At 42.8% G+C, this 57,671-nt stretch carries 46 protein-coding genes, 1 tRNA gene and 1 riboswitch (2 of these 48 running past the window's edge); of the genes, 26 read left to right on the top strand and 21 right to left on the bottom strand.

The features are described 5' to 3' along the window. From clpB to rluD, 3 genes are all read right to left on the bottom strand, one after another. Nucleotides 1-352, bottom strand: partial view of an ATP-dependent chaperone ClpB gene (gene clpB / locus L884_RS0104665; RefSeq protein WP_028766394.1) — the start only. Its footprint begins 2,222 nt before the window's first position; 352 of the gene's 2,574 nt are visible here — the first part of the coding sequence; its start codon is at nucleotides 350-352; the stop codon falls past the left edge of the window. A 224-nt stretch (nucleotides 353-576) separates the two neighbouring features. Next, nucleotides 577-1,323 (bottom strand): peptidoglycan editing factor PgeF, encoded by a 747-nt coding sequence (pgeF, locus tag L884_RS0104660; RefSeq protein WP_028766393.1) that lies wholly within the window; start codon nucleotides 1,321-1,323, stop codon nucleotides 577-579. Next, nucleotides 1,323-2,294 (bottom strand): 23S rRNA pseudouridine(1911/1915/1917) synthase RluD, encoded by a 972-nt coding sequence (gene rluD, locus L884_RS0104655; RefSeq protein ID WP_028766392.1) that lies wholly within the window; start codon nucleotides 2,292-2,294, stop codon nucleotides 1,323-1,325. The genes pgeF and rluD overlap by 1 nt, the downstream gene beginning before the upstream one ends. A 122-nt stretch (nucleotides 2,295-2,416) precedes the next feature. On the opposite strand from rluD, the gene L884_RS0104650 reads away from it, so the two are divergent. After that, nucleotides 2,417-3,178 (top strand): outer membrane protein assembly factor BamD, encoded by a 762-nt coding sequence (locus L884_RS0104650; protein ID WP_028766391.1) that lies wholly within the window; start codon nucleotides 2,417-2,419, stop codon nucleotides 3,176-3,178. A gap of 129 nt (nucleotides 3,179-3,307) precedes the next feature. Here L884_RS0104650 and L884_RS21770 read toward each other — a convergent pair whose 3' ends face one another. Further along, entirely contained in the window at nucleotides 3,308-5,542 is a 2,235-nt protein-coding gene (locus L884_RS21770; protein WP_245603066.1) for an efflux RND transporter permease subunit, read from the bottom strand. A 215-nt stretch (nucleotides 5,543-5,757) separates the two neighbouring features. Between L884_RS21770 and L884_RS0104640 the strand changes: the two genes are divergently transcribed. After that, nucleotides 5,758-5,833, top strand: a tRNA-Phe gene (locus tag L884_RS0104640). 192 nt (nucleotides 5,834-6,025) lie between these two features. Here L884_RS0104640 and L884_RS0104635 read toward each other — a convergent pair. Beyond that, a complete protein-coding gene (locus L884_RS0104635; protein WP_028766390.1) occupies nucleotides 6,026-7,888 on the bottom strand; it encodes a methyl-accepting chemotaxis protein in 1,863 nt (620 codons plus the stop codon). A 239-nt stretch (nucleotides 7,889-8,127) separates the two neighbouring features. On the opposite strand from L884_RS0104635, the gene lhpI reads away from it, so the two are divergent. The 4 genes from lhpI (at nucleotide 8,128) to L884_RS0104615 (ending at nucleotide 11,316) form a co-directional block, all read left to right on the top strand. Further along, nucleotides 8,128-9,075 carry a bifunctional Delta(1)-pyrroline-2-carboxylate/Delta(1)-piperideine-2-carboxylate reductase gene (lhpI, locus tag L884_RS0104630; protein WP_028766389.1) on the top strand — a complete coding sequence of 316 codons (948 nt, stop codon included), beginning with the start codon at nucleotides 8,128-8,130 and terminating at the stop codon, nucleotides 9,073-9,075. 171 nt (nucleotides 9,076-9,246) lie between these two features. Further along, nucleotides 9,247-9,837, top strand: coding sequence for an RNA polymerase sigma factor (locus tag L884_RS21765; protein WP_245603065.1), 591 nt, complete (start codon nucleotides 9,247-9,249; stop codon nucleotides 9,835-9,837). Next, a complete protein-coding gene (locus tag L884_RS0104620; protein WP_028766388.1) occupies nucleotides 9,830-10,378 on the top strand; it encodes a hypothetical protein in 549 nt (182 codons plus the stop codon). Before L884_RS21765 ends, L884_RS0104620 begins: the two co-directional genes overlap by 8 nt. Then, nucleotides 10,375-11,316, top strand: a complete 942-nt coding sequence (locus L884_RS0104615) for a DUF4097 family beta strand repeat-containing protein (protein ID WP_028766387.1) — start codon at nucleotides 10,375-10,377, stop codon at nucleotides 11,314-11,316. The genes L884_RS0104620 and L884_RS0104615 overlap by 4 nt, the downstream gene beginning before the upstream one ends. A 95-nt stretch (nucleotides 11,317-11,411) precedes the next feature. Here the strand turns inward: L884_RS0104615 and L884_RS21760 are convergent, their stop codons facing one another. Next, nucleotides 11,412-12,317, bottom strand: a complete 906-nt coding sequence (locus L884_RS21760; RefSeq protein ID WP_051435537.1) for a LysR family transcriptional regulator — start codon at nucleotides 12,315-12,317, stop codon at nucleotides 11,412-11,414. Between the two features lie 286 nt (nucleotides 12,318-12,603). Between L884_RS21760 and L884_RS23380 the strand changes: the two genes are divergently transcribed. After that, entirely contained in the window at nucleotides 12,604-17,511 is a 4,908-nt protein-coding gene (locus tag L884_RS23380) for a S8 family serine peptidase (RefSeq protein WP_028766386.1), read from the top strand. A gap of 100 nt (nucleotides 17,512-17,611) precedes the next feature. On the opposite strand, the gene rsuA is transcribed toward L884_RS23380, so the two are convergent. Beyond that, complete coding sequence (gene rsuA, locus L884_RS0104600) at nucleotides 17,612-18,304, bottom strand: 16S rRNA pseudouridine(516) synthase RsuA (RefSeq protein WP_028766385.1); 693 nt, start codon at nucleotides 18,302-18,304, stop codon at nucleotides 17,612-17,614. 388 nt (nucleotides 18,305-18,692) lie between these two features. Here rsuA and L884_RS0104595 point away from each other — a divergent pair, with 388 nt between their 5' ends. The 4 genes from L884_RS0104595 to L884_RS0104580 all read left to right on the top strand — a co-directional run bounded on the left by L884_RS0104595 (nucleotide 18,693) and on the right by L884_RS0104580 (nucleotide 22,958). After that, on the top strand, nucleotides 18,693-20,777 hold the full coding sequence (locus L884_RS0104595; RefSeq protein WP_028766384.1) for a M13 family metallopeptidase: 2,085 nt from the start codon (nucleotides 18,693-18,695) through the stop codon (nucleotides 20,775-20,777). A 249-nt stretch (nucleotides 20,778-21,026) separates the two neighbouring features. Next, complete coding sequence (locus L884_RS0104590) at nucleotides 21,027-21,812, top strand: RelA/SpoT domain-containing protein (RefSeq protein ID WP_028766383.1); 786 nt, start codon at nucleotides 21,027-21,029, stop codon at nucleotides 21,810-21,812. A 199-nt stretch (nucleotides 21,813-22,011) separates the two neighbouring features. Next, complete coding sequence (locus L884_RS0104585; protein WP_028766382.1) at nucleotides 22,012-22,416, top strand: SMI1/KNR4 family protein; 405 nt, start codon at nucleotides 22,012-22,014, stop codon at nucleotides 22,414-22,416. 41 nt (nucleotides 22,417-22,457) lie between these two features. Further along, nucleotides 22,458-22,958 carry a DUF4447 family protein gene (locus L884_RS0104580; RefSeq protein ID WP_028766381.1) on the top strand — a complete coding sequence of 167 codons (501 nt, stop codon included), beginning with the start codon at nucleotides 22,458-22,460 and terminating at the stop codon, nucleotides 22,956-22,958. Nucleotides 22,959-23,062: 104 nt separating this feature from the next. Here L884_RS0104580 and L884_RS0104575 read toward each other — a convergent pair whose 3' ends face one another. Further along, nucleotides 23,063-23,686 (bottom strand): glutathione S-transferase family protein, encoded by a 624-nt coding sequence (locus tag L884_RS0104575; RefSeq protein ID WP_028766380.1) that lies wholly within the window; start codon nucleotides 23,684-23,686, stop codon nucleotides 23,063-23,065. A gap of 200 nt (nucleotides 23,687-23,886) precedes the next feature. Between L884_RS0104575 and L884_RS0104570 the strand changes: the two genes are divergently transcribed. From L884_RS0104570 to L884_RS0104540, 7 genes are all read left to right on the top strand, one after another. Then, nucleotides 23,887-24,435 carry a PH domain-containing protein gene (locus L884_RS0104570; RefSeq protein ID WP_028766379.1) on the top strand — a complete coding sequence of 183 codons (549 nt, stop codon included), beginning with the start codon at nucleotides 23,887-23,889 and terminating at the stop codon, nucleotides 24,433-24,435. 47 nt (nucleotides 24,436-24,482) lie between these two features. Then, nucleotides 24,483-25,709 carry an Nramp family divalent metal transporter gene (locus tag L884_RS0104565; RefSeq protein ID WP_237162702.1) on the top strand — a complete coding sequence of 409 codons (1,227 nt, stop codon included), beginning with the start codon at nucleotides 24,483-24,485 and terminating at the stop codon, nucleotides 25,707-25,709. Nucleotides 25,710-25,737: 28 nt separating this feature from the next. Then, entirely contained in the window at nucleotides 25,738-26,877 is a 1,140-nt protein-coding gene (locus L884_RS21755) for a serine hydrolase domain-containing protein (protein WP_245603064.1), read from the top strand. A gap of 120 nt (nucleotides 26,878-26,997) precedes the next feature. Next, a complete protein-coding gene (locus L884_RS0104555) occupies nucleotides 26,998-27,471 on the top strand; it encodes a YehS family protein (protein WP_028766377.1) in 474 nt (157 codons plus the stop codon). Nucleotides 27,472-27,662: 191 nt separating this feature from the next. Further along, the gene (locus tag L884_RS0104550) at nucleotides 27,663-29,351 is read left to right on the top strand and encodes an NAD-dependent malic enzyme (RefSeq protein WP_028766376.1); all 1,689 of its coding nucleotides are present in this window, start codon (nucleotides 27,663-27,665) and stop codon (nucleotides 29,349-29,351) included. An 832-nt stretch (nucleotides 29,352-30,183) separates the two neighbouring features. Beyond that, the gene (locus tag L884_RS0104545) at nucleotides 30,184-30,546 is read left to right on the top strand and encodes a hypothetical protein (protein WP_028766375.1); all 363 of its coding nucleotides are present in this window, start codon (nucleotides 30,184-30,186) and stop codon (nucleotides 30,544-30,546) included. A 74-nt stretch (nucleotides 30,547-30,620) separates the two neighbouring features. After that, nucleotides 30,621-31,433, top strand: coding sequence for a TRADD-N-associated membrane domain-containing protein (locus L884_RS0104540; RefSeq protein WP_028766374.1), 813 nt, complete (start codon nucleotides 30,621-30,623; stop codon nucleotides 31,431-31,433). 545 nt (nucleotides 31,434-31,978) lie between these two features. Here L884_RS0104540 and L884_RS0104535 read toward each other — a convergent pair. Next, nucleotides 31,979-32,416, bottom strand: coding sequence for a DUF3069 domain-containing protein (locus L884_RS0104535; RefSeq protein ID WP_028766373.1), 438 nt, complete (start codon nucleotides 32,414-32,416; stop codon nucleotides 31,979-31,981). A 313-nt stretch (nucleotides 32,417-32,729) separates the two neighbouring features. On the opposite strand from L884_RS0104535, the gene L884_RS0104530 reads away from it, so the two are divergent. The 3 genes from L884_RS0104530 (at nucleotide 32,730) to queG (ending at nucleotide 38,128) form a co-directional block, all read left to right on the top strand. Then, nucleotides 32,730-34,616: a tetratricopeptide repeat-containing diguanylate cyclase gene (locus L884_RS0104530; RefSeq protein ID WP_028766372.1), complete on the top strand. Its 1,887-nt coding sequence runs from the start codon at nucleotides 32,730-32,732 to the stop codon at nucleotides 34,614-34,616. 201 nt (nucleotides 34,617-34,817) lie between these two features. Next, nucleotides 34,818-36,701 (top strand): GGDEF domain-containing protein, encoded by a 1,884-nt coding sequence (locus tag L884_RS0104525; RefSeq protein WP_028766371.1) that lies wholly within the window; start codon nucleotides 34,818-34,820, stop codon nucleotides 36,699-36,701. Between the two features lie 218 nt (nucleotides 36,702-36,919). Beyond that, nucleotides 36,920-38,128: a tRNA epoxyqueuosine(34) reductase QueG gene (gene queG, locus L884_RS0104520; RefSeq protein WP_028766370.1), complete on the top strand. Its 1,209-nt coding sequence runs from the start codon at nucleotides 36,920-36,922 to the stop codon at nucleotides 38,126-38,128. Nucleotides 38,129-38,166: 38 nt separating this feature from the next. Here the strand turns inward: queG and L884_RS0104515 are convergent, their stop codons facing one another. From L884_RS0104515 to L884_RS23375, 8 genes are all read right to left on the bottom strand, one after another. Next, nucleotides 38,167-38,379: a dodecin gene (locus L884_RS0104515; protein WP_028766369.1), complete on the bottom strand. Its 213-nt coding sequence runs from the start codon at nucleotides 38,377-38,379 to the stop codon at nucleotides 38,167-38,169. A gap of 90 nt (nucleotides 38,380-38,469) precedes the next feature. Continuing rightward, nucleotides 38,470-39,018 carry a protein disulfide oxidoreductase gene (locus L884_RS0104510; RefSeq protein WP_028766368.1) on the bottom strand — a complete coding sequence of 183 codons (549 nt, stop codon included), beginning with the start codon at nucleotides 39,016-39,018 and terminating at the stop codon, nucleotides 38,470-38,472. Beyond that, a complete protein-coding gene (locus tag L884_RS0104505; protein ID WP_084221400.1) occupies nucleotides 39,005-39,841 on the bottom strand; it encodes a DsbA family protein in 837 nt (278 codons plus the stop codon). Before L884_RS0104505 ends, L884_RS0104510 begins: the two co-directional genes overlap by 14 nt. Before the next feature lie 122 nt (nucleotides 39,842-39,963). Beyond that, entirely contained in the window at nucleotides 39,964-42,033 is a 2,070-nt protein-coding gene (locus L884_RS0104500) for a protein-disulfide reductase DsbD family protein (RefSeq protein WP_028766366.1), read from the bottom strand. A gap of 69 nt (nucleotides 42,034-42,102) precedes the next feature. Further along, nucleotides 42,103-45,231, bottom strand: coding sequence for an efflux RND transporter permease subunit (locus L884_RS0104495; protein WP_028766365.1), 3,129 nt, complete (start codon nucleotides 45,229-45,231; stop codon nucleotides 42,103-42,105). Continuing rightward, entirely contained in the window at nucleotides 45,228-46,397 is a 1,170-nt protein-coding gene (locus tag L884_RS21750; RefSeq protein WP_156925649.1) for an efflux RND transporter periplasmic adaptor subunit, read from the bottom strand. The genes L884_RS0104495 and L884_RS21750 overlap by 4 nt, the downstream gene beginning before the upstream one ends. A 299-nt stretch (nucleotides 46,398-46,696) precedes the next feature. Next, the gene (locus tag L884_RS22775) at nucleotides 46,697-47,038 is read right to left on the bottom strand and encodes a hypothetical protein (protein WP_245603063.1); all 342 of its coding nucleotides are present in this window, start codon (nucleotides 47,036-47,038) and stop codon (nucleotides 46,697-46,699) included. Nucleotides 47,039-47,267: 229 nt separating this feature from the next. Beyond that, the gene (locus L884_RS23375) at nucleotides 47,268-47,393 is read right to left on the bottom strand and encodes a hypothetical protein (RefSeq protein ID WP_281171824.1); all 126 of its coding nucleotides are present in this window, start codon (nucleotides 47,391-47,393) and stop codon (nucleotides 47,268-47,270) included. A 204-nt stretch (nucleotides 47,394-47,597) separates the two neighbouring features. On the opposite strand from L884_RS23375, the gene L884_RS0104480 reads away from it, so the two are divergent. After that, nucleotides 47,598-48,500, top strand: a complete 903-nt coding sequence (locus tag L884_RS0104480; protein ID WP_028766364.1) for a LysR family transcriptional regulator — start codon at nucleotides 47,598-47,600, stop codon at nucleotides 48,498-48,500. 53 nt (nucleotides 48,501-48,553) lie between these two features. On the opposite strand, the gene L884_RS0104475 is transcribed toward L884_RS0104480, so the two are convergent. From L884_RS0104475 to L884_RS21745, 4 genes are all read right to left on the bottom strand, one after another. Further along, nucleotides 48,554-49,282: an HDOD domain-containing protein gene (locus L884_RS0104475; RefSeq protein WP_028766363.1), complete on the bottom strand. Its 729-nt coding sequence runs from the start codon at nucleotides 49,280-49,282 to the stop codon at nucleotides 48,554-48,556. 259 nt (nucleotides 49,283-49,541) lie between these two features. After that, entirely contained in the window at nucleotides 49,542-50,141 is a 600-nt protein-coding gene (locus tag L884_RS0104470; RefSeq protein ID WP_028766362.1) for an arylesterase, read from the bottom strand. A gap of 82 nt (nucleotides 50,142-50,223) precedes the next feature. Continuing rightward, nucleotides 50,224-52,077 (bottom strand): TonB-dependent receptor domain-containing protein, encoded by a 1,854-nt coding sequence (locus tag L884_RS0104465; RefSeq protein ID WP_028766361.1) that lies wholly within the window; start codon nucleotides 52,075-52,077, stop codon nucleotides 50,224-50,226. A gap of 111 nt (nucleotides 52,078-52,188) precedes the next feature. Continuing rightward, nucleotides 52,189-52,392, bottom strand: a riboswitch (cobalamin riboswitch). A 278-nt stretch (nucleotides 52,393-52,670) separates the two neighbouring features. Further along, the gene (locus L884_RS21745) at nucleotides 52,671-53,360 is read right to left on the bottom strand and encodes a hypothetical protein (RefSeq protein WP_051435535.1); all 690 of its coding nucleotides are present in this window, start codon (nucleotides 53,358-53,360) and stop codon (nucleotides 52,671-52,673) included. A gap of 264 nt (nucleotides 53,361-53,624) precedes the next feature. Here L884_RS21745 and L884_RS0104455 point away from each other — a divergent pair, with 264 nt between their 5' ends. The 4 genes from L884_RS0104455 to L884_RS0104440 form a co-directional block, all read left to right on the top strand. Then, nucleotides 53,625-54,002, top strand: a complete 378-nt coding sequence (locus L884_RS0104455) for a BlaI/MecI/CopY family transcriptional regulator (protein WP_028766360.1) — start codon at nucleotides 53,625-53,627, stop codon at nucleotides 54,000-54,002. Further along, entirely contained in the window at nucleotides 53,999-55,198 is a 1,200-nt protein-coding gene (locus tag L884_RS0104450) for a M56 family metallopeptidase (RefSeq protein ID WP_028766359.1), read from the top strand. Before L884_RS0104455 ends, L884_RS0104450 begins: the two co-directional genes overlap by 4 nt. Nucleotides 55,199-55,401: 203 nt before the next feature. After that, complete coding sequence (gene azu / locus L884_RS0104445) at nucleotides 55,402-55,857, top strand: azurin (protein WP_028766358.1); 456 nt, start codon at nucleotides 55,402-55,404, stop codon at nucleotides 55,855-55,857. A 226-nt stretch (nucleotides 55,858-56,083) separates the two neighbouring features. Continuing rightward, nucleotides 56,084-57,671, top strand: the 5' portion of a protein-coding gene (locus L884_RS0104440; RefSeq protein WP_028766357.1) for a pepsin/retropepsin-like aspartic protease family protein. It continues 146 nt past the right edge of the window; the window shows 1,588 of its 1,734 coding nt (coding positions 1-1,588); it begins with the start codon at nucleotides 56,084-56,086; its stop codon lies off the right edge, out of view.

The following is a 57,671-nucleotide window of genomic DNA, read 5'->3' as shown; positions in this document are numbered from 1 at the left end:
CTTCAAGCGCAGCTAACACGAATAGCTCACTAGAGATAAATTTGTCTTTACGTTTTTGCGCTAATTTGTCGCACAAATTAAGTAAGCGAATTAACGCTTGCGATAACTGAACATCACCGCCAGTACCTTCGACTTGTGGGCGTTGCTCTAAATCTTGGCTCAACAGCGAGCGTAATGTGCTTACCTGAATACCCGCTTGGGTCAATAATGGATGAATTGAACCACCATCTTGATTCAGTAATGCCATCATCAAATGTGATGGTTCAATAAATTGATGATCTCGGCCTAACGCCAATGACTGAGCATCCGAGATGGCAATCTGGAATTTATTGGTCATACGATCTAATCGCATATATCCTCCGATAACTCATAAATATAGGTGACTTAAAGGCAATGGAAGTTGCATATCTGCTTCGAGAAACCGAATTGGATAGCATTGATACCGCTTTAGAAACAATATCAATCCATTCGCACTTCTATTCACATAAGAAAAGATGATTCAGTAGATACAGAATCTTTGTTACTTAAAAGATGGGGGCTATTTGAACAATATCAAGTCGAGGGTAAGCAATAAAGTTAGCGATTGAGCCAAATAAATGATGCCATTCGACCTGTAACGCCATCACGCCGATAAGAAAAAAACTCGTTCGCTTCAGCAACAGTGCAACGACGATCAGCATACACGCGCTTTACACCGAGTTGAGTTAATCTAAATGTTGCAAGGGCTTGAATATCAGCCATGTATTTTTGTTCACCTTGTTTATTAAGGTGTTCGCTAAAAAACTGACTGGTTTGCGGATGTTTTGCTTCAAAAAGGGCTTTAACTTCAGGGCCAACCTCAAACGCAGTTGGTCCAATTGCAGGACCGAGATAAGCCACTAACTGATTTGGCTTATGGCTAAACTTAGCCACAGCAACTTCAATAATACCATCGCATAAGCCACGCCAACCGGCATGCACAGCAGCCACTTCAGTACCATTTTCATCACACAGTAAAACAGGCAAACAATCAGCTGTCATTACCACGCATACTTGCTCATTGCTTTGGGTATAGCTGCCATCAGCATTAATGACCTGGCTATTGTCAGCTTCAACGACATCAATACTATGTGTCTGCTCAAGCCAAGCGGGTTGTGCAGGTAGATTAAGTTGTTGCTCAATCAGCTTACGGTTAGCCAACACCTTTTCAGGTGTATCGCCAACGTGCAGACCTAGATTTAGGCTGGCATAAGGCGGCAAACTAGTACCACCTTTACGCGTAGAAAAGGCAAGGTTTACTCCTGCAGGAATAAACCAAGCTTGGTGTTCACTATCGCGACTCATTAAAAACCTGTTGGGTTTTCTTCAGTGTCTTTACGCAGTGCTTTAGTTAGCTTCACCATGTCATCAGGGATCGGCGCCTGCCAACTCATGATTTCACAAGTAAATGGATGTGCTAACTCTAGGCGTACCGCATGTAGCGCTTGACGCTTAAAGCCCATGTAGGTATCGAAGAAATCAGGCGCAGCACCTTTTGGCGGACGCGGACGGCCAGCGTAAACCGGATCACCAACTAATACATGACCAATGTGTGCCATGTGCACGCGGATCTGGTGAGTACGACCTGACTCTAGACGCAATCTTAAACGAGTATGCGCTCTGAACTTTTCCGCTACGCGGTAATGGGTCATGGCTGGCTTACCATTATAAACCACAGCCATATGAGTACGTTTAGTTGGATGACGGTCAATTGGCTCGTCAACCGTACCACCAGAAATCAGCGTCCCAGTCACAATCGCTTCGTACTCACGAGTAATATCGCGTGCTTGTAGCGCTGCCACTAAATGGGTTTGTGCTTCTACCGTTTTCGCCACTACCATTAGGCCCGTGGTGTCTTTATCTAAACGATGCACAATACCGGCGCGTGGCACTAACTCAATACCAGGGCAATGATGCAATAACGCATTCATTAGCGTACCGCTTTGGTTACCGGCACCAGGGTGCACAACTAAGCCCGCTTGTTTATTAATCACCAAAATATGGTCATCTTCATAAACGATATCTAAGTCAATCGCTTCAGCTTCAGCTTTGGTCTCTTCTTCAAGCGTGGCACCAATTGTCACGACTTGACCTTCAAGAACCTTCACTCTTGGCTTGTCAGAAACTTCGCCATCAATAAAGACTGAACCGGCTAAAATCCACTCTTTAATGCGTGTGCGCGAGTAATCCGGGAACAATTCAGCCAATGTCTGGTCTAATCTTTGCCCGGTTTGTGTTGCTGTGATCTCGCTTTTTAGATTAATCTCTTGTGTCATATGAACCGTACCCACTTTTCTGGGTCCAAAAATGTTTACTATCTGTTACAATCGGATTGTTTCTATTTTATCGTGAAATGGAAAAATTCTTAACAATAACTTTAAAAGAATCGAATTCAAGTATGCATAAAATTGCCAAAAGTGTCGCTGTAGTCCTAATCACACTTGCAGCTACGGCCTGTAGTAGTAAACAGGGCGAAGACCCTGCGATGACAAAAAGCTCACCAGAAGTACTGTACTCTCAGGCTAGAACCTCAATGGAACTAGGGAATTACAGTAAAGCTGTGCGTTCTTTAGAAGCCTTGGACTCGCGCTTTCCCTTTGGTCCGCACAAAACTCAAGTGCAGCTTGACCTAATTTATGCCTATTACAAACTTGACGATCCAGCGTCAGGCATTGCGAATATCGATCGTTTTATTCGCTTAAACCCAACTCATAAAGATATTGATTATGTTTACTACATGCGCGGCTTAGTCAATATGCAGTCTGATCGATACCTATTTCACGATATGCTAAATATCGATCGTTCTGACCGCGATCCAAAAGCTGCGCAAGATGCATTTAAAGATTTCGATAGACTTATTAAGTCTTATCCAAACAGTAAGTATGCAGCAGATGCCCAAAAACGCATGCAGCACCTAAAAAATAGGTTGGCACTTTACTCGATCAAGGTAGCTGAATACTACATAAAAATGAATGCTTGGAGTGCAGCAGCTGTACGCGCCCAGTCAGTTTTAGAGACCTACCCAGGTACACCATCGGCAGAGAAAGCACTTGAAATCATGTCTACCGCCTATGGCGAGTTAGGACAAGAAAAGCTTAAAGATCATGCACTCATGGTTATGAAGGCTAATTTTCCAAACAATAAATTAGTCGCGAATTAAGCTTAACAACCTGCATATTTGACAATCAAAATAGGCCTCATATGAGGCCTATATTTTTTGTACAAAACTTGATTAAGGTTGTACTTATCTACGATGTAACGATTATATTCATCATGGTCGTTAAATCCATCATTGCTGATCCGCCTTCAATTTCACAGACATCGCCTTTGATTTTTCCACTAGCCACCATAAGTAAAGTACTGGCAGCATTAACACATCAAAACCCCAAGCAAATATCACTACTAAACAAGACAGCAAACTCAATTGGCTTATAGGCGCAAACTCCGACAGCAAACCGATAGAAAAACCCATCGCTATTGTCAAAGTAGTAAAGCTGATCACAGGTAATACTTGTTGCAGACTTAACCATAAACTGTCTGCGCTAGCGCGAACAATGCCTTTATTTTCCGAATTAAACCGCAATGGATGTGTGTTAGGCAGCTTAAGCATTAGATGCAAAGTATCATCAACAATAATGCCAAGCATCATAGCTAGCACTACCGCTGTGCCTAAACTGATAAAGCCACCGTTTAACTGCCATAGCGCAAACACCCAAAGCAAGGGTAAAAAGTTAAGCAGCAGCCCTATAACACCATAAATCAGTGAACCTTTTAAAACACTCAATAATACAGCTAAAGCGATTAATGCAGCTGCAAACGAAAGCAACATATTATTGGCGTTATCAACACTTAAATGAGCAAACAGTAGGTTGCTCCCCAGCGATTGACTAACACCGACATTGAGATTTTGTGCTGCTAACCAAGCATCGACTTTACGCTCAAACCTAATCAACTCTTTTGCAGTCATTGGTTGTAGGTACAAGGTCACTAAACTGGCACGCTTATCCTTTGCCAGTTCACTGGCAAGCCCCAACTGGTTTACGTTATTTTGCGATAGCAATTGCCTAAATTGAGTTTGACCGATCCCCGCAGCTTTTATCCAATCGCCTATATGCTGCACCTTTATCACTTCAGGCTGCTTTTTTAAATAACGGCTAAATTTATAGATAAAGCTGATTTCAGTTTTATCTATCTGGCTATCGCGTAAGCTACTAACCACGTAATGTTGCAAGTTAATCCCTGAAAAATACTGCGCCATTTTTTGGCTCGATAAACTAAAAGGGGTTGAAGATTCAAAGTAGCTTAAAGGGTCATCATTCAATGTTAACTTGCTGACACTGACCAGCGCCAAAGCACTCAACAACAAAATGCCGCCAATTACAGCTTTAGGCTGACGCGCATTGTATTTAGCAACATCAACTACCTTATCAAAATTCAGTATTTGGCTTGATGTTGGAGTAGAAAATTTGGCGAAGAAAATTAAGCTAGTTAAACATAGTAGATAGTTACATAGCACCGCAAAAGCAACCAAGATCCCAAAGCTTTGGATCGGTGGAGAAGGACTCAGGGTTAACAGGCTGAAGCCAAATATAGTGGTAATACTGGAATAAAATAGTGGTGCTTGATTTACCTTAACAGTGTATCGCAAAGCTTCAGCCACACTAACACCTGCGGTTAACTGACTACGCCAGCCAAAATATAGGTGTGAGCCATAAGCTAAACCTAAGGTCACTATAATCACAGGTATAAACGCGCTAATAGCAGCTAGCGTCAGCTTAAACCAAGCGGCCACCCCTAGGGTCAATAACAAGGTGATTACGTTATTCAAGGTTAGCGCCAACACCCAAGCCTTTTGCCGAATAAACAGCAGTGCCATTAGGAAGATAATTCCCAGCAAAGCAGGAGCAAACCAACTAAGATCATGTATTAATACTTTAGCGTATTGCCAATTTAACGCATGAGTACCGTTAAAATGCACTCGAACGTTAAGCGGTTGCCAATAAGCATGACTCGTATTATCGAGCTTTGTTAGTAGCGCATTGAGCCACAGGCTTTGCGTAGCAAAATCTGACACCTTACTACTATCCAGTTGCAACTGCAGTAATATGGCGTGCCCATCCGCCGACAACACCGAGGATAATCTAGGGTGAGCTTTGTAAGATAAGATTTTTTCTGTTTTTGCCATCCCCAACACAAATTGGCTATAGCCACTAACACTGCTGATATTTGGGTCGTTATTTAGCATGACTAAAAACGCTTTCAGTGCTTGCTGTTCATTGCTATCACGCCAGTCATTGTCGCTTTCAAGTAGCATCCACAACTTATCGTGACGTTCAAATTGCTCTGTCATGCTATTAAGTGCGGTTAAACGCGGATCTGATCCTACAAAGTAATCGCTAAAATCAACATCAAGCTGTAAGCGGTTATACCCACTCAACGCAAACACCAATAAACAGCCTATCACTGCAAACATCGCAACTGGATGACGCTGAACCTTCCAGATAATACTTATTTGGCGCAGCACTTCTTTCTCCCTTTCCTGCCTATTTCTTAAAACCCAATAACCTGCATGACTAACAACAAAACTCTCGTAAACTTTGGATCAGTTAATCGTTATTATCTTTGGTTGCTCATAACTAACGCTAAACGATTATTTATTCAACGCTCAAGCAAAAAAAATCATCTTTTTGTAAAAATGGGTTGACTCAAATCGGTAAAAGCCTTTTAATAGCGCCCGTTGCCCGAATAGCTCAGTCGGTAGAGCAGAGGATTGAAAATCCTCGTGTCCCTGGTTCGATTCCGGGTTCGGGCACCAATATTTAGTTTAGGTGTCTAGCAACAACTAAACCGGCAACAAGGCAAATTAAGACCTTAAGTTGCAATAAAAAAACCTCGCATAGCGAGGTTTTTTTATGCCTAAAATTTAATGCCAATCAATACGATCCTTAGCAAATTAAAAAGCCCCGAGAAAACTCGAGGCCTCTTTTTAGTTTTTTGGTTTTAAGCTCTAAACCTTAAACTTACTCACAGCATCTTGTAAAAACTCTGCTCGCTCGCGTACATCTTCAGTAGCACTTGAGTTTTGTGTGGCCACATCGGCAGTCTCCTGAGCAATATCACGGATCACCACCACGTTTTGATTCACTTCTGCAGCCACCATACTTTGCTCTTCAATTGCGGCAGCTATTTGCGTGCTCATATCAAGAATATTAGTGACATCACTATTGATCTGCTGCAATAGCGTACCTGCCGATGCCGCTTGCTCAGCACTCTCATTGCCTTGGTCGCGACTCGCTTGCATTAAACTAACAATCGAGTGAGTTCGCGCCTGCAATGTTTGTATAATCGCGGCAATTTCTTCAGTCGACTCTTGAGTGCGCATTGCTAAACTACGTACTTCATCGGCAACAACAGCAAAACCACGACCTTGTTCTCCAGCTCTTGCCGCTTCAATCGCTGCATTCAGTGCCAACAAATTAGTTTGCTCGGCAATACCACGGATCACATCAAGTACGCTACCAATGGTTTCACTGTCTTTTTCTAACTCAGCGACGACACTCGCCGACTGATTGATTTGTTGCGCTAATAGCTCAATTCTTTCAATCGTATGCTCTACCCCTGTTTGACCTGATTGAGCATTATCATGAGTCATACTGGCTTTATCCGCTGCTAACTCAGTATTTTTGGCAATTTCGTCAATAGTCGCGCCCATTTCAGTAATTGCTGTTGCCACCATATCTGTTTCATTTAACTGGTTTTCAGCACCTTGAGATGCCTTAGCCACGTTAGAGGACAGTTCTTGGCAAGATTGATTCATGGTCTCTACAGACTGGGTTACTTGATGAATAAGCTGTTGGAAGCTTGCGACCATGCTATTAAAGTGACTCGCAATTTGCCCCAATTCATCATTAGTTGATTCATCACAGCGCATAGCCAAATCTTTGTTTACTTCGATATGCGTAATGACCTCTGTGATCCGCTTTACTGGTTCTATAATGCTGCGAATAATCGTTAAGGTGGCAAATACCAATACCAATGCAATCAAAACCGCTATCGATAGCCCTACTACAAATGCTGAATTTTGCTTTTCAGTAATCGTATTTAGCGCGAGTGACTCCAGCTGCTTTAACGCGGTTTCTGTCGTGGCGACAGCTTTACGCAACTGCCCCAGCTCTCCTTCAGATATACTTAATCCAAGCTGCTGCTCTTTACTTACGAGGGCTTTGAAATCTGCATCATATTGCTTTATTAATTTACTCACTTGCAGCTTTGATTCTGCCGCCAGTTGTGAGCTTAATAACAAACTATTGAACTTATCTAAATTGGCGTCAAATTTAGCCATATAGCTTAAATTGCGTCTGAGCATGAAATCTTTTTCTGCTCGTCTTAATTGCAGCATCTGCACCATAAGCTTTGGCTCATTATAGCGATTAACAACCTCTTCCACTTGGTGTACTGCATCACGCAAAGTGCCATATAATCCAGTCTTAGGTGTTAAACCTATTTGCTGACTCAAACTCGTCACTTGTGCAAAAGTATCACTGTAACTTGCTAAAGACTGCTCAAATTGACTCAAACTAGTTGTGGCAATATCGTACTTATCAAAATCACTTTCTAGTTGCACTACAAGCGCTTTCACTTGTTGTTGATTTTCTTGATGCTGGCTAACATATCTCACATCGTTTCTTGATAAAAAATCCTTTTCATCTTTACGTAAACTCAGTATTTCATTTTTTAACGTTGCGATACGCAGCGATGTTCCTGCAAGCTCGCTTTGTACTTGACTAAAATACACTTGAAGGCCAAACATAGCAGCTAATGCTGCAATCGATACCCCTGCACTAAGCAGCAATTTATCCCTAATTAGCATGTTACATCTCTTTTTATAATTGGCTTATATCGCTTTAAACATACGACTTTGCATGTTTATAAAACCTGTATCGTTATTATCGACCAATTTTACAATACATTTAGATACAAAAAAGCCTCTTTAGTGTAAACAAACGGCAACAATCATCTGCTAGGAATAAAATTTGACATAGATCACAAAACAAGTTGACCTAAGCATAACCTTGGGAATAGTATAAAATATACCAATATGGAGGTTACATGTTTGTCATCAATGCAGAATCGGTCCACCAGTCTCTTAATTTTCCAGATTTAATCAACGCGCTAGCAGAAACATTTTCACGTCCAGCAGGGACGCCGCAACGACGAGTATTTGAATTAGATAATTCAGCTGAACATCACGACGCCTTTGCGGTGCTACCTTCATGGAATGAGCAATCAATTGCCGTTAAAGCCTTCACTTACTTTCCTGACAACCCTAAAAAGTCACCACACCTTTCCAGCCTCTACTCCAAAATAATGCTATTTAACCGAGCAACTGGTGAACCCCAAGCACTTGTCGACGGCACCAGCGTAACCTTTTGGCGCACGGCCGCTATTTCAGCACTAGGTAGCCGCTATTTGTCTCGGGAAAATTCAAGCAACTTGCTCGTTTGCGGCACAGGTAATCTGGCTCACTTTATGGCTCTTGCACATGCTAGTGTTCGGCCAATCAAGCAGATTACTGTGTGGGGCCGCAGCGAAGTCAAAGCGCAACAAACTATTGAACGGATCAGAAATCAGCGCCCTGATATTGAAGTGATGCTTTGTACCGATCTCGAACAAAGTGTACGTCACGCTGATATAATTAGCTGCGCAACCGGATCTGCTACGCCACTATTTAAAGGCGAATGGGTACAACCTGGAACCCATACCGATTTTGTCGGCAATCATAATCACGATAAGCGTGAGTTTGACAGCCAACTCATTACAATGGGGTCGGTTTTTGTTGATTCAAAAGTCAATGTGTTTGCTGAAGCTGGCGAGCTACTCATTCCAGAAAAAGAAGGCGTTTTTGCACTAAGCCAAGTCAAAGGTGAATTAAGTCAACTTTGTAAAGCAGAAATTAACGGCCGTAATAGCGAAGATGAAATCACTATTTTTAAAACTGTTGGAACCGCACTTGCTGATCTTGTTGGTGCTCAACTGGTATTTGCAAAATTGAGCTAATCAATAACCTCTATAAATAAAGCTGTGGCTGCTACAGCTTTATTTAACTCCCCTCATTTCCAACCTTCAGCATGCTATTGCAGCTGCCACGAAAATAATTTCTATTGCATTTAAACCTTTTTAACGTTTGGCTATGTCTTATAGATATCTAACGTGCACAAGGAAATGCCAGTGACTGCGACAAAACAGGTATTGGAGTTAAGTCAACTTCAAGAACCTGAGCTAATAAATAGTGCCAAGCAAGGTGATAAACACGCTTTTAAACAGTTATACCAACTGCACCACCAGCGAGTGTATGCACTTTGCCTAAGGCTCACTGGCCAAGTATCACTGGCTGAAGAAGCCACCCAAGACTGCTTTGTACGGCTTTGGCAAAAACTGCCGCAGTTTCGTGGAGAAAGTCAATTTAGCACTTGGCTACACACACTTACTGTTAATCAAGCATTATCGAGCGTTAAAAAGCAGCGTAGTTTTTGGGCGCGCTTCGTGAGTAACGACATAGATATCAATCAAATCACAGATGAGTACGAAGACTTAGATAAAATTTTGCTGAAATTACCAGAAAGAGCCCGCATCGTATTTGTATTACATGCTCTTGAAGGTTACAAACATGAAGAGATCGCCAGCTTGATGGCGATCTCAGCAGGAACCAGTAAAGCGCAATACCACCGCGCGCAAAAATTGCTACAACAGCTAATGAGCCAACATTCGCTGAACAAGGTCAAGATCAGCCCCGCTGATAATGGAGGCCAGCATGGATAACTCAAGTAATAACAAGCTAGATCCCCAACTTGTAGAGCTAATCGAGCAAGCGCCAAAAGCAATAAAGCCGCAACAAGATCTTTGGCAAGGCATCGAAAAGCAACTCGATAAAACCGATTTTCAACAGCTAAATCTCAAAAGTAATCGCCCCCAACATTGGCGCCGTCTCGCCATTGCTTGCATGCTGCTATTAACAACCCTACTGGCTAACAATATGTGGCAAAGCCATTTGCGCTCAACAACGGATCCAGGTTTGTTATTAACACTCGCGGATATTCGTAAACAGCACTTGCAACAAGTCGAGCAACTTAGCCTACAGCAGCATGTTAATTGGCAAGGCACTCGATTAGGCGACCCGCTCGAGAAAGGAATTGAGCAGTTACGCCAAGCGGCTGAGCAGCTCTACCACGCTTTACAACAATCCCCCCATGACAAGGAACTATGGCAACTGTGGCTATGGACTCACGCAAAAGAAATTGAGTTATTGCAACAAGGTCAATCGCTGCCAACAACGCCACCATCTCAAGGAGCTTTAATATGATCGATAGATTTCTAAAAACCTTTGCTATTAGCGCATTATTGTTTAGTTATGCCAGCTTTGCAGCTGAGGCCGTTGACCAACAGCAAAATGTACAGAGCGAGCCTAACGTTAAAGTGAAAGTTCAGCGTGGTAAGGTCACATTCGAGTCTTGGGACAAAAACCAAATCTCAGTAACAGGTACCTTAGATGAACTTAGCCAAGGCTTTATTTTCAATGTTGAAGGTAACAAAGTCACTATTGAAGACAAACTGCCACGACAATATAACGGGCGCAATAAAGACGGCTCCGCCCTTACAATTACGCTACCTAAACAGCTTAAATTACAAGTCGAGGGCGTGTCGGCCGATTACGCGCTCGATTCATTAATCGGTAAGCTCGAGATCAGCTCTGTCAGTGGCAATATCAAAGCCAACAACCTGCAGCAAAATGCTTCATTGCAAACCGTATCGGGTGACATTTTAACCAGGGGTTTGAACGGTGATATAAATTTACAAACCGTATCTGGTGATATTAAAGATACCCAAAGTCAGGGCAAGGTTAACTACCAACTTGTAAGTGGTGAACTCACCGCCGATACTCAAGCCAGTAAAGTTTCTGTAGAGTCAGTATCCGGCGATGCGGCGATCGTTCTAGCCGAGGCGGATAGCTTAAACGTTAAGACGGTCAGCGGCGATCTTGAGCTTTCAGTTAATAACTTAACGAGCAGCGCAACCCTTGGAAGTGTCAGCGGAGATATCGATATTAAACTGCTAACAGCAACCGATATCATGGTCGATATCAATGGCGGCCCTGGTGGTAAAATAATTAATCAGCTGACCGATGATCCTGTCACAAAAGGCAAATATTCCCCACAAAGCTATTTAAGATTTCAAACAGGTAATGGCAATGCTGAACTAACGGTTTCAACCATAAGTGGTAAGGTTGAATTAACTAAATAACTCCCTTGCAGATAATCATGCTCTATATGCATACGGCGTAAGCAGTTGCATATAGGGCGCTTATCATTGCCCACTAATCAAAAATAGCCATTTAACTAATCTACCGAGCCCGACAACATCAACTGTAAAAAACGTTTCGCTGCAATACTGGTTTGAGTGCGCAACATCACCACACTAAAACATACGTCTAACTGCGGCATATCTTGCGGCGTGAATATGTGCAACTCGCTTCTGATACTTTCATCCAATAATGCAACCTGAGGCGTTAAGGCTAACATTTGAGAGTGTTGAATCGCGCCGATGATTGGTGGAAAAGCGTCGTAATGCAATAGACCAGAAAAGTCACTGCGATACTGAAAAAACAGATCACCAAACATATCGAGAACCCCAGCAGGTAAGTTCCTCGGAATAGCCAAAGGAAATCGTCTTATATCTGCTAATGTTAACGTTGGCTTACTCGCTAAAGGATGATCTTTTCTTGCACAAAATACCGCATTATAAGAGGGTAAATTAAAACTCTGTATTAACGCCTCATTACCTATCTCTTCGCCTTTAACATCGGTAACCAACAAGGATAGCTTTCCTTGCAATAACTTAGTTAAATTGTGCTGCCATGTGCCTTCTGATAGCTCAACGTGTACATCGGGGAAGCGGTCAATAAAACGGCCGATTGTTGGGCCTAAAATGGTATTTGCAGGCACCGGGCTTGCACCTATAGCTAGATGACCACTGCTTTTCCCCTGCAAATACTGCAGCTCTTTTCTCAGGGTATCAACCCCTTGAATAATCTCCTCACTATGACTTAAAACTAACTCTCCCGATGCCGTTAATGACATCGTTTGATGGCCACGGTTTAATAACTCCGTGCCTAATAAGTCTTCTAGTCGTTGAATGCTTCGGCTAAGAGAGGGCTGGGCCAAGTTCAATCGTTGCGCTGCCTTTTGATAATTTCCCTCTTGAGCCAACACGGTAAAGTTTCTCAAATGCCTAAATTCAATCATGATTCATCCCAAACCATCAATTAACAAAGCAACAACATACAGATGTTAAAATTTGTGAACAAGCCAGCCGGTGTTACAACTTGTATCAAAACCAAGGCAAAAGATACATAAAACCCATCAACACAAGTCATTGTTATAAAAGATTATTAGTTAAGAACAAACTAAACTGCATACAAAATACGCATAGCTTTATACGCATAACGCATTAGCTCTAAATGGTCATCTCTCGTTAAAAAAACAAAGCAAAACTAACAATTTTGCAACAATAAATAATAAGGAATGAACCATGAAACTCAAAAAAATTAGCATAGTAACGCTCGCAGCGTTGTATGCTACGGGCTTAGGGACACTAGTCGCTAACCCCCTATCAATAGATAGCAAAAATGGTGGAAATGAAGACCTTATCGGTATCAAGCTAACGCCAGAGCAAATCGAACAATATAAGAATAAACCAAAGCACCCTGGTGTAGAGCAAGTCAATCGTCCGGGCCAAGTTGGCATGAACGTCCATCGTGCAGCCAAAGGCAGCAGCCATAAAGCCCCTTTCGCGTGGGAAGATGAAATTGAAGGTGATCACACTTACATCATTCAGTTAATGGATTCTCCCATTGCCCTTTACCAAGGTGAGCGTCCTGAGTTTGCTGCAACTTCACCGCGCAGTAACCAGCCTGATATGCGCAGTAAAGAACGCTTTGGTACACTCGATGTTAAAAGTGATGCCGTTAAAAAGTATCGCAATTACCTCACTGAAGCCCAAGATCTCACCGCAAGCCAAATCAGAACTGTCGCGCCTCGTGCGGAAATAAAGCGCCGATTTAATGTAGCCTTAAACGGTATGACCATGGTGCTAAGTCAGCAAGAAGCTGCAAAAGTTGCTGAATTACCCGGGGTAAAAGCCGTGACTCGTGCCAAAGAGTACAAACTCTTTACCGATGTCGGACCTAAGCACATAGGAGCGGATTTAATTTGGCAGGGAAATGGTGTACCTAACAGTGTAGAAATGCGTGGTGAAGGTATTGTTGCTGGTATTATTGATACCGGTATTAACTCTGATCACCCATCATTTGCCGCAGTCTCGGGTGACGGCTATGTGCACACAAACCCACTAGGCGAAGGTAATTTTGTTGGTGATTGTGTTGACTACCCGAACATGTGTAACAGTAAACTCATTGGTGTACGTTCATACGATATCATTACTGACACATTTAAAGATCCAATTTTCCAGCCAGATGTGCCTGAATGGGAAGCTGACTACAAACGCGCTCCAAATGGCGAAGACTATAACGGCCATGGCTCTCATACTGCTGGCACAGTTGCAGGTAACGTTTTACATAATGTCGCCTTCCAGCTAGCTGGTATGGAAGAAAAGTCAGATGGCTTTGACACCCCACTTGTTTTCCCAGAGATCTCTGGTGTCGCCCCTCGCGCGAATATTATTGCCTATCAAGTGTGTTATCCAGGTGGTGGGTCATTTGGCGAAACCTACGGAGGTTGCCCGGGCGATGCATTGGTTGCCGCAATTGAAGATGCAATTATTGATGGTGTTGACGTAATCAACTTCTCTATTGGTGGACTTGAGTCACTACCTTGGTACGACGCAATCGAAATGGCGTTTCTATCGGCCCGTGAAGCCGGTATTTCTGTGGCTGCCTCTGCCGGTAACTGGGGACAATATGGCCCATCTTACATTGACCATGTATCGCCATGGTTGACCTCTGTTGCAGCGAGTACTCATGGCCGTCAAATTGAACCTATAGCAGGTCGAATTAGCGACTATGTTGGTGACAATGCACCTGATGATATTGAAGGCTACGGCATTACAGGTGATTTCACTGGTAACTTAGTTAATGCTGCTGACTATGGCGATGGCCTCTGTTTAGAGCCATTTGCTGAAGGTACCTTTGAAAGCGATGATATTGTTCTATGTAAGCGCGGTGACATTGCTCGAGTACAAAAAGGGATTAACGTCGCCGAAGGTGGCGCCGGTGCAGTTATTTTGTATAACGCTATCTCTTGGGATGATGGTCAAGGTGGTAATACGTTGAACTTAAACCCGTTCCCTATTCCTGGTATGCATATTGATATGGCATCAGGTAATGCATTAGTGGATTGGGTAGCAAATTCAACTACAGCACCGCAAATCAGCATTTATGCATCTGAACTGACCGCTGCTGAGCGAGAAGCTGATGTACTGGCCAACTTCTCATCTCGCGGACCAAGCACAACCAACCCTAACACTATGGTTCCAAACGTTTCTGCGCCGGGTGTAGATGTATTTGCTGCCTACGCGGATGAAATGCCATTTAGTCTTTATCCTGCGCCTAGCGATTATGTTGCCATTAGTGGCACCTCAATGTCAGGTCCTCATGTTGCGGGTGCACTAGCCTTATTAACACAAGCACATCCTCAGTGGTCACCAGCTATGATCCAGTCTGCATTAATGATGACTGCGCAATCAGGTAAAGCTTATAACAATGACTATCCACCAGCACTAGAAACCGCCAACTTCCATCAAATGGGTAGTGGTGTCATCAATGTAGCTAGAGCGGTAAAAGCTGGTCTGGTAATGGATGAGAATGGCGACAACTATCGCGCAGCTAATCCAATGGAAGGCGGCGACGTTACCGCACTGAATGTGCCGTACTTGGTTAATACAGAGTGCCAAAGCACCTGCACATGGATGCGAACCTTCACTGCCACCCAAGATGGTGAGTGGACAGTTGATACTGAAGTCATGGATATGGACGGTGCACCATTTTTAGAGCTTGAAGTCCATCCAAAAACTTTCTCAGTAAAAGCGGGCGAAACCCAAAGCATTATGGTAACGGCAAAAGTACTTGATGTAACGACGGTTAACTCAAGCTCTGCTGCATTAGACTTGTTTGGTAAAGTTCATCTTCAAGCGAGCGATAATGCCGTTCCTAAGCAATATCTGCCGGTTATTGCAAGCTTTAAGGGATCGAACCTACCTGAAATCGTATCAGGCCTTATCCATCGCGATAACGGTACGTTATTAACTCCAGATCTCATGACTAAAGAGATCGCTGAACTGAATGTTAAAGTTCATGGTTTAACCGCAGGTAATGTTGTTGAAAGTCAATTGAGTGCTGCTTATATCGACTTTGAAGATCCTCAAACAATAGCCGATAACCCAGGTATTAACGTTCACTTCTTCGATGTACCAGAAGGAACTGCTCGCATAGTTTGGGAGCAAGTGTCGCAAGATAAAGCTGCCGCTACATCATTAGATATCGGTATGGATCTCAATGAAAATGGTCTAGTTGAATGGTACGACGAAGCTATCTGTTATTCGTTTACCGATGTACAAGACTACTGTGCAATTAATAATCCTATGCCTGGTCGCTATTGGGCAATGTTAGGTAACTTCAAACGTCCATGGGGTGATGAAGAAGACACATTAGATAGCATCACTACCAGCCTTGCGGTTATTCCAAGCACAGACAATGGCGATCTAAGCGTTACTGGCCCACAAACAACTAATGGTATTGATCCTTACAACTTAGCCATGAACTGGTCACTAGATGGTGCAAGCAAAGGTGAGCGTTTTTACGGTTTAGTTGAAGTAGGAAACAGCGCTGATAATGTAGGCAACCTAGGTAAGATGGCGCTCAACTTAGTGCATGCGGGTGACGATGTAATGATTAGCACGAGTCAGCAGCAAGCTAAAGAGGGCGACATAGTTCAAGTTAACGTTCAAATGGCACCAAATATGGTTGGTTTAGAGCGTGACGTGAATATGCATTTAGCCCTTCCTGAAGGCTTACAGCTTATCGAAGACAGCGTTATGGCAAGCAGCAGCAATCAAGATTTAGCAGATGCACTTAGCGTTGATGGTAATCAAATTAGCTTAGCGACTATGCAGCAGGCTAGTAATGCTCAAGCACGCGAATATCAGTTCACTACCAGTGAAAACGATCTAACTTGTCGTGTTCCTGTAGGCTCTAACCCTTACTATTTAGACCTATACGATGAAGCTTATATCGAGCCTGAATTTGCAATCGCTGGTCGAGCAAATGAAACCATTACCGTTCCACTAAGTCTCTTTGGTATCGATAGGATCCCGCTATATAACAATAACCCTGATTATATGGAAAAGGACACATTAACTATCTCACCAGCAGGCTTTATCCAGCTTGATAGCATGCCTCTGTTCTGGCCACTGCACTTCCCTATGGAAGAACAGTTCTTCCCAGATACAGTTATTGCGCCACTTTGGCGAGGCGACGGTCTAATTGTCCCTGAATTCAATATGGAAACAGAAGCATATGACGGTGTGTCACTAGCCACAACGACTGACGGTCGATACCTTATCGTTGAGTGGGATAACATGCGCCAAGAGTTTGCCTTTGGCGTCAACTTTGACCCAGATTATGATGCTCGCTATAGCTTTGAGCTAATTGCATCTACCGAGTTAAATTTTGCCGCTGGTGAGCATGAGTTTATTTTTGCTTACGACAAAATGACTGGTGCTAAATCGCACTTAGGCTCAATTGGTCTACATGGCTTCCATGGTCCTCGAGGCACCTTTGGCCCCGCTTATGGCTACATAGGTGATGGTTATGCGTTCAACGATGTCGATGAGAAGGTATCTGAAGGTCTGGTTGTTTGTGCTAACTACTTTGGCCCAGAGCAATCAGCAATTGAACTGTCATTCTCTGCCCGTGTTAGCGCAGCAGCTGTAGGTCAAGATATACAAATCTCTGTAGATAGTGACTACACAGGTAGCGATAGCATCACCACCACATCTTCACTTAATGTGCCATCAAACCTAGCGATTGGTTCACTAAGTGATATGAGTGTTGATGAAAACGATAGCATTAGCTTTGAAGTCATGATTCAAGATAAAGAAAATACCGCGAATGGTATTCAAGTATCAGCTGATCACGTAACAGCTACGGTTGAAGGTAACATGGTGACATTAACTCCTGAAACTGATTGGTATGGCGAAACCGTTGTAAGCGTAACCGCTCACGATTTAGCGTTTCCAAATGATGCAGTTACTACCAGCTTTAAGCTAATGGTGAACTCTGATGGTGTAGAACCGACACCGCCACCAACCACAACAACGCCTGACGTTATTGAGCCTGAAAGCGATTCAAGTGGTGGTAGCTTAGGCTTCTTAAGCTTGGCGCTACTTGGTTTACTTGCTGCAGGTAGAAGGAAGCAACAATAACTCAATTCCTTAGCACTTTTAGGTTAAGTACATACCGTTTTCACAACGCTTAACCTTATTTTTGGCCCTCAGATTGAGGGCCTTTTTTTCAGTAAGATACTTATTTTACTGATTTAATCTCTGCTTCAGTTAAATAGCGCCATTCACCTAATTCAAGCTCAGTGTCTAGCTCAATCGCACCAATACTCTCACGATGTAACTTAGTCACTTTATTGCCAACAGCTGCGAGCATACGTTTGACTTGGTGGTATTTGCCTTCAGTAATGGTCAAGCGTGCTTGGTTAGCCCCCAAGATCTCTAAAACCGCTGGCTTAGTTAAGCCATCTTCATTATTTAACTGCACACCATCTGCAAACTGCTGGATCAAGTCTTGTGTTAATGGATCGGCAGTTTCTAACAAGTAACGTTTAGCGCATTCTCGTTTCGGCGAGGTAATTTTATGCGACCATTGGCCATCAGTAGTGATCAGAACAAGACCTGTCGTATCCGCATCCAAACGGCCGGCAATATGCAAATCCTCAGGGCGGATAACATCCAACAAACTGATCACTGATTGATACTCTTCATCGATAGTCGAACAAATGGTATCAACTGGCTTATTTAGCATAATAAAACGCGGACCAATAATGCTAAGCAGCTCGCCTTCAAGGCGGATCTCATGCTCATCAGTGACTTTAAAACCCGAGTTTTTAATCACTTCACCATTGCATGTCACATCACCACGATGAAGCGCTTTTTTGGCAGAAACACGAGTGTGAGACGTTGACTCACAAATAAATTTATCTAAACGCACAGGCAAAACTCAGCTTATATAACCATAATGGCCGCCATTATGAGGCCAGTGCGACTAAAGGGCAAAGTTTTGCTTACTTTGCCTATAAACAAACAACATGCTTTTGCAGCAAGCCTTTGAGCTACCATCGATAACAAGCTGTTCTACAAACCTAAAAACCAGTAGACGACTTTTTCGTAAAAGTGATTTGCCTAAATAGCAATTAGTTACAAACTGGCGCTTGTTCGAAGTACGCCAAAAACATTAACATAAGTAACCGTTTGTATAGCTACAGCCATAAAGCAGTCGGTACTTAAAGCGCAACAATATAGCGCTCTGCTAGTCGTAATAGATAAAACCGACTAGACACAATAACAACAATTGACGATACAGACTAAAGGAAGAACAAATGAAAAAAGTACTCGTTGGGGGCTTCTGCGCTTCCCTTATCGTTGGCCTTAGTGCATGTAATAGTGAACCAACCGAGGTCAAGGCACCTGAGGCAAGCAAAACAGAAACGGCAGTCGCTGTAGAGCAAGCACTGACCTCAGGTATTGATTTTGCTAATTTCGATAAATCAGTTCGCCCTCAAGATAACTTTTACGAATACGTAAACGGTACTTGGATTAAAAACACCGTCATTCCAAGCGATCGCACCAGCTCTGGTGCCTTTTATGATCTACGTGAAAAATCTCGTGATGACGTAAAAGTCATTATTGAAGAAGTTGCAGCAATGCCTAACCTAAAAGATGGCAGTGACGAGCAAAAAGTGGCGGCTTTATATAATTCATTTATGGATGTAGACACCCTTAATAAGCTTGGCGTAACTCCTATTGCTAGTGAACTTGAAAAAGTTAATGCGATTAAATCAAAAGACGAACTCGTTACCTACTTTGCCCGCAGTCAAATTCAAGGCGGCGGTACGCCAATGGCATTCTATATTAACGTTGATGCCAAAGACTCAAGCCGATACGCCACCCATATTTGGCAATATGGCTTAAGCTTGCCAGAAAAAGACTACTACCTAAATCAAGATGAGCGCTTTGTGAAAATCCGTAAAGCCTACCTTGAGCACATTGAAAAGATGTACACCTTAGCTGGTTTGCCAAATCCAAAAGAGAGTGCGGCAGCTGTTTTGGCGCTCGAGACCGAAATTGCGAAAAAGCACTGGGATGTGGTTGAAACCCGTGATAGCACTAAGACTTACAACAAATACCAAATCAAAGATCTACCAACGCTAGCCCCAGATATTAACTGGGACGGTTACTTAGCAACTCTTGGTGCCGACAAGCAAGCTGATATTATCATCAACCAGCCGAGCTATATCCAAGGGTTAAACCAGGTGATTAAAGACACAGATCTGGACACTTGGAAAACCTACATGCAGTGGCATGTATTAACTCACGCAGCCAGCAGCCTAAGTGAAGAGATTGATAACGAAAACTTCGATTTCTTTGCCAAGACCCTTAATGGTCAGCAAGAGCAAGAGCCACGCTGGAAGCGCGGTGTGTCAACGGTAAATAGCTTGCTAGGCGAAGTGGTTGGTAAAGTGTACGTTAAACGTCACTTTAAGCCGGAAGCTAAAGAACGTATGCAAGTTTTAGTTGAAAACTTACGTAGCGCCTATGGCGACAGCATTGAATCTCTAGAGTGGATGAGCGCTGACACAAAAGTAGCGGCTAAAGATAAGCTAGCTAAGTTCGATCCAAAAATTGGCTACCCAGATCGCTGGGAAGATTACAGCAAGCTTACCATTAAAGCTGATGACCTGTATGGCAACAATGTTCGAGCCAGTGAGCTTAGCCATGCTAAAGAGCTAGAAAAGCTAGGTAGCCCAATCCGTAAATGGGAATGGCACATGACGCCACAAACCGTCAACGCTTACTACAACCCAACCATGAACGAAATTGTGTTCCCAGCCGCAATTTTGCAGCCACCATTCTTTAATATGCAAGCTGATGATGCCGTTAACTATGGTGGTATTGGTGCGGTTATTGGTCATGAAATGGGTCATGGTTTTGACGACCAAGGCGCTAAGTTTGACGGTGAAGGCAATATGCGCGACTGGTGGACAGAGCAAGACTTAACTGAATTTGCCGCCCGCGGTAAAGCGCTAGTTGACCAGTACAATGGTTACGCTGTATTTGACGATTTAAACGTTAATGGCGAGCTTACTTTGGGTGAAAACATCGGTGATCTTTCTGGTGTCACAATCGCTTATCGTGCCTATAAAAAATCACTTAATGGTAAACCTGCACCTGTGATTGATGGCTTAACCGGCGATCAGCGTTTCTTCATTGGTTTTACCCAAATCTGGCGTGCAAAAATCAAAGAAGAGTCAATGCGCAATCGCGTAGCAACTGATCCGCATTCACCAGCAGAGTTCCGTGCCGTTGGTGCATTATCAAATATGCCTGAGTTCTATAGCACTTACGATGTTAAACCGGGCGATGCGATGTATATCGCCCCTGAAAAACGCGTCAAAATTTGGTAATTGAATGCTAAGTCCTAAGTCCTAAGTCCTAGGTCCTAGGTCCTAGGTTCTAGGTTCTAGGTTCTAGGTTCTAGGTTCTAGGTTCTCAAAATTAAAAGTTAAAAGCCGTTGATGCCACATTTCATCAACGGCTTTTTTTATTGTGAACTGTATTAAGGGTCACACTATGAACAAATGTTAATTTGCCATTCAGCCTAGCTTAAGCAATATCAAGTTAGATTACAGTCACAGCCACAAAATAGGACTGCTATGAACCGGATATTACGGACATTTTTCATCTTCTTACTGTTACTGTCGACCCGTACCGCTTTTGCTCACACCGTTGAACATCAGCAAAGCGATAGCAAAGATAACGGCAGTTACTGCTCCAAGCTCGCGCTGTCTAAAAACCTCGATGGCCTTACCGCAATTCAATCAATGCAGTATCAAGTGCCACGCCAAACCAGCAGCAATCTCGACGCCCTTTATAGCCAAGCTAACGATGCGCAACAAGAACTAGCGTTGTTACTTAACATTATCAGCGAAGGTTCACAGACTCAGTCTGTATTGGCTGATATCAAAAGCCGCGAAAGAGCGACTGCCAAAGTGCAAAACAAGCTCAATAACGATGCCAGTCAACTTACCGACCTAGTGCGAGCAAGCATTGTTAGCCATGATATTCATAACCTAATGCAAGCATTTGAGTTACTCAAAACAAGCAGCCAACTTGTTCAAGTTAAAAACCGTTTTGCCACGCCCAAAGAGTCTGGCTATCGCGACTTAAACCTATTAGTCAAATTACCAAAATCACAAATGATTGCCGAAGTGCAGCTGCACCTAGCCGACATTGCAGAAATCAAAAGTGGCGCCGAACACCAAGTTTACCAGCAGGTACAATCAATACAGGCCGCAGCTGATAAACAACAACGTGTTTTAAGTGAAATTGAAACAGCAAAAATCACCCAGCTACGTCAAGAGTCACACAAGCTATACCATAAAGCATGGCTTAAATATAAGCGTAATGACCAAGCTAACATGATCAGTGCCGCAGCTTAGTGATACTGCAAAGCAAAATCTACAGGAGCCTACTAGGCTCCTTTTTTATCCATCAGCAAACTTAGCGAGCAACAGCATAGTTACCGCTCATCGTTAGCCAAGCTGTTGGCGCAAATTAATTGTTCAACCTGCCCTTATTGGTGATTTACGTATATACTCCGCCACAATAGTTAAACCACCTAAGCACCGCTAACAGCATATGAACGATATCATTGAGCAACTCCGAGATATGAGCGAAACGGTTCCCGTACCGTTAGAGCTAGCAACTTTTGAGCAAATTGTTGAAGTAGAAGAAGAAATTCTAATTCAGCTTCCTATGGAGCTAAAAGAATACTTACTTTATGCCAGTGACGTTATTTGTGGCAGCTTAGAACCAGTAACAGCAAGCGACCCAAACTCACACACTTATCTACCTGAAGTTGCAGCTTATGCATGGTCAATTGGCCTACCACGTGAGTTCGTGCCAATTTGTCAGCAAGGCGATAGCTTTTTCTTCATCAGTCAAGAAGGTCAAATTCAACTTTGGCAAGAGGATGAGATCTATGAAGATGAGTCTTGGGAGTCATTCTGGGATTGGGCCGAAGAAGTATGGATGCGCAGCTAATCGCTATTACGCCATACCGCAATATTATTTAAGGAAACAACATGTCTAAAGAACTTGGCCTCAATGCCATTGAAATGCAGTACTTACGTCACTCTCTAGCACTAACCACTGCACAAGTTGCAGAAATTGGCAAAGTCACTGAAGCTGATGTTATCGCTTGGGAAGCCGGTGAAAAACCAGCTCACATGCCAGTACAGAAGAAGCTAATGGAAATTGACGAAGCTATCGAAATGCAAGTACTCAACACTTGTGATGGCATCGAAGAGCTATTTAAAACTGAGCCTAAACGCACGCTAAGCTTTGTGGTTTATCCAACTCAAGCACTATATGCTCAGTACAACCCAGAATTTTTAGGCACATTGCCACTTGCAGAGTTATATAACGTTTCTGCTTACCGTATTAAGAAAGAGTGCAAACTCATGCTAGAAGTTGACGTGGTACTTGTGCCATTAGACTTTGAATCATACAAAGCATTCCGCGATAAAGAAGGCTTAAAAGAAAGCCGTGAAAACCGCGCGCTTTGGGCTAAAACTCAGCTTTAAGTGTTAGGTCCTAGGTTCTAGGTTCTAGGTTCTAGGTTCTACATTAAAAAAGCATCCATCTATTTAGCATAGTGGATGCTTTTTTATTTACCGAGTGAAGAGAATTATTCCAGCTTACCCTCTTCTTTCGCCAAACCTTTAATCATAGCTGGACGTGCCGTTATGCGGTCGCGATAAGCTGCCAGCCTCGGTGGAATTTCTTGCTCAAAGCGAGTCGCCCACAGTAATGTGTGCCCCAATAAAATATCAGCAACAGTAAACTGTTCTCCCAGTAAAAACTCACTATCTGGTAACCATTGTTCAGCTATGGCAGCAGCCTTATCAAACTCCCACTTAGCAATGGGTAACATTGCTGCTAGTCGCTGCTCTTCAGGCAAAGCAAACTTGTGCTTGCCCATACTCCATAATGGCTGCTCAAGCTCACTGATAATGTAGCTCACCCACTTATGGTGCAGTGCAGAGTCATGAGTTCCTCCCCTAGGAAGCAACTTCCCCGCGCCATACTTTTCTGCGAGATACAGTACAATCGCTGCAGACTCTGTAATGGCATAGCCCTCATCAACTAATGCAGGTACCTTGCCACAAGGATTAACCGCTAGAAATGCAGGGTCACGACCATCGCCATTAGCAAAATTAATGTGCTGATACTGCCAATCAAGACCTAGTTCCTCTAACGTCCACGACACGCGTAACGAGCGGCTGCGTGGAATGCCATATAACTTAATCATCTGCATTTCCTCTTCGTCAATATCTTAAACAAACCACCAGCCAACTAACCTACGCCTAGTCGCCGACAATAGAAAGCATCAGAGTGTTTCAAAATAATATGCCTTTAAATTAAGCATAATATTGCTTAGGTTAGTGACTAACAATATTAGACAAAGCTGTCGATACAAGGATAACGGAATAAAACACATAAGGAATTAACGTGGAAAACAATCAAGAGCGCATCATTAAACAAGCCCTTTTCGCCGACAATCTAAGTCGATATTGGCTAACACCGCTGACAATCATACTGATATTGTCTATCGTGGGGATCCCGTTACTACTGCTGTGGCTGCCACTTGGTAGCTATTTTATCCAACGCTATATCAACAATATGAGCACTGAGCTCACCAGTAAAAAATTAGTCGTTCGCAAAGGTATTTTTACCCGTACAGAAAATACCGTCCCCCTAGACAAAATCACCGATATGGCGCTTATTCAGGGCCCACTGATGCGCTTTTTCAAACTGCACAAGCTCACTATTGAAACTGCAGGGCAGTCAGGAAATGGTGCCTTACTCAGTCTCACTGGCATTGTTGATGTCGAAGAGTTTAGAAGTTTAGTGCTTGAGCAAAAAGAAAAGCTTAACCAAGCTAAGCCAAACAACAATCAAGATGAAAATAATGATGCTAGTGTTATCAGTATTTTGCAGCAAATATCTGCTACGCTCGAACGTATTGAAGCCAATACTAACCATAATAAAAACGACTAACTCCAATCAATATGAATCAACAAAGTGTGACGCTCACTAACCAAAAAATGAATCTATCACGACTTTTTAGCGGCATAGGCCCTGGACTACTGATGGCTGCTGCCGCCATTGGCGCATCCCATTTAGTCGCATCAACCCGCGCAGGAGCCGAATTTGGCTGGCAACTTGCTTGGCTGATTTTGGCGGTAAATCTGGTCAAATACCCCTTTTTTGCCGCAGGCGCTCGTTATACTGCAGCAACCGGTGAAAACCTATTACAAGGCTATTTAAAGCAAGGACGTAAGTACTTAATCGTCTTCACTCTACTCAATAGTATTGCCGCGGTAGCAAGTACAGCTGGGGTAGCAATGCTGACCGCAGCCATGTTGACTCAATTTGTCGCATTACCCATCGATGTGCTGGCGCTACTCGTACTGCTATCAAGCGTGATTATTTTGATTCTGGGTCACTATGCTCTACTCGATAAAATCACTAAAGTGATCATGTTAGCACTCACGTTAACCACCTTAATCGCTGTTGCCCTTGCCTTTAATGCGCCAAGTTTTATGGATAGCGACATGGTCAGCAAGTCACCGTGGCAATGGGCTTATGTGGGCTTTTTAGTGGCGATGATGGGCTGGATGCCAGCACCAATTGAAGTCAGTGCGTGGAACTCACTCTGGTTGATTGAAAAGCAAAAGCTACAACCAATTAGTAAGCAGCAAGCCTTATTTGATTTTAACTTTGGTTACCTTATGACAGCACTGCTCGCTGTCGTATTCCTCGCCTTAGGCGCATTAGTGATGCATGGTAGTGGCGAGCAGTTTTCAGCCTCAGGTGTGAAATTTGCCAGTCAACTGATCAGTCTTTATAGCCAAGTGATGGGCAGTGAAACCCGCTACCTGATTGGCGCCGTTGCCTTTCTGTGTATATTCAGTACCACAGTCACCGTGATTGACGGTTATAGTCGCACCTTAAATATGGGCTGGCAGCTACTGACTAACCAAGTAGACAGCGAGCGAAGACTTAACCTCGTCATGCTAACAGTATCTATTTTAGGGCTGTCTATCATATTGTTTTTTAAAGGTGCTCTACTTCCATTGCTCGAATTTGTTATGATCCTCGCCTTTATGACAACAGTGGTATTTGCTTGGCTTAACTATAAGTTGATGATCAGCACAGCACTTTTACCAGCAGATAGGTATGGTAGCGCCATGCGAGCGCTCTCATGGTTTGGCTTAATTTATCTCATCAGCTTTGCCGCGCTCTTTATCTATTGGATGCTGACAAAATAACAACAACAACGGACACCTACACTTTTACATGCACTTTATAACAAAAACACTAATAGGCTCAGTGATTGCAGGCTGCTGCCTGTGGGCTGCTAACAAAGCCAGTGCTAACCGAGCGATAAATAACAATATTGCTCAGCAGCTGCCGACTATCATTACCCAAAGCCAGCGCCCTTTTAATGGGGTGATCATGGTAAAACAAGATAACCAAGCAGTATTTACCTATATTTCCGGTGATAACATTAGCAGTCGCACCAGTTTCTTAATTGGCTCATTATCAAAACAGATCACCGCCAGCCTGATTTTAAAAGCGGTCGATGAAGGACTTATCGATTTAAACAACAGCGTTAGCCACTACCTATTGAAAGACGGCAATAAACCACGTGCTTATGTTCCACCAAGCGTGACTGTGTCGCAATTACTTAGCCACACATCAGGCTTAGTCAACTTAGGTGAGCCACCGCAGTTCAAACCTGGCAGTCAATTTCAATACTCAAATTATGGTTATGCCTTGCTCGGCGACATACTGCAAGTGGTTTACCAGCAACCAATTGAGCAACTAGTTAACCAACTAGCAGAGCAATATGAACTCAACGGCTTATATGCACAAACTGGTGATATTAATAACATTAAAAGCGCTCATGCTGATTTCATCAATGGTAATCGCGAAACCTTTACCACTGATGCCAAAGGCCGCAGCACATCGCAATTAACGCCGGTAGAACTTAACATTGATCAGCCTATGATTGCCTTTGGCGGCATGGCGGCATCAGCTGACGCCTACAGCCGTTTTCAAGACACGCTTTATAACGGCAAACTGCTAAGCTCAAACAGTTTGGCACTAATGACAGCCCCCCAAGCAACACGTGAGCATAGATGGGGCGTATTAGAATATGGTTACGGCACCCAAATCAGTCGCGATGAGCAGCTAATAGAATACAGCCACAGTGGCTACATTCCCGGTTATGTCAGCCTAGCTGTGTACTACCCGCAAGCAAAAGTCAGCTTAGTGATCTTAGAAAACACCTCGTGGGATCTCAATAATATTCAACGCACCTTTGGCTTACATGATGATATTCGCCATAGCCTTCGTAGCAGACTTATCGCCCTTGAAAACCGCCGGTTGCAAAGCTTTATCAAGCTGGAGTTAACGCGGTTGAAAATGCGATGACCGCGAATAATACAGCCCTAAAAGCAGCACAGTAATCGCTCATTTACTGCTAACTTCTGTTATACTTGCGCCCGATGACCGCGCAGCCGCGCGGTCCGATAGTTAGAAGACATCAAATCTATGATTAACAATGATATTTTACGTAAAGTTCGTTATATCCTCGACTTAAGCAATGCAAAAATGATCCGCATTTTTGCTAAAACTAAGCACGAAGTGACCCAAGAGCAGATCATTAACATGCTTAAAAAAGAGCATGAAGAAGGTTATGCGCCGTTAAATGACAAAAACATGTGTCGCTTTTTAGACGGTTTAGTGATTTACAAGCGCGGCCTAAAGCCCGGTACAGAAGCACCTGAGCCAGTATCTCAGTTGACGAATAACCTTATCTTCAAAAAGCTAAGAGTCGCATTTGAACTACGTGAAGACGATATCATTGAAGCACTAGAGCTTGCTGACTTCAACATGAGCAAGTCAGAACTTGGCGCACTATTTAGAAAGCCGGGACACAAGCATTACAAACCGTGTGGCGACCAAGTATTACGTAACTTCTTGATGGGCTTATCAATCAAGCACCGTCCTGAAAACGCTAACTAATTCTGCTGAGAATGAGTGAAAGCGCGCGATAAACAAAGCACTGCCAATGGCGGTGCTTTTTTTAAAGAACCTAGAACCTTTTTCCCCAATCTCAAAAAAATCCACCGACAAAACACAACAAAAATCACACTTTGTGTTAGTCTTCCGTGATTAGCGTCATCTATCCCACAATAACAACGAAAAGGTTTCCAATGGACGATAACAAACGCCCCCTCTATCTTCCTTTTGCCGGTCCAGCCATTTTAGAAGCCCCTTTGATCAACAAAGGCAGTGCATTCACTGAAGAAGAAAGGATCTTCTTTAATCTTGAAGGCCTACTACCCCATGTTATTGAGACAATTGAAGAGCAAGCGTCACGCGCTTACGACCAATATAAAAACTTCAGCAACGATCTCGATAAACATATCTATCTACGTAATATTCAAGATACCAACGAGACCTTGTACTACCGCCTAGTACAAAATCATATTACCGAAATGATGCCGATCATCTATACCCCAACTGTCGGTATGGCTTGTGAGCGTTTCTCAAAAGATTATCGCCGTAATCGTGGCCTGTTTATCTCTTACGCCAATAAAGATCGCATCGACGACATTCTCAATAACTCAACCCGTCAAAAAGTAAAAATCATCGTAGTAACTGATGGTGAGCGCATCTTAGGTCTAGGTGACCAGGGGATCGGCGGCATGGGGATCCCAATTGGTAAGCTATCTTTGTACACCAGCTGTGGCGGTATTAGTCCAGCTTACACCCTGCCAATTACTTTAGACGTGGGTACCGATAACCCGCATTTATTAGAAGATCCTATGTATATGGGCATGCGTAGCCCACGTATTGGCGGTGAAGAATACACCGAATTTGTTGAAGCCTTTATGCAAGCTGTTAGTCGCCGCTGGCCAGATGCGCTAATTCAATTTGAAGATTTTGCGCAAAAGAACGCCATGCCGCTGCTTGAGCGTTATAAAGATCAATACTGCTGCTTTAACGATGACATTCAAGGTACAGCGGCCGTCACTGTTGGCTCGTTGCTTGCCGCTTGTAAAGCCGCGAAAACCAAACTAAGCGAACAGCGAATCACCTTCTTAGGTGCAGGTTCTGCAGGTTGCGGTATTGCCGAAGCTATCGTGGCGCAAATGGTGTCTGAAGGGATAAGCGAACAGCAAGCTCGCAAGCAAGTGTTTATGGTAGACCGCTGGGGTATGTTGCAATCAAACATGCCTAACTTGTTACCATTCCAGCAAAAGCTAGCACAAAACTGCGACGATATTGCGGGCTGGGACAACTTTAGCGACAACATCTCGCTACTTGATGTGGTTAATAACGCCAAACCAACGGTATTAATTGGTGTATCAGGCGCACCGGGTCTATTTACCGAAGAGATCATTAAAGCGATGCACAGCCATTGCAAGCGCCCTATAGTGTTCCCACTGTCAAACCCAACTAGCCGCGTTGAAGCCACACCAAAAGATATTCTACATTGGACTCAAGGCCAAGCACTTGTGGCAACCGGTAGCCCATTCGAGCCAGTTGTCGTTGACGATGTCACTTATGAAATCGCCCAGTGCAACAACAGCTATATCTTCCCAGGTATTGGCCTAGGTGTATTAGCTTCTGGCTCAAAGCGTGTTAGCGACGCTATGTTAATGGCATCAAGCCGTGCACTAGCAGAGTGTTCACCATTGGCGATAGACGGTGAAGGTTCACTATTGCCTAAGCTTGAAGACATCCATAAGGTCAGTAAGCATATTGCTTTTGCGGTAGCGAGAACGGCAATTGAAGAAGGTCACGCTCAGCCTATTAGCAATGAGCAGCTAACTTATGCAATTGACGATAACTTCTGGATGGCAGAGTATCGTCGGTATAAACGAACTTCGTTCTAGTTCTGAACGTTAGTATTCGCAACGTTCATTAGCGAAGTTGAAATCAAAAGCAGTCATATTTGGCTGCTTTTTTGTTTTTAGGTTTTGGGATTATCTGATAGTTGGTTTGCAGTCAGGCTTTGCCTGACTTTTAAGTTAGACTTCGTCTAACAACTAAAGTCGTGAGCTTCCAGCTCACACACGGGCAAGAGGGGAACAACAGCTTTCCCCTCTTGCATCACCCCAGCCGCCCCGACGAAGTTGTCACCCTCGTACTTATTCGAAATAATCTAACGCTTCCGATGGGGCATCCTGCCCCGCGAAAGCTATGCCCACATCCGTGTGGGCATCACGGTTATTTCTTCAACGTACTTCGGCAACTTCGATGGGAAATAGGTGTTATCTGTAAGTGTCGTAGCTTACTTTTGCCCCAAAATCATTTTCACAGATAAAAGTGACTAGTAGCACTAGCTCAATCTATTGCTAGTAGAAAACCTAATATGAAAGCTAATGCATAGTCTCACCTTTACACTAGCTGTACATATAAACAGTTATAATGAGCATTGTGAATTTACAGCATTATTTTGGTGTAAGAAGGAAAGCGATTTAAAGTTAACAACTACTAAGTAACTGTTTAAAAACATTTCTTCCCAATAGTTAAATCAAATCACGTCACAAATAAGTAAATTCTGGTTTTTACCATCAGAAAAGTCAGTAAAATCGCAGAAAGGTGTTTTTTAAGGTATTGATTTTAAATGCATTTAGCGTTAGATTGTTCGCATAAGATTAACTAGGCTGACTGTTCTTATTCGGAATTCAGCCTAATATACTGTTATAACTCACGGGAGATTACGTGCTAGTTTGGGACGAAACGGATGTACTGGCTGTTCTTGAGGTTGAGCCAGAAGTGGAAGCCGATGGAATTTGGCACAAATACACCGTAAGCAAAGGAAGCATCACGCTCGCCCTAACCATCTATCAATATGATGGCGATGTCCGGTTTGAGCTATTTAGCGAAGAAAGTGAGCGCGCCTTATTCTCAATGCAGCTAATCGATTGTGCTGGTGTAGCAAGAAAATATGAGCGGTCTCAAGAATATCTAGAGTTTGCCCCCGCACAGTGTTTTGGTACAAGTAGATATGACGGGGAATCATCAATTCCATATGGTGTCCGGATTTCTGTAAAGCCAAGTATCAATGTGTCACTGTATGGGTAAGGTTATAACAAACAAAGGCAGCCGACGCATAAATGCGCGGCTGCTTTGAGCGTTAACCATACAAAGGAAGTATCGTGTCAGACTCAAAGAAAGAAAAAACACAACACGAAAAAGTTCTAGAACTAAAAGCAAGAAAAGCAAATAACGAAAAGTCTATTGAACTGTTTCGCTTTCGATGGTGGATTTTTGCACTTGCAACAGTTTTAGGTGCGTGTGCATTGTATTACGAGATAGTCGTAAAAGGAGAGACTAAACTAACCTTTGTTGAAGCTATTCCTCCTATTGTTTTAGGAGCCGCTGGCGGTGCTGTTATCTATGCTCTTTTTGTTGGTTATATTACCTTAATATTTAGCATGATAAACAACAAGCTAGACATCCAGCTAGCTAAGGAAGGTGCCGAAGAGTTACAGGAGCAAATCGAAGAAAACTTCTTTACTAAGCTGGTACAAATCAACTTTAAGTATATTGATCAGTACTACCTTCAAACGCAAGAGCAAGCAAACAAGAGCTTTAGATTGAGCATGTTTGCCTGTTTGGCTGGGTTATTAATTATTGTTGTAGGTATAGTCATGATGTTCCGTGGGCAAACTGATCCCGCTTATGTGACAACGGCTACCGGACTCCTTAGTGAGTTTATCGCTGCTGTGTTTTTCTACCTCTACAACAAAACAATCGTCAAGATGAGTGAGTATCATCAGAAGTTAGTCATTACACAAAATATAAGCCTTGCTTTGAAAATTGCTGAGGAACTTCCACAAGATGAACGTACTGAATCACAAAAAGAGCTTATTAAACAACTGACTACAAACGTCAATGAATATTTGAGTTTAGGGTCTAGTATGGTTAACAAGTCAAGTAAGGCGGACGCTGAAAGCGCCGCTTCTTGAAGCGTTACCGCATACCTGATTGTCATAGCTTTCCTAAGGCCAAGAGTATTTTCAGAGCTTAAGCTCGAACCAGTTTCTGTCCATTAATGAGCTAGGACTTTAACCATTACTCCATATGCCAAAGAATGTGCTTGTCTAACCTAGTGTAGATGCGGCTGTGACCGTCCATGTTCTGGTGAGAGATAACGAAGTTATCAAGCTCTCGAACGAGAGGCAGGATGCCGAACTGGCTTTTTAGCATGGATGCTATTCGTCATGGTCGAGCTTCCATGGCCAATTCAGTTCCATACTGAATTTGGCATTTCCTCCATCCATGGAGGTCAGATGGACTTGCTACGTGTCACGGCAGTATCTGCACATACGCTGGCCGCAGGCCATTTGAACCACAGTTGCTGGCAGATACTCTCCACCTTAAGAGCTCCCCCTTCCGAAGAAAATATAGAAAATTAGCTTATCTACACCCAAAATAAAAAGGCTACGGGGAAACTCCCATAGCCTTTTGAAATAGCCTTTTTAATTAAACTTTTTGCAGAAGCTAAACCAAACTACTTGCCTTCAATCACAGCCTTGATGCTATTAAGCATCGAACGGTCAGTTCGTGCTTTCTTCAATTTACGCACACTTTCTTTCAGTGATGCATCTGACAGACGAGTGAAAATACCGTTGTACTCTTTCTCAGCTATCTCATCTTCAGTATCTGCCATTTCAGCAATATCTTGTGCCACGCGGCTTAACTGAAACCATGCGTTAGCAATGTAAAATCCATGAAAATCTTCTTTTGGCAAAAGCGCTTTCGCACTAGCAGGCAATGCATCCCAACCTGAGTTGAATTTAAGGTCGGTATCTTCAATTAGCTCATTACAAAGGTTTGCATAAGCTTCAAATAAGTTCTCAGGAATTTGATCCATTGGCATAACCGTGTTGCACACATTAAGTGCCACTTGCTCGGCGCGCGCTTTGTAAGCTTGAGTTACTTCTGTCATCTTTATCTCTCTCAACATTAGCGCTGGGTATAGCACTCTTTGGGCGCTATTTTAACCTCGCTTTCGTCGCATTACGACTAAAACTCACCACAGCAAAAAACATGCATACTAGTTAACAGACTTAATTACACTAGAGCTAATCTACCCTCGCTAAAAAACGAGTAAAGCGACTTCAGATTGTCTATACACAAAAAGGTTTTTAAAATACTCTTTTAATCAATAAAATTAACACCTTAAAAATCAATATAATTTATACGATTTGGTGTATGCTTGCGTTTAGTAATTTATGACTGCAGTTTTTAGAGTCTACTCAATGGCCAAATTCAATCCGTTTATTAAGCTAATCACTTTACTCATCACGCTATCATTTAGCTCTGTTAGCAATGCGACTTTAAGTAATAATGCTGAGGCCGATGCCCTATTTACTCGCATTGATAATGGCGAAGCCGTGTATGACAATGAGTTGTATCTCAACTTACTCAACCAGATTGAGCCACTAATCGCTAAAAATGATGTAAATAGACAGCTCAGATTAGCGCGTGCTCGCTGCTGGTCACATAATATTTTTGAGCCAGGACAAATTGCTAAAGCACTCGATTTTGCAAAGCATGCGCTCACTCATCCACAGCTCTCTAGTTACCCAAACCATAAGCTGGGTTTAGAGTTATGCCAAACTTGGTATGCCGAACGTGATGGTGATGTTGAGTCAGCACTAAATGGTTACAACAACATACTGCGCAAAGCTTATGCGCTAGAAGATCTACGCTTAGTAGCCGATAGCCGAGCGATGCGTGGTTATCTGCATTCATTTCAAGGTAACTTTAGCCAAGCGTTAGAAGATCTCATTAGTGCACAATCCCTATACGACAATCTCGACCTACCTATTTTTGTTGAAATAAACCTTTATGAAATCGCTAAAGCCTATCGTCGTTTTGGTGATCAAAAGAGTGCGATTCGTTACTTTAGAAAACTAGAACAGATAAAGCGTAAAAATAACAATTTTGACTCGGCCAACACCATGCTTGCTTCAATAGCGATTGCCGAAGAAGAATTAGGTAATTTACACAAATCTAAAGCTCTATTTGAACAAAGCTACCAATACTGGCAGAAGAAAGGCGATGACAGTTTAAAAGCGACTGTGGCAGTAAATATCGCAGGTACCTTGATTAAACTGGGCGAATTCAAACAAGCCAAAAAATACTTAGCAGAAGCCGAGCCGATTATTTTAGAAAATGATCCAGGTTTTTATAGTTACATGCACCTGTTCTATGCCCAAATATACCTAGCAGAAAAACAATTAGAGCAAGCCCACAACAGCGTAGCACTGTCACGCGCCGCATTTTCAAGTCTAAAAAATGCCAGCGGCTTGGCGCAATTACTGCAAATTGAAACCCAAATTTTCCGTGAACAAGGATTATGGCAGCGAGCATTTAACAGTCAAAGTGCTTATATCGAGATCCACAACCAGCTCGATGACAAGTTATTATCTAGCTATACCACTGAAATGCGTACCCGTTTTAATACTGAACAGATTGAAAATGAGAACCGCCACCTAATTGAAAATCAACAACTGAGAGAGCTTGAGCTAACAATGCTTGAGCAAAACAAATTACAACAAGGAATAATTATTGCGCTTGGTGGCTTATTAATCGTCATTATTTCGCTATTTGCCTATAAACAGTCGCAAAAGAACAAGTTGCTATCGGCACTTGCACTCACTGACGACTTAACTCAACTCCCTAATCGTCGCTATATCTATAACAAGGCTCAACGTTGTTTTGAAGAAGCCCTTATCTACGAAAGGCCGCTGTCATTTATCGCTTTTGACGCCGACTATTTCAAACGAGTAAACGATACCTATGGTCATGAAGTCGGCGACAATACATTAAAGTTCTTAGCAGACTCTTGCCGAGCAGTACTCGGAACAAAATACATTGCAGCCCGTGTTGGCGGTGAAGAGTTTTTAGTTGTGCTTCCAAATACCGACAAAGCACAAGCCATTAACGTTGCCGAAGAGTTAGTTCAGCGCATCCGCAATGCTAACTTTAGTAGCTTTCCCGAAGGTTTTTCAATCACCATCAGCGCCGGAGTCTCCAGTATAGAGGTAACCGACAATAAACTGTTACCTCTACTAAAAAGAGCTGATGACGCGCTTTATAACGCAAAACATCAAGGTCGTGATCAAGTAAAAAGTCTATAATCAAGCGCTGCCAAGCAGCGCTTTTAACAACTAAATAGAGCAAAAGGCTTGGTAAAAAACACCAATAACATGCATTTTTTCAGCATGTTTCATGCATAAATCATTACACAAGTGTATATTGCGTTGTTAAAAGCTATCCTTTTAAAGAAAAGATAGTGTATGCTTAGTTATGAATATCAACGACTTCATAACCGTTAATCAATGCAAAAGCCATTATTTTTAGCAAAGGTTTTCTTCATCGCTAGCTTGCTGTTAACCAGCAACTTAAGCTTTGCTGACGCTGAAAATAACCAAAAAGCAGACGCTATTTTTAAAGCCATTGATAATGGCATTGCTATTAACGATCACCAGCAGTACCTAAGCTACATTAATGAGTTGGATTCGTTAATTGCACCTAATGATGCATGGCGTCAACTGCGTAAAGATCGCGCTCGCTGCTGGTCATTCGATATCTATAAAGAGGGTCAAGTCGCTGTCGCGCTAGCTTTTGCAGAAAAGGCGTTAACCAATCCATTATTAGCACAATATCCAAGTCACAAACTTGATTTAATGCTATGTAAGACTTGGTATGTAGAACAAAGTGGTGACGTTGATGCTGCACTAAAAGGCTACAATAAAGCGATAAATGATGCCTACATATTAGAGGATCTGCGTCTTGTAGCCGATGCCCGTAGTATGCGCGGCTACCTTCACTCTTATCAAGGCAACTTTACCCACGCACTTGAAGATTTAATCACAGCGCAATCCATGTACCAAAACCTTAACCTTCCTGCTTGGGAAGAGTTAAATCTGTATGAAATTGCTAATGCTTATCGGCGCTTAGGCGATCAAACCAGTGCCATTCGATACTTTAAACAGCTGCACCGCAGCAAAATTGCTAGCCAAAACTTTGATGTCGCCAATACCATCTCGGTTTCTATTGCCATCGCCGAAGAAGAACTAGGCCAATTAGATCGCGCCAAAGCACGCTTTAATGAGGCTTATCTCTACTGGGGCGAGAAAGGTGAGCATATGGCGCAAGCAACTGTCGCAGTAAATATGGCTGGTACCTTAATTAAGTTAGCTGAGTTTAAACAGGCGCAACGCTATATTGATAGTGCAGTGGAGTATATTTCGCCTTCAGATGAAGGCTTTTATGCCTTTTTACACTTATTTCAGGCGCAAATTTACCTCAACGAAAACAAATTAGAAGCTGCTCATACTAGCGTAGAAAAGGCCAGAAGCGCCTTTATGCGGGTTAAAAACATAACAGGGTTAGCGCAGTTACAACAATTAGAAAGTGATATTTTTGTCAAACAAAATGACTGGCAACAAGCCTATCAATCGCTTAACGAATACGTAAATCTGCATAATGAGCTCGACAAAAAACTGTTATCGACTCATACAACAGAGATGCGGACTCGTTTCAACGCCGACCAAATTGAGCAAGAAAACAAGCACCTTATTGAAAACCAGCAACTCAGAGATATTGAGCTGGCGATGTTAGAGCAAAACAAGCTGCAACAGTGGATCATTATTTTACTTGGCGGTTTAATTTTACTGATCATTTCAATTTTTGCTTATAAGCAAAACCAAAAGAATAAGTTGTTATCAACACTGGCTTTAACCGATGACTTAACCCAACTGCCAAACCGGCGTTATATTTACGACAAAGCAGAACAGCTCACTGAGCAAGCAAAAAATACACAAACCCCATTTAGTGTTATCAGCTTTGACGCCGATAACTTCAAAGCGATAAATGATAATTTCGGCCATGAAGTTGGCGATCTTGCCCTTAAACTCTTAGCCAAAACTTGCCGAAATGTACTTAGCTCAGAGCAAGAAGCTGCGCGTGTAGGTGGAGAAGAGTTTTTGATCATCTTACCTAATACCGACAAAGCTCAAGCCTACAAACTTGCCCGAACATTAGTGCAACAGGTAAGTAATACTGATTTTAAAAGCTTTCCACCAGGGTTTACGCTAACCATTAGTGCTGGTGTTGCGGGCTTAAAAACTGACGATAACTTAGCCAGCTTACTTAAACAGGCTGATCATGCCCTTTACCAAGCCAAGGCCAATGGTCGTAATCAAGCGCAAATGAGTTAATCACGTATACCTATTACCAATCAGTATAAGAAGTTGATCTACTCAGAGCGTTTTTGGCAAACTAATTCAAGGCGAATAACTGAAATAATGGTTGTTCCCTTGTGAAGTTATTCAACGCAGAAGTAGGCAGCCAAAAACGCCCAGAATGGCGAGCAAATCTTTATACTGATTGGTATAACTGCTATCATTAGCGGTTAATCTAAGCCGCTAATTTATCTATGTCAGACTCATCTTCACACCTTGCTCCACTTACCAGCTTAACAGCCAGCCAACTTGGCGAATTAGCCCTGAAAATTAAATCTTGGGGCCAAGAGCTAGGCTTTGCACAAGTGGGTATTTGCGATACCGATCTCAGCGATGAAGAACCTAAACTGCAGCAGTGGTTAGATAAGGGATATCATGGTGAAATGAGCTATATGGCAAATCATGGCATGATGCGCGCTCGACCTCAGGAGTTACATCCGGGCACGCTACGGGTGATCTCAGCTCGAATGAACTACCTGCCGCCACAAGCTGGCTTTGCAATGAATCTCAACGATCCTAACCTTGGCTACATCTCTCGCTACGCCGGTGGACGCGATTACCATAAACTGATGCGTAATCGCCTGAAGAAGCTTGGCGATAAAATTGAAGCAGAACTCGCGCTCTTAGGGATCTGCAAGCCAAATTCACGCCCTTTCGTTGATTCAGCACCGATCCTCGAACGTCCTCTTGCCGATAAAGCTGGCCTTGGTTGGACTGGAAAACACAGTTTGCTACTCAATCAAGATGTGGGTAGCTGGTTCTTTCTCGGGGAGCTACTCATCGATCTGCCATTGCCGGTAGATATCCCTGTCGCAGAGGGCTGTAATACCTGCGTTGCCTGTATAAAATCTTGCCCAACCAATGCGATTGTTGAGCCCTACATAGTTGATGGTAGCCGCTGTATCTCTTATCTCACTATTGAGCTACAAGGGGCGATCCCCGTTGAGTTTAGGCAAGCAATAGGCAATCGTATATATGGCTGCGATGACTGCCAATTGGTATGCCCTGTTAATAGTAAGGCGCCCTTAACTGAAGAGAGTGACTTCCATACGCGAGCGCAACTCAAACAACCGCAATTGCTCGAACTATTTGCTTGGAGTGAAACGGAATTTTTAAAGCTAACTGAAGGTAGTCCTATTCGCCGTATTGGTCATGCCCGCTGGCTTAGAAACATTGCTGTCGCGCTAGGTAATGCACCTTATAACGAAGCGATTATCCAGGCGCTAGTTGCGCGCAAGCAATCTGACGAAGTGGATATCATGGTGCTTGAACATATCGACTGGGCGCTGTCTCAACAGCATGATAAACAAACAAGCAATGAACACGGTCTGCCCCAAGATGTTAGCCGTAAAACTCAGCGGGTGATCCGCAGCGTTGAGAAAGGCATGCCACGCGACGCTTAGTTAATCATATGGGGGCAAATTGCCCCCATTTATAAGCCCTACGCTTTAGGATCAAGCGTGAAACCAACTTTAATCGTTACCTGCCAATGCGCCACCATGCCCTCTTCTAAGTGCCCACGAGTTTCAACAACCTGAAACCAACGTAAGTGCTTTAGCGATTCATTGGCGGTAGCAATGGCATTTTTTATCGCTTCGTCTGAACTAATTGGCGACGATCCTGTTAGTTCGATGATCTTATAGGTATGACTCATAGTGACTCCAACAGTGTGCAAATAATGATGTTAATCAGTATAGAACAACATCTGTTTTAGTCAGGTTTAGTCCATGCATTTTAGTCAGTATTACGCCAGCAACATTCGCCACCACATACCAGGCAAGCTGGTAAAACCACTGGTGTAATAGCTCAGCTGACCATCTTTAATCACCATAAGCGTGGGTGTCACTTGCACCGACCATTGCTTAGCTATTTCACCATGAGGATCGTTAATTACCGCAAACTCATAGTCTTTGTGTTTTAAATAGCGCTGCAGTTTTTCATAAACTCCTGATGTCATCGCCACGCTTACCACTGGATAGCTATCAGCAAGTATGTTGACCGAAGGGCTAACAAAACTACACACCGGACACCAAGTTCCCCAAAAATACAACAATACCGGCTGCTCATGACTCATAGCCAATAGATCTATTTGTTCGCCCTGCAGCGTTGTTGCTTGAATATTAGGTAAGTTGGTTTTAGGTATGTCGCGACCACGCCATATATCTAACGCGGCAGAAAATAGCGTTAATAGCAGCAACATCAATAGCAGTTGTTTTAACCAACCAAGTAACTTTTTAGCGAAAGGTTGCCGCTGGTGCTTTTCAGCCTGCGGCTGGGAATTATTTTTTGCCATTTTGCGCCTCTAATGCCAGTTCAACCTGCTGCTTTAATTGCTCAAACGGCACAAGACCAGCGATTATTTGATCACCAATCACCATGCTTGGTGTGCCGCCAATACGCAGCGTTCGCATTAGATCTAAGTTATCAGACACAGCGTCAGCAACTCTGCTATCAGTGTTATTGAGCCATTGAGTGGTGCCTGTCATACTCGCCACTTTAGCAATCGCTTGGCTATCTAACCTGCGTGGCGCAGACATTAAGGTATCTTTTACCTTCAAGTATTTCTCAGGTTCATTGAGCCAAACCGTTTGAGCAAAGTCTACCGCATCGACTGCACTTTGCCCTTGCAGAGGCACCATTTTGATAATGATTTTAAGCTGTGGAAACGCTGCCATTAATTTATCTAATTCAGGTTCTAACTGTTTACAATAAGGGCAGTTAAAATCGGTAAAATACACCATAGTGATGTCGCCGTTTTCTGCGCCTTTCCACGGATCAGTTGGCGTGGCAAATAATGCTTGTTGATTGGCGGCGATAATTTGCTCAACCCCAGCTTGCTGTTGCATCATCTCGCGAGTTTGTAGAGCAATAAACGCTTCTTTTAGCAACTCTGGATCGTTAATTAGCATCTCTTTGACTATCGCTTTAACCTCTTGCTGCTGTGCTGCTGACAAGCTCGCATCGTTAGCGCTAACAAACTGACTTGTGGCTAACTGACTACCGAGAAAGCCTATGGCGGTTAGGCTAAGTAATCCGATAAAGGTCAAAGCCGTCTTCTTGCTAAAACCGGTTAATTTGGCAGTTATTAATTCATTTTTGTTTATTGATTTTTTCATTTGGTTTGTCATAAAAGTCTCACTCGAGCCGCTATTGCCACTCAAAAAGTAGGGTAGCAGCCCTGTTTAAACTCAAGGCTGCAATAGATATGCGATAAGGCGTCTAAGCCGTACAGCCACTGTTAGAACTTAGCCGATGCGGTATTAATCGCATTAATGACATCAGTGCTTGATAAGATCACTGGCAGCTCTATGCCATCGGGCGCGCTCGGGCCATACACCACATTAAATGGCACCCCAAATCGATTATGGCTTTGCAGATAGTCGGTAATCGGCTTCGATGGTTTAGTCCAATCCCCTACCATCAATACCATCTCATCGGCTTTAAGCTGGCTATAAACCGGATCTTGCAGGATCACCCCAACCTTGTTGGCTTTACAGGTAATACACCAGTCAGCAGTTACATCGACAAATACGGTTTTACCCGCAGCGACTTGCTTGGCTATCTCAGGCTCATTAAGCGTTTGCCAATCAAGATCGGTAGGCAGCGGCTGCGCCCATCTATCAGAAGTTGCAAACGCAGCAATAGCAAAAGCAGCAATACCAATACTGATGCTGGCAATTACTGCAGCTTTACCCTGTATTTTGGCCATAACAACTAAAAATACTAAGATTAAAGCAGCTGCAGTAGCCCACAAAAAGCTAGCCGCAACAAAGTTAGTTAGCAGGCTGATAAGCCACAAACTGGTTAATAACAGCAAGCCTGAGAACACGATTTTGACCACGTTCATCCAGCGACCCGGTTTCGGGAAGTAACTCGCTATTTGCGGAAATGCAGCAACTAACAACCAAGGCAACGCCATACCTAACGCCAGTGCGCTAAAAATAACAAATAAGCTCAATACGTCGGCACCGAGTGCAAAGGCAACAGCTGTGCCCAGGAAAGGCGCGCTACACGGAGTCGCCAATAAGGTAGCAAACATACCTTGTAAAAAATGACCTTTGTGATCATTACCGCCTGTCGTTGCCAGCTTAGTTTGCAGGCTTGATGGCAAATTAATTTCAAATGCCCCCAGCATATTTAGGGCAAACACAGAGGTCACCACAGCCATAAAACCGATAAACCAAGGGTTTTGGAACTGCACGCCCCAGCCTATCGCTTGGCCGGTAAATTTAAGCACTAGAATAAAGCCGGCTAAGATCCAAAACGAAACTAAAATCCCCAAAGCTGAAGCGATAAATTGTTTACGGATTTGGCTTTTCTGTAGGTTTGGCGCTGCTATCACAGAGCTAAGTTTCATGCCAAGGACAGGCAATACACATGGCATTACGTTAAGAATTAAACCGCCGAGTAGCGCTACCAGCAAGATCTGTAGTAAAGATGAAGCGCTAGCTTGTACTGTGGTTGCTGTCACGTCGGCGCGATACTCTGCAGATTTATCATGGCCAATAACAGTAAGGTTAAGTGATTTACCAATTAACTCTGGATCGCCCAACCAGCTTGATGCATCAAACACTACGCGCAATTTATTAGCCGCGGAATCTGTTTCAAAACGCTCAAAACGCACAAACTTAAATGTGGTATCTGGCTCGCCATCAATAATGAATTTAGGCATTACCCAGCCATTACCATCCATCTCAATTTGTAGCTGTTTAGCCGCTGCGTCCCAGCCAATATCCAGGCTCGCATTCGTGCTTTTTTGCGGCACTAAGGATTGCGCTTTATTGTAGGCAAACATCGCATCGACATCGCCCGTCATGGTGTCAGGATTAATATCGAGGTTAATTTCATAGTCTGTTAATACGCACACATTGGTGCAAGACGACAGCGTAAACTTCCCCTGCAAATGGGTCGGTTTATTGGCATCATCCACTTTAACTGAGATCGGGAATGTCGCTTGATTGTGATAACCAAACGTTTGTAAGCCAAGTAACGAAAACTGCTCAGGTGCAGGCCATTGCCAGTCCACTTCCTCAAGGTTAGTTGAGCCGCTCCAGTCGATACTAGGCGCAATACCGCCCTCACCAGGGCTACGCCAATAAGTTTTCCAGTCACCATCAAGTTGCACCTCTAATACGCCAGGCAAGGTGTTGGTTGCTTCATCTAACTCACCAGTAAGCATAAATTTAACTTTCACTGGTGGGTGATTTGGGTTCTCTAGCCATCCGGTTGATTGAGCGATAGCTATTGCACTATTACTAATTGCTAATAAGGCTAACAAAATCAAAAATATTGATTTAAGAAACTTCAATTGACTCTCCTACACACTGAAAATAGTGAACATTTAATTGATATTTTGTCATCGCGCTATGCTCCATAATCACTTTATAAACCGCCCCGTAAACTTCTCCTTTGAAGCTTGAATTAATGCGTAGTATCCAGGTACAAAAAATGAGCCTATAAGCAATACACTCAATAAGCCGCCAACAAGGGTTAAACCAATATTTTGTAATCCCACCGCGCCAGCACCTGTTGCAAAAAGTAATGGAGCGATACCTAAAATAAACGACCATGACGTCATATTTACCGCCCTAAACCGAGCTCTGCCACCTTCCGCTGCTGCCTCTATAATTGACGCGCCAGCTTCGCGTTTAAGCTTTGAAAATTCAACAATGAGAATCGCGTTTTTGGCCGCCATCGCAATCAATAAAACCAAACCTATCTGAGCATATAAACTTAAAGACAGTCCGCCCAATCTAAGCGCTAACATTCCCCCAAAGATTGCCGTCGGCACCACGAGAATAATCGCAAAAGGTAAAGTCCAACTTTCATATTGAGCAACGAGCAATAAGTAAATAAATATCAATGCTAAACCAAAGGCGTATATCGCCATATTCCCAGCCAGTCGCTCTTGATAAGACAAACCACTCCACTCGTAGGTATATCCTTGTGGGAGCACCTCTGCAGCCACTCTTTCCATAGCTTGCATAGCATCCCCGGTTGAAAAGCCTGAACTTGCTTGACCTTGGATAATTGCGCCACTGTACTTGTTGTAACGCCAAATAATATCCGGCGCTAACATGGGGCTAATCGACACCAGAGTACTCAATGGGATCATCTCTCCACTTACACTACGCACCTGATAGCGAGCAATATCCTTAATTGATTCTCTAAATGCACCATCTGCTTGTAAGGTCACCTTAAAAGACTTGCCGAACTGCGAAAAATCATTGATATAGAGCGATCCTAAGTTGACTTGCAAGGTAAGGAATAACTCCGACAATGGCACGCCTAATTGTTTCGCTTTTAGTCTATCGATGTCTAAATAGTAGTGAGGTACATTGGCTCTAAAAGCGCTAAATACGCCACTGAGTTCCTCTTGCGCATTAGCCTGTTTTATTAATGTTTGCATAACCTTATCTAGCTCGGCTTTATCACGGCCTAAGGTATCTTGAAGCGCAAACTCAAATCCAGTTCCAGAGCCTATACCGGGTATCGTTGGTGGGCCATAGCTAATGATTTTAGCCTCTGGCAAATCATGTTTTGCCCACTCTGCAACTCGAGCAATAATGTCATCAACACCATGATCTCCATCCATCTTTGCCCTTTCATCCCAATGGGCTAAGCTGACAAACAAACTCGCTGCATTGGACTGCATCGAACCAGACAAGCCTGAGTAGCCCGATGACGATGCAATATTTCGCACCCCAGGCTCGGATTTTAGAAAGGTTTCTACCTTATTAATCACAGCTTCAGTGCGGCTCAAGCTTGCGCCATCGGGTAGTATTGCATTAACAAAAAAGATCCCTTTATCTTCTTTGGGGACAAAGCTGGTCGAACTCGATTGACCTAAGTAACCCAAAGCGAGCAATGCTGCAAAAGACAAAGCAATTAACAGCGCCCCCTTACGGATAAAAATCAGCGTAATTCGGCTATATTTTGCTGTAACGTGCTCAAAGAAACGATTAAAAGCGAGATACCATTTGGGGTAATGTTGTGCACCGGGTTTAAGTAGCAATGAACATAAAACAGGGCTTAATGTAAGCGCCACTATCGCAGACAATATCAATGAAAAAATTAATGTCATCGCAAACTGTTGATACATAATTCCAGTTACACCAGGCAGTAGAGTGACCGGAATAAAAACCGCTAATAGCACCAATGTCGAAGTGATTATTGGTCCAGTAACTTGTTGCATCGCCTTTTCAATCGCGGCTTTACCCGTTAGTTTAGGATAATTGACTAAGTTAACTTCAACATTTTCAATCACCAAAATCGCATTATCGACCACAATGCCTATCGCGAGTATTAACCCAAATAAGGTCACGGTATTAATACCAAAACCAGCGACTAACATGAAAGCAAAGCTACCAACAATTGAAATTGGAATCGCAATCAAGGGGACTAATGTCGCCCTTATGGATCCTAAAAAGAGATAAGTGACTAATACAACCAAAGTTACGGCGAACACTAAAGTCCATAACATGCCCTTTATCGACTCCGTCACAAACAATGTGGTATCAACTTGAGTGTTATAAATCATCCCTTCAGGCATTAACGCTTCCATTTCTTTTAATGCTGATTTTACCGCATCGGCAACTTCAATCGCGTTAGCACCTGGGAGCGTGGTAACTTGGATCTGTGCTGACGGCTTACCATCACTAATCCCTGCCCCTACATAATCTTCTTGGCCTAATGCCACTTCAGCAACATCTTTAAGGTAAACAGTTTGCCCAGTAACATTAGCGCGTAAGATAACGTTTTCAAACTCTTCAACAGTTGATAAACGCCCCTGAGTCAGTAATGAATACTGTAACTCGATAGGCGCATTATTCGGCCTTGCCCCAACGCTCCCAAGTGGCGCTTGAATATTTTGCTCAAGCAGTGCTTGTTGTACATCAGCCGCCGTAATATTAAGGTGAGCCATCTTGTCTGGGTTAAGCCATAAACGCATACTCAAGAATCGGTTACCGTATAGTATTGACTCCGAAATACCTTTAATTCGAGTCAATTTATCGGTTACTTGTAAAGCAACAAAGCTCGATAACACCTGCTCACTTATCTGACCATCGGTAGATGTAAAGTCGATCATGATAAGAATATCGGGTGAATACTTTTTTACACTTAAACCATTCGCTAACACATCGCTAGGTAACAAAGGCTCGGCGAGTGCAAGGCGATTTTGCAGATTAACTTGAGCGATATTAGGGTCGGTGCCCACTTCAAAAGTAACCGATAAACGATAAGAGCCATCATTACTGCTTTTTGAACTCATATAGATCATATCTTCAACGCCGTTAATGGCGTCTTCAATCGGCCTAGCAATCGTCTCTTCAACCACTTCAGCACTGGCACCGCGCATTGATGCCGTCACTTGCACTTGCGGTGGAGTGATCACCGGAAACTGCGACACAGCTAGGTTAGGGATAGCAATAATCCCAGCTAAAGTAATAATCAAGCTCAGTACTATCGCAAATTTTGGTCTATCTAAAAAAAACTGACTTATCATTTGCTTGCCACCGTTATCAGGGGCAAATAACTATCAGCTAACGACTCCTTTACCTTGGTTCCTACTGTGACTTTTTGTAAGCCATGGGTTATCACTCTCTCGCCAAGAGCAACGCCACTGTTGACAATAATGTGAGACTTAACTTGCTCACTAACAACAATATCTCGGCGCTCCACCGTATCATTCGCGCCAATAACAAAAATATAAAAACCTGATAAGTCTTGCTGCAACGCGCGTTGCGGGATCAATAGTACCGGCTCGCTTTGGCTATCAGTCACAGTCAATTCGACATATTGACCGGGTAGTAACTTCCCCTGTTTATTATCAAACTCTGCTCGTACCGCAACCGTGCCAGACGCGCGATCAACTCGGTTACCGATATAGCTTATCTTGCCCGTCTCAGAGAAATGATCACCCGTAATAAACTGTAAACTCACCAAAGGTAAGTCTGCATTTGCGGCCTTTATTTTATTTCTCGCTTGCCAAAAACGGGTTTCACTGACTTGAAAGCTGACGTCCATTGGCGATACGCTAACTAAATCAGCCAGCGCAGGACTAGTTGGTGATACTAATTCCCCCAGCGCAGACTTACTGTTACTTATTTTTCCTGAAAATGGCGCACGTATTTGCGTAAAGCCAAGCTCTGCCTGAGCAAGCTTGATTTGTGACTTTGCGGATTTAACCTCCGCTAAAGCAAGTAACTGCTCCGCGAGTAAACGATCGACTTCAGCTTTACTAATGGATGCTTGAGGCAATAATGATAAACCTCTTTTATAGTCCAACTTAGCAACATGCAAATTGGCTTCTGCACTCGCGAGCAATGACTTTGCATGAGATAACTTTGCTTGATAACGAGTATCATCAAGGGAGAACAAAAGCTGCCCCTGAGTAACAAGCTCACCTTCTTGAAAGTGTTTATCAACTAAATAACCACTGACTTGCGCCTTTAAGCCCACATCTTCTTTTGCAATCACCCGTGCCTTTATTTGAAACTGATGTTGATGTTGATGCTCAAGAACACTTGTCGCCTTCACCTCAATAGCGAGACTGTCAACACTCCCACGATCCTTTAATAGCTCTGTATCTGTGCTTTCGGCAGCGTTCAGCGCGACTGCAACCATAGGCGTTACAACAGTGGCTGTTAGCAACATTTTATTTAAATTCAAATCTACCTCTTCTCTCGCCAAGAGCGAGCTTGCATACGTGCTTTTTCAAAAGCAACTCAATGTATGCATTAACCAATTATTGGGTTAGATACGCTGTAAAACAGCATATAGAGAGGGCTATCGCCAAAACAAGAATGTAAAACTCAGACAGGATTAGCTAACAAAATTCAATGTAAAACATCAATATTTAGCGACTAATATGTCTATCTGAATACCATTCCGGCTATAAGTGAAACTAAAGCTTAGTGGTCCAAAATTGCCCCCCAAAAGCCTTAACCCTCTTTAACAGAAGAAAGGTTTTATTCTTGAAAACGGCACAAAGAAAGGTGTATTCGTCGGGGGTTGGGTAGTACAGGAATATCAATCAGTCGCTGTAATAAACGCGATGACGGGGGGAGAAAAGGACAGATAAACAGCAACGCCAATAATGGCATTACAGGAAGCTCATCAATGCAAACTCTTAATGATTTTTCAGATAATTCGCACTGCTTAACTTTAGCGTCTTGGGCAACATTTACATCACTCAAAACGGCAAAACTGGCACTATCATTTACGCTAATTTCAGCACTCTTTGCTGAAATTATTTGAGAAAAAGCACTAAATACACCGCTATTTTGCGCTAAGCACAAAAGGACCAACATAGTAAAAACTATCATGGACCAGTGTTTAGTTGCTTTTGTTAGTCGCAAATAAGAGATAATTAACTCCGCTATTCTTGTGAATATTCGTTAAATAATGCATTCAGCTAAGGCGTACTAAGCATAAGACCGGACTTTTACAAAAATAGTTCATCACTCAGTAAAACTTTTAAACTGACAGCTTAAAAAACACACAGATAAATTATTAAAAATGTTAAACCCTTCGGTGTATTTATGCCTGCCACAATGAAGATGACAGACACAATCCTTGTGCAATTTCAGTTAATTTAGCTTGCTGTTGTTCGCCCTTCCAGTACTGCTTAACACTGCAGCCGAATAGATGAAAATAAGACTTCATAAAAAAACACTAAACCTTGATTGAATATTGTATACCACTTCATGTTAAGATGAACAAAATTCAGAGTTAGTACCCATCTGAATGACATATAACAAAAACAGATCGCTGGGCGTCTGGACGTCTAGAAGTTTATTGTGTTAGCCTAAGGATTCGCAATCTAAACGAATTCAAGCGCAACATGAGCGGATTTCATGTGAGGATATAATGATAGAGCTTAGACATTTACGTACCTTAGTTGCCCTAAAAGAAAGCGGCAGCCTCGCTGGGGCTGCTAAGAAACGCTTCGTCACTCAGTCGGCATTGTCGCATCAAATTAAAGAGTTAGAGACTCGAATCAACTCCGCAATCTTTGTGCGCAAAAGTAAGCCGCTTTCATTTACTCAAGAAGGTGCCCGCCTACTAAATTTGGCAGAAGATATTTTGCCGAAAGTAATTGAAACTGAGTTTGACTTAAAAAAAGGATTAGAAGACGGCGATAATCATTTAGGCGTTGGTATCGAATGTCATAGCTGTTTTCGTTGGTTAATGCCGGTCATCGAGCAATTCCGTCAGCAATATCCACAAGCGGATCTCGACTTATCAAGCCGCCACCTTTTCGACTCACTCAATGCACTAGAGCAAGGTGAGTTAGATGTGGTATTGACCTCAGATCCCGTGCCCGGTCAAGAAATTGCTTATCAACACCTGTTCGATTTCGAAGTGAGATTGGTGGTTGCTAGTGATCACCCGCTGGCAGATCAACCATTCGTTACCCCGCAACAATTAGCGGAGTTACCTATCCTCAGCTATCCAGTATCACTTGAACGTTTAGATATTTACCGTCACTTCTTAGAGCCTGCCGGTGTCAAAGCTGGCCCGCAAGTGACCTGTGATTTAACCATGATGCTATTGCAGCGCATCGCTTGTAAAGACGGTATTGCCGCACTGCCTAATTGGTCAATTAGCGAGGCCCATGGACTCAGCTTAACTAGCATAAGACTAGGCAAAGAAGGTTTGAAACGCCCATTATTTGGCGCATATCGTCGTAACGGTGCCAATGCTCGTTTAGCACAACACTGGTTAGAGTTAGTTGCAGCAGAGGGATTAGCTAAGCAGAAAATTAACTAGCTTAACTATTGAAAACTAAAAAGCCTGCAAATGCAGGCTTTTTAGTCAGACGCTCATATCGGCTTAAGTAACAAGCCTCTTTTAGCCAGCACGCGTTTAAGTACTAAGCCTGGAGAATCTGCATTGTTGGTAGAGCGCAAGTTATGGGCAATCATAAACTCTGTTTGCAGCTCATCATCTAAACCTAATGAAGCAAATGCCTCTAATGTTAAGATCTGTTGTTGTCCTTCAATAACGGCTTTAAGTGCACTTATAGGATAAGATTCACCGCCTTCAGAGTTCAAATAAGCGAACGCCGTTAACGCAATGATTTCACCAAACACACTGAACAGAGCAAGTGTTTGTACTTCATCAGGGTTAATTTTAACATTATCTAATTGATACAACTGATCAACAGCATCAATTGCGATTGCTTCGTTTAATGACCAATAACCTTGCACTAGCTTTTTATATGGTTCTTGCAACTCATCTAAACGCTCTTTCAAATAAAAAGTAAACGCATAACGATAAATGTTTACTTGCCCTAAGCGTACAAGTGCATCTTTAAGGGAACGGTTTTTTGAAGCTTCTGGTGCTGCATGATCTGCGCTATTACTGCGCCAAAGCAAATGGGCCGATAAAGCAGGATCTGAAGAAACAATATCAATAACATTGCGAATATCACCATCCGCAATAATGGCTTTTTTCAACGGGATAAGGATCCCCCTACGCCCAATTACCTGCTCTTCATTGCTGATAATGGCGCGTACTTGAGTAAATACTTGCTGCTCAAGATCTGTCATTCGAAACGTTAAACCCTATTATTTTAATTAAATATATGCATTAATTTTCATGTAAATTAACCCATAATATGCCCGCATAGGTCAAGCCATAAACGCCAATAACTTAGTAAGTTTCAACTGTTTTATGTATATAAATTTTTCTAAGCTGACTAAATCTAACTTTCACGCCACACAAGATAGCGTAAAGCGCAATAATAAGCTTGAGATAAATTGAAGATACTCACAGATTTAAAGCGACATAAAGTATTGTTAAATTTAATTATTCAGTAATTATCACCTGCAAAATAGCATTAGCTAGAGCTAAATAACCTTGATCGTTTAAATGGATCATATCTGACTTCATCGCTGACGTTTTCAATAGGTTACTTAATGTATCTTCCAGCAAAACCAACTGATAATCTTTTGCTAACTCGGCATATATTGGCGAAGGTGATAAAAATAGACTTTTTTGCGGCACCGCAATTAATAATACTGGCACTTGATGTAATTGCGCCATCTCGATCATGCTTGCCAAATTGGCTTTAGTGGCGTCAACTGATTGGTTTCTTAAAAAGTCATTACCACCTTCAAGTAAGATGAGTAAGTCGGGAGAATGTAAACTCAATAATTTATCTAAACGAGCAGCGCCTTGTGTAGTAGTCTCACCCGATACGCCAGCATTAATCACCTCAAAGCCACTCAAATTAGCGAGCTGACTAGGGTAGTCTTGTCCTTTAGAGGCGCCAACACCATAAGTTAAACTATCACCAAAAGCGAGGATCCGTGCATTATCGGTTAGTGGTGGAATCGTTGGCTTAGAGCATGCTGTCACTAACAGCAATAACACCAAAACAAAAAAATGACCCAGTTGTTTGCGCATTTAGCATGCCTTTTGAATCGCATACTCAAAAAATAACACAAAAAAAGCCAGACACAAGGTCTGGCTTTCAATATCCGTTACCTTAAAAGGCTTGGTAGCTCACACTAAAGAAAAACTCTCTACCTGGGCTAAAATAGTTCTGATTTGAAATGATCTCTTCATCAAATAAGTTATTGGCTTTTAAACGAAAACTCCACGCATCATCTAACTGATAGCCAATACTCAAATCCACTTTATGAGTCGCCTCTAAGTAATCAGTACCGCTCACATAGCGTTTACCTTGGTAGTGATAATTTGCTAAAAAATCAAACTGTTGCCAATCATAGCTAAGCTGATAGTTGAACTCGTTTTCACTGCGACCAACTAATTCACCACCCGTTTGTTTATTTTCCGCATCAAGGTAAGTGTAAGCAACTTGGTGATCTAAACTGAACACACTAAAATTAGCTGAAAGCTCTACACCCTGAATTCTGGCTTCATTGATATTCGCAGGTTTCCAGATATCCCAACCAAAGTCATCTTTTTCTCCCGTAGGTGCCCAAGCGATAAGGTTATCAATACTGTTTTCAAATACGCTAACATAGGCACGAATATTGTCAGCCGTATAATGCAAAGTTAGATCATAACTCTCTGAAGTTTCAGAGATCAGATCTGGGTTCCCCGAGCCCGGCCAGTATAAATCATTAAAAGTCGGTGCTTTAAAGCCTGTTCCCGTTGACGCAACTAAACGCCATTGCTCATTAAATTGATAAGCAAGACTAGCGTTATAGGATACTTCACTATCGATATTCTCAACGTCGTCATAACGTACTGCAGCTTCAGCTAATAACTTGCTCCACTGCTTTTGCACTAACAAGTAAGCACCGAAAATATCACGTTCATCTTGGGCATAATCACCTTTAACCGCTTCGTTAGACCAATCAATACCACCGGTAAATGTCAGTTCATTTGCTGCTAAATATTGATTGCTCCAGTTAACTTGATCGCGCTTAGTTTCAAATTCTGAAACAGGTACATTGATGTCGTCACCACGAAAGTTCTCGTTATAGTCACGCGACTGGCTCAATGCTAATTTGCTGCTGAACTTATCATTGCTATATAGCGCCGCGAGGTTCCAAAGATAGTTAGCGTAATCAGACTCATCAGCAGAACCCGATGCATAAACATCGTCATACTGAGTATTACCTTTATCGTATTGGCCATTCCACTGTGCTTGCCAATTTTGATTAATTTGCTGAGCGCCTTTTAGCGAAATGGCATTACGCTTATAACCGTCATCATCATTTTCAACTGGCGCACCATTGTAAACATCATAGCCATCAGACTGTTCATGATTAACGGTCAACGTAGTGCTACCGTTACCATGCTCCATGCCCGTGCCAAATGAGCCACGAATATACTCATTAGTGCCATATTCTGCGCCAGCAAACCACTCACCACCTTTAAGTTGACGAGTAAAAATTTGAATCACACCGCCAATAGCATCACTGCCCCAAACCGAAGCACGAGGCCCTTTTAATACTTCAATACGCTCAATGTTTTCTGGTGAAAGACTATTAAAACTCACAGTACCTAATGTTGCTGAACCGACTTTAACTCCGTCAATAAGCACTAGCACATGGTTAGAATTACTGCCGCGGATACTAACTGAAGTCGCCTGACCTGCGCCGCCACTGCGTGAAATACTCACGCCCGGCAAAATCTCTAACACGTCAGCAACCGATTTAGGATTTAAACGTGCGATCTCTTCGCGCTCAATGCTATTAATCACTGTAAGTTGCTGCTCAGCACTTCTATCAAAGCGTGAACCAGTAACCGTAATAGTTTCGTCTACATTTGCAGTTGGGGTAGTTGCTTCTGCTGCTATTACTGAAAATGCAGATAAGCTCATTAGACTGCTCACAAGCAGTGCGATTTTTGATGGTTGTGTTCCCATTTACCTTTGACTCCTAAAAGGAAAACGGGGCAAAAACGTCACGGTGCCACGGTGCAAAATTTCATTTTGCGCCTTGAATCTGCCGCATTTCGAGATCTGCCCGCCGAAATCATCGAAATCACTTTACTGGCCGGTCTCCGGACTTAGGATCTGCGTTATTGTAATAACGCTCAAGTACAAGCTTTAAACGCCTTCCATTAAAGCGCGCTTGCCTCTCACCATTCACCGTTGCGGGGGCAGTGTCAGAATTTAACTGACTTCCCGATTATCCTCAGTTACAAGCGTAACCTTGGCACCAATAAGGTTGACTAACGTATTATTTTTATTTGCTGTTTCTATGCTTTATACACAGCTTAAACACCAAAGCTAAGAGGTATTCGCTTTAGTCTAGATAACATTCAATGACTGAGTATGTATTGCACCCAAAAGGGAATATTCCATCAATTGAGTGCGCGCATTATAGACGTCTATACGGTTAAATGTCTAACTTAACCTGAAGCAAATAGCAGACTTGTAGATAGGAAGTTGTTATAAGCTAGAATATTTATGTTAAAAGCAAATATAAAATTTAATCAAGTAGATAGATATACTAGTTACTGCACACTTAACGGTGTAATACTCGATAAAAATTCTCGATAGTTTTGCGACTTAAGTGGTGGATTAGCCTGAGTAAAGTTATCACCACGCACCGATTTATGAATTAAATACAGATCAGACTTACCTTTTACCGCCGTATAATGGCCTATCTCTCCTAAGCCATGATTCGCTTCATAGGCATTGGTGTTATCAATCGACTTAAGGTGTGAGTTAGGCATCTTAGTGCAGCCAATAATTGCTGTCGCGGTTTCATGACCATTTAATGGCTCACTCGGTAGACTTTCAAATACCATGTCACCTTGGCAACTCTCAAGATATACGTTAGCCATGGTTTGTAAAAAAACCTCAGGCTCAATATCTTCGGCCACCCCTTTAAAACCTTGAACACACACCATAGATGACCATGTTTGCAGTTCTTGATTAGCAGGTACGAACTCTGCAGAAAACATCGTGGCTTGCTGCTCTGAATGTGCGAGTTTCCAATTGGCCGGCAGGTTAAAATTGATGGTTTGATCAAAGATCACTAATTGTTGCGCAGATTGCTGCAACGGCAGTTCGCTAGCTAGATTGGGCTTATTGGTTACAGCCTGCTCGCCAACATCTTCATCAGCAGTAACTACTGCAGCGACCAGTAATATCGCAGTGCTAAAAACACCATATGTGATACGAGGTAAACGTGAAGTCATACCGATACAATCCTTGTTTGGGTACTTTCCTTACTTCCATTTTAAATGCGCTGAGCAAAAAGTGGTAATCAAAAGCTGATTTAGTTTTGTCACGACTAAATTAAAATAACATCAATATGAAAACAAGCTTTATTAACAACAACTTATGTACAAACCACAAAATCAGACCAAAGTTTAAGCAAAAATCACTTGTAGTTTATGATTACATTTGTAATCTTAATAATATATTACAACTGTAATCGTAAGTACAAGGAAGCGCTAAACATGAAAGAAATAAGCAATGCTGAACTTTCAGTGCTGAATATTTTATGGCAGTCATCTCCACAAAGTGCAGCAGAAGTCATCAGTCAGTTATGCCAAAGCCATGACTGGCATGAAAAAACAGTCAAGACCTTACTTAACCGCTTAGTAAAAAAGCAAGCTATAGGTTTTGAAAAGCAAGGTCGCAGTTACCTGTACTCACCACTGATAGATCAAAATGAATATCAACTCAAAGAAACAGAATCCTTTATCGAACGCTTATTCTCAGGCCGCATTGCCCCACTCGTCGCAGGCTTTGCTAAGCAAAACAAACTTAATGCGCAAGATGTTGCTGAGCTGCAGCAGTTAATTGATACATGGCAAAAGGAAAACAAGTCATGATGCTATGGATGGCCCAACAAACCATACTACTAAGCCTAATTTGCGTAGGTTTACTGATTTGCCACAAGCCGCTACAAAAATATTTAGGCTCACACCAGACTTATCACCTTTGGCTCGCAGTCCCTATTCTGTTACTTAGCTCAATAATTGTCGCTGCTATGCCAAACCTATTTGCAGCAGTTCAGTCTGAACAAATTGCTTATTACAGCGTTTTAGCAAGCAAAGTGATTCAAGCCAAAAACACAACAAACTATGGGTTATTTGCTAGCTATGTATGGCTTGGCGGAATTGCTATCATGCTTATTATGCTTGCGCTGCAGCTTGTATCAATCAAGGCTTTAGCACGCAGCGCGACAAAAGTAAGCAATCCATTTTCACGCCTAGCGACTTACGCTCATCCCAAAGTGCAATCACCGATGCTTATAGGCATTGTGAATCCAAAAATCATCTTGCCAGTAAACTTCAACCAACTTAATGCACAGGAGCAGCAAGCCATTATCAATCATGAACAATATCACCACAGCCGTGGCGATCTGTTATGCAACCTGCTGGCTTATGGCGTATTAAGCTTATTCTGGTTTAATCCAATTAGTTGGCTTGCTTATCAGCGTTATCGAGACGATCAAGAGCTAGCCTGCGATGCCTTTGTTACCCAGTCACTAAATCAACAACAAAAAATTAATTATAGCCAAGTGCTGTTGGCTTACTCACAGCAGGCCCAGCACGGCTTGCTTCACACTCACTATGGAAACAAAAACATACTCAAGGAACGTATTATGCAAATGAAAACACAGCAAAAAGGGCTAAGCAGATTGGCAGTATTTGGCTTAATAATGTTATTAGGCACGATTGGCTTACTGCTTAACCAACAGGTGCAAGCAGGAACAGCTAACAAAGCTGCAACCGTTTATCCAACTATGCGAATTGAGCCTAAATACCCAGCCGCAGCTATCGAAGCCAATCAAAACGGTTTTGTGCAACTCAAATTTGATATTACCCCAAGTGGCACAGTGAACAATGTCAGCGTGATAAAGTCATCGCCAAAGGGGTTATTCGATCAAGCAGCGATTAGCGCACTTAAGCAGTGGCAGTATCAAAGCTCAGCTAAGGGAGTTACGGGTTCAAAGGTACAATTAGATTTTGAAATTGAAGCCCCTAGCACAGATGTAGAGCGGATTAAGGTGACATCGAAATAAGGTTAACTCGTTTCGAAAACAGTGGGCTTAGGAAATCTAAGTCCACTGTAGATTTTGTTAATAGCAATCAGTACCAGAGTTAATCTCCGCACAACCTACTCGCACATCATAATCTTTAAAAATAATTTACAATTGATTATCATTCTCATTTACTTATTTTTCAATTAGGATGCTAACGTCTTTTACTATATGAGAAGTTAACAATGCATACTCTAATCAAGTTTGTCGCAGCAGCTCTGCTGCTCAGTATTTCAGGTTTTGCTAGCGCTAACACATGCCAACTCGATATTAATGCTACCGATGCAATGCAGTTCGACAAAAAGGAACTAACATTGCCAGCGGGCTGCACTGAAGTAACCTTAAACTTACACCACACAGGCACATTGCCAAAAAGTGCTATGGGGCATAACTGGGTGTTAACCGAAACCGCCAATATGTCAGCCGTTGCTAACGAAGGCATGGCCGCTGGCGCAGCAAACAGCTATGTCAAAGCGGATGATCCACGAGTACTGGCTCATACCGACATTATTGGCGGCGGCGAAAGCACTAGCATTACCTTTAGCACAGCCGATCTCGATCCAGCAAAACAGTACAGCTTCTTCTGCTCATTCCCTGGTCACTGGGCTATTATGCAAGGCCAGTTTGTCATTGCCTCATAGTTAACCAACGAGGTGCAAATATACTCCCCCAACTTGATTTGCACCTCGCTCAAGCATTTAACGGCAAAACCTACCTCAACCTAAGCAGCACGCCTTAGTAAAACCACACGCAAATTAACAATTAATTAACCTGCAAGACAATTTCTGCTATTGTCGTTTTCGCTATCAAAAGCAGCTTTATCTCGTTAGATCGCGAGTTTTAAAACAATAAATAAAGGCGCTATCAATGTCAGCTAAAACACCTACAGCAGTTACGCCACGCACCTTAAAAGTGCCAATAACCAACGTATATGCCATGGGCGGCTACTGTGCACAATTAAGATTTGGCGCTAATAAAACCCCTGCAAATCTGATTATTGATACTGGCAGCAGTACCTTAGTAGTGAGTGACAGTGATTATGATGACGAGCAAGACAGCTGTTTAGTGCCCACCAGCTTTGCTCAAGAAGTGTTATACGGTGTGGGAGGTTGGGACGGTCCAGTAGTGTATACCCGAGTCGGACTCAGAGAAGAAGATATCGATTTCAACCTCGCTGACGGTTATCAATTAGAGCCAAACCCTGACTCCCATGCCCCCATAGTACTAAATCAATGTCCGGTTGCCATTGTGTCGTCGATTAAGCAAGAGGGCACATTTTTACACGCCGATGGCATTCTTGGACTTGCTTATCATCAATTAAATAAAAGCTATAACCTCAAGGGCTATTTCGATAAATATCAAATCAGTCCAGCGCTCACTTACCCTTGGCCATTTGATACCCAAATTAGTATTTGCAGTAACGGCTATTATGCCCACTTAAATGCAAACCAAGTAGAAAACCAAGTCGAAAACAAGGCGGCTCACTCTGAGCAAAGTTGTGATAATCGCTTTACTAGCCACGATTTACGTCAGTTTAAAGCCTTTTTAAAACAGCAGCCCACTCAAGATATTATTCCCTACTTTACTGAGCTCACTCAGCATGGCTTAACCGCCAATAAGTTTGCGTTTTACAGTCGCCGCTCAAGTGTTCACTTTACTGCAGATAGTAACGCTGCCAGCTTTAGTGCAAAAAAGAGCGCTGATAAAGCTGAAAAAGCTGCACAACAAGCACACTTCGCACAATTAAACCAAGACCCGCTCAATCAGGGTTGGTTAATTATTGGTGGCGGAGAAGAACATACCGAGCTTTATCAAGGCGAGTTCACCACAATCTCTGTGGTAGAAGACAAGTATTACAACGTAAACCTCATCTCTATCCAAGTCGGCGACCAAACCGAAATCGACAGCCTACTCACCGAGGAAATAGAGAACAGCCTTGAGCCTGCAGAAAGCCTTGAGCCAGACGAAAGTATTGAGCCAGATAACAGCCTTGAGCGTGCAGAAAGCCCTGAGCCAGATAACAGCCCTGAGCCAATAGAAAGTACTGAGCATCTAGCAAGCCACGACCAAGCCCTGCTCTCAGCCATAGGCATGAACAAACAACTACGTGGCCGCAGTAACGCCATTATCGACACAGGTGTGTCAGGCATAGTGTTTACCAAACATTTATACAACGCCATGGTGGAACACTTCAGCGCGCTAAACCCCAAATTTGCAGCACTACTCAAGCCTTTTAGCGATATCGCCATGCAGTACCAAGGTATAGACATGAGCCAGTTAAACCTTGATGAATGGCCCACGCTCACCCTGCATTTTGTCGGCGAGCGTAATCACCATAGCCAACACACTCATAGCAGCGGTGATCATAGCAGTGACAACAAGCAAAACAGCCCAGAAAAAGTCAGCCTTCACATAAAGCCCGAGCACTACTGGCAAACCAACACCCCAGCCAAGG

It is taken from the genome of Shewanella fidelis ATCC BAA-318 (assembly GCF_000518605.1).
In the GTDB taxonomy this organism is placed as follows: Bacteria; Pseudomonadota; Gammaproteobacteria; order Enterobacterales; family Shewanellaceae; genus Shewanella; species Shewanella fidelis.
This window is presented reverse-complemented; position numbering and strand designations above follow the sequence as displayed.

Bases quoted from the DNA above. Each gene is read 5' to 3' on its own strand.
- pgeF (WP_028766393.1), bottom strand. From the start codon at position 1,323: ATGAGTCGCGATAGTGAACACCAAGCTTGGTTTATTCCTGCAGGAGTA.
- rluD (WP_028766392.1), bottom strand. From the start codon at position 2,294: ATGACACAAGAGATTAATCTAAAAAGCGAGATCACAGCAACACAAACC.
- L884_RS0104650 (WP_028766391.1), top strand. From the start codon at position 2,417: ATGCATAAAATTGCCAAAAGTGTCGCTGTAGTCCTAATCACACTTGCA.
- L884_RS0104635 (WP_028766390.1), bottom strand. From the start codon at position 7,888: ATGCTAATTAGGGATAAATTGCTGCTTAGTGCAGGGGTATCGATTGCA.
- lhpI (WP_028766389.1), top strand. From the start codon at position 8,128: ATGTTTGTCATCAATGCAGAATCGGTCCACCAGTCTCTTAATTTTCCA.
- L884_RS0104620 (WP_028766388.1), top strand. From the start codon at position 9,830: ATGGATAACTCAAGTAATAACAAGCTAGATCCCCAACTTGTAGAGCTA.
- L884_RS0104615 (WP_028766387.1), top strand. From the start codon at position 10,375: ATGATCGATAGATTTCTAAAAACCTTTGCTATTAGCGCATTATTGTTT.
- L884_RS21760 (WP_051435537.1), bottom strand. From the start codon at position 12,317: ATGATTGAATTTAGGCATTTGAGAAACTTTACCGTGTTGGCTCAAGAG.
- L884_RS23380 (WP_028766386.1), top strand. From the start codon at position 12,604: ATGAAACTCAAAAAAATTAGCATAGTAACGCTCGCAGCGTTGTATGCT.
- L884_RS0104595 (WP_028766384.1), top strand. From the start codon at position 18,693: ATGAAAAAAGTACTCGTTGGGGGCTTCTGCGCTTCCCTTATCGTTGGC.
- L884_RS0104590 (WP_028766383.1), top strand. From the start codon at position 21,027: ATGAACCGGATATTACGGACATTTTTCATCTTCTTACTGTTACTGTCG.
- L884_RS0104585 (WP_028766382.1), top strand. From the start codon at position 22,012: ATGAACGATATCATTGAGCAACTCCGAGATATGAGCGAAACGGTTCCC.
- L884_RS0104580 (WP_028766381.1), top strand. From the start codon at position 22,458: ATGTCTAAAGAACTTGGCCTCAATGCCATTGAAATGCAGTACTTACGT.
- L884_RS0104575 (WP_028766380.1), bottom strand. From the start codon at position 23,686: ATGATTAAGTTATATGGCATTCCACGCAGCCGCTCGTTACGCGTGTCG.
- L884_RS0104565 (WP_237162702.1), top strand. From the start codon at position 24,483: ATGAATCTATCACGACTTTTTAGCGGCATAGGCCCTGGACTACTGATG.
- L884_RS21755 (WP_245603064.1), top strand. From the start codon at position 25,738: ATGCACTTTATAACAAAAACACTAATAGGCTCAGTGATTGCAGGCTGC.
- L884_RS0104555 (WP_028766377.1), top strand. From the start codon at position 26,998: ATGATTAACAATGATATTTTACGTAAAGTTCGTTATATCCTCGACTTA.
- L884_RS0104550 (WP_028766376.1), top strand. From the start codon at position 27,663: ATGGACGATAACAAACGCCCCCTCTATCTTCCTTTTGCCGGTCCAGCC.
- L884_RS0104535 (WP_028766373.1), bottom strand. From the start codon at position 32,416: ATGACAGAAGTAACTCAAGCTTACAAAGCGCGCGCCGAGCAAGTGGCA.
- L884_RS0104530 (WP_028766372.1), top strand. From the start codon at position 32,730: ATGGCCAAATTCAATCCGTTTATTAAGCTAATCACTTTACTCATCACG.
- L884_RS0104525 (WP_028766371.1), top strand. From the start codon at position 34,818: ATGCAAAAGCCATTATTTTTAGCAAAGGTTTTCTTCATCGCTAGCTTG.
- queG (WP_028766370.1), top strand. From the start codon at position 36,920: ATGTCAGACTCATCTTCACACCTTGCTCCACTTACCAGCTTAACAGCC.
- L884_RS0104515 (WP_028766369.1), bottom strand. From the start codon at position 38,379: ATGAGTCATACCTATAAGATCATCGAACTAACAGGATCGTCGCCAATT.
- L884_RS0104510 (WP_028766368.1), bottom strand. From the start codon at position 39,018: ATGGCAAAAAATAATTCCCAGCCGCAGGCTGAAAAGCACCAGCGGCAA.
- L884_RS0104505 (WP_084221400.1), bottom strand. From the start codon at position 39,841: ATGAAAAAATCAATAAACAAAAATGAATTAATAACTGCCAAATTAACC.
- L884_RS0104495 (WP_028766365.1), bottom strand. From the start codon at position 45,231: ATGATAAGTCAGTTTTTTTTAGATAGACCAAAATTTGCGATAGTACTG.
- L884_RS22775 (WP_245603063.1), bottom strand. From the start codon at position 47,038: ATGTTGGTCCTTTTGTGCTTAGCGCAAAATAGCGGTGTATTTAGTGCT.
- L884_RS23375 (WP_281171824.1), bottom strand. From the start codon at position 47,393: ATGAAGTCTTATTTTCATCTATTCGGCTGCAGTGTTAAGCAGTACTGG.
- L884_RS0104480 (WP_028766364.1), top strand. From the start codon at position 47,598: ATGATAGAGCTTAGACATTTACGTACCTTAGTTGCCCTAAAAGAAAGC.
- L884_RS0104475 (WP_028766363.1), bottom strand. From the start codon at position 49,282: ATGACAGATCTTGAGCAGCAAGTATTTACTCAAGTACGCGCCATTATC.
- L884_RS0104470 (WP_028766362.1), bottom strand. From the start codon at position 50,141: ATGCGCAAACAACTGGGTCATTTTTTTGTTTTGGTGTTATTGCTGTTA.
- L884_RS0104465 (WP_028766361.1), bottom strand. From the start codon at position 52,077: ATGGGAACACAACCATCAAAAATCGCACTGCTTGTGAGCAGTCTAATG.
- L884_RS21745 (WP_051435535.1), bottom strand. From the start codon at position 53,360: ATGACTTCACGTTTACCTCGTATCACATATGGTGTTTTTAGCACTGCG.
- L884_RS0104455 (WP_028766360.1), top strand. From the start codon at position 53,625: ATGAAAGAAATAAGCAATGCTGAACTTTCAGTGCTGAATATTTTATGG.
- L884_RS0104450 (WP_028766359.1), top strand. From the start codon at position 53,999: ATGATGCTATGGATGGCCCAACAAACCATACTACTAAGCCTAATTTGC.
- azu (WP_028766358.1), top strand. From the start codon at position 55,402: ATGCATACTCTAATCAAGTTTGTCGCAGCAGCTCTGCTGCTCAGTATT.